Below are 57,671 nucleotides of genomic sequence, written 5' to 3'. Positions count from 1 at the left end.
ATGATGGTTTCAGCGGACCAATGACGCATGTGGCTGATGTCAGCGATAAGCAGGAAAGCCTTTCTGTGTTAGATAAGCATGTAAAAGCATTTAACACCTGGATTCTCTTTGGTCTCGGTTTGGCTGCGTTTTTTATCGCATCATACTGGGTATTGGCCAGTGACGCCTTAAAGGAGAACCAAATTAAGAAGAAATACCTCCGCTGGACTTTCGGTTTGAATGCTATTGCAGCAGCTGCAGCCATATTCATCTGGGTAAGGTACTTCCACCTGGTGAATGATGCCTATAATAACGTATTTTTCTAGAATGATTGAACGGCAGGTGAAATTCCCATATGGAGTTTCCCTTTTTTTATACTTATGATAAAGATTTTTTTTATCCCAAAGGTTGAAAATTTCAGCCATCTTATAAAGTATAAAAGAAAACAAACATAAGGAACGCCGAAGTCGAGAAGTAAAGAATAGAAGAAAAATTGATCTTCCCCTTCACTTCATCTATTCCGAGCATCAGCATCAAGATACCCAGAAGAACTAACATATATGGTTGAAAGTCGGATGTACGGTTGAAGATAAGGCTGTAGGTTGAAAATGCCATTACAATTACAGCTATGCATATTTTTATTACTGAAAAGAAAATCGCGACCACTCCTATTACTTTGCTTATGGTTTACTTTTTGACTTTGTTTTTTTACAAGAATTCAAGTTATTAAGCTAGAATCGGCTGATTGAATTCCAACCTCATTCGCTGCAGGTTCATGATTCTTATCTGGTCTTCTGTCAGCGATTCAGGATCCAGATACATATGCATCAAGCTGTACTCGAACAGCTGTTTCAATTTCATGAACAGGGGTAGATGCTTTAACATCTCTGCCGGAATTTCCTTCTCTTTCATATATCCTTCAATTACAGCCGCCGTAATCTCACGCCCATAATCCTTAATATTGCCTCCACCTGCATAGGAATATTCCAGCGCGCTGTAAATGGGGACAGCAAGGTCATATAGATAAAAATGCTTCTCACAGTCTTGAAAATCAATAAATGACATATTCGAACGGCTGTCCATCAAAACGTTTCCCAGCCATATATCACCATGGAGCAAACCGTAATCAGAATCATTCCTTGGGAGGTTTTTCACGGAACTTACTGCTTCTTCAGCAATATCCCTTATCGACCGCTCTTCTTCCGGAATATACTTAAAAAAAGAATACTCATCATTCATATGCCAGTCATTGATATACCGAATTGGATAGGCTTTTTCAAATTGTCGGGACAAGTTGTGCAGCTTTCCGATTTGAGCTCCGAGCCTCTTGAAAACCCCTGCATTCCATTCCTTTCTTGGCAGGTGCACAACAGGAGCCGCCTTGTATAGAACGGCTAAAACCTCCTTGTCCAAAATTATTTTTTCAATCACATTCCCGTTTAGAGAAGAAACTGTCTTGGATGTGCCAAAACCTTGTTCATAGAGAAAGTCAGTATATGCTACTTCTTCCTGTTGTTCTTCGCAGGTCTTGTAGTTTGTCATTCTTGCAAAATAGATGCCTTGTTTACTATAACATTTGAACATTTCATCAGTGACTGCTTCCATGTGAGTAAAATTCATGCAATATAATTCATTTAACCGGCTAAGTATTATACGTTCCATAAATCCTCCTTCTTCTTCTTGTAAGGAAACGATTCCTTTAACCGTACAAAGTGCTCAAAATAATATAAAGGAGTACCTTTAAGTTTAATAACTAAATGAGACGGAAGATAAACGGAATCCGGCTTTATTTCTCCTGCTCCTTGTCCAGTGAATCTTCCCTTTAATGAGTGATCCGCCCAGACTAGAAAGTATTTGTCTATGCCCCTTATTAGGTAAGTACGTTTCAAAGGACCAGCAGGTTTCAATAATCCCCTCTCAGTTTTCAATATGACTTTGCTTTTTGGCAAGATACAAGCTTATAGCCGTTAAAAGGATGCCTGCGACTCCCACAGTAAACACGGCTATATAAAAATCCCCATCGCGAAAAAAGCGGATCATAAACCCTCCGCCGAAAATGACCATCAGCAGAATTCCGAAAAAGAAGGCAGGTGTCTTCATTTTTCAACCACCCCGCCTGACTCTTTTTCAAATTTGATAGAAAAGTACAGAGTCAAGATCACACCGAGCAAAACGATGCCGATGCATATCCAAAGGGGTAAGTCCAATTTAAAATAAGCTGCCGTTGTTGCTCCGATAATGGTGATCCACTCACAGACTAAAAACGGTTTTATGTATTTCATCAGTAATCCCGCCTTCATTTCTTTTTATGATTAGACGATGAACCAGACGTTTAGGTTTCCTTATTGATTACTTGCTTTTGAAAGAAAAATTCAAACTTTTAATTGACAATGATTATCATTGTTAGTATATTAAATGGTGTAATGATAATGATTATCAATATTAATTAGAAAGAGGGAAGCAAATGTGAAAAAGATACTTTTTACCATCCTGCTCTTCGCTGTATTCATTCTTGGAGCATGCGGAGCAGAAACCTCCAGCGGCAATTCCACAAAAGCTGAAGCTGAGGAATCAAAGGCTGAAGAAACTTCAGAAACGATTACATATCAATCGGAAAGCGGTCCCGTCGAAGTCCCTGCTGATCCTGTCCGTATCATAGCATTATCCAGCGCTCCCAATGTTCTGGCTTTGGATGGCAGGATTGTAGGCGTTGATGAATGGACAAACAAAAATCCATTGTTTACAGATAAGCTTGACGGTGTGGAGGTCGTCTCAGATGAGAGCATCGAGAAGATCCTTGAACTTGAGCCTGATTTGATCATCGTCGGATCCCACAACAAAAACATTGATAAAATGAGTGAAATTGCTCCCACCGTTGCTTTCACCTGGGGAAAATTGGATTACTTATCCCAGCAGGTTGAAATCGGCAAGCTGCTGAACAAAGAACAGGAAGCAAAGGACTGGGTGAAAGACTTTACTGCACGTGCAGAAGAAACCGGCGCTGCGATTAAAGAAAAAATCGGTAAGGACGCCACTGTCTCCGTTTTCGAATATGATGCAAAGTCAGCCTATGTCTTCGGGAACAACTGGGCAAGAGGAACGGAATTGCTCTATCAAACAATGAAGCTGGAAATGCCTGAAAAGGTAAAAGAAAATGCGCTGGAACCCGGCTATTACACATTAAGCCATGAGCTTCTCCCAGAGTTCTCCGGCGATTACATCGTGTTGAGCAAAAACCAGGATGGTGATGGTTCATTCCTTGAGACAGAGACATGGAAGACAATCCCCGCTGTAAAAAATAACAGGGTGATCGAGCTTGATACAAAAGCGATTACATATAGTGATCCTATTACTCTCGAATATCTTCTCGATATTTTCAAGACGGAATTCCTTGAAAAAATGAACTGATAGATTTTTTAAAAGCAACCGCTGGCAGTGAATGCAAGCGGTTGTTTCATTTAGGCTCTTTTCGTAAACTTTGTTGCTATTCAATATAAATTGGTATATCGTCGGAAAAACCCATGTGAGAAGGAAAGAAAAGAGCTGCTCGTTCTTTTTTGAGAGTAAAACCTTTGTACCGAAAGCAACAATATATGCGAAAACAGCCTTCATTTACTATTTTCGATTGTTTGTCCAAGCACTTTTCTTATTCTTTCATACATTATTAATAGAAAGAGAGGTGAAAATAGCTTTTCAGGTTTGGACAGCCCCTCATCCGCACAGGTCCGCAAATCAAATGCCGGTTCTGTAAAGGGTGGTTTTTCGGTGCACGGCACTTCCTTCATTTTATGATCGATGATGATGACGATAGTAAAGACATCCTGGATCGGATGTCTCTTTTTGCGTTACAGCAATTCTAATTCTTTCAAACGTTTCATTGCCGAGTGAACCGTGAGTCTATGAAAAGACACCAATTTTCTTTTATAAACCACACCGTATACACCATAAGGAGTCGGCGACAGCCTTAGTAATTCTTCCCTGTTATTCATGTTTATCACTTCAGGCTTTATCCCTAATTTCCCTGCGCCTTCCATTATATTATCGGTCGCTGCCTCAATGAAAGGACACTGCCAGGTGCGCAGAATTGTCAACTCTGTGAATGTTTCAAGCCTCTCCTCCCAATCAGTTGGAAAGTAAGGATCTGCGGAATTACCGAATTTATGGACAAACAATTGAAAACCATATGGTGCTTGATCGACTTCCAAAAATCCATTTTTCATAAAAATTTCTTTGCTCGGTGTCCAGGAAGTTTCGGGATTTGTTATGACAATAACCCCATCTTTATGCTGTTCCCTGGCATCCTGGATACACTTTTGGATCAGTTTCGTGGCATATCCCTGACCTGGAATACTTACCCACAAACAATGGATGACAGAATAATTCTCGCCATACACGACCCTCGAAGAAAATTCAATTGGCGTATATTCGATGAAACCTGCCTGCTTATAATTCTCGGTTATTTTTATGTACTTCATTCCCTCTTGGAACCTCTCGGAAAGCCACTCATTTTTATTAAGATAACCAGCTGACTTGGGCTTGCTTCGAAGGCAGTAGCAGCCCCTCTCTTCCAATGATTCATTATTTAACTCCACCATTTCAATCGCCATTTACTCTCCCCCTTACTGCCATCTCTTTGCGGGGGATCCCCGCTTGGCAACAATATATTAGTAATTTAGTTGATTACTGATGCTTGACTCTGGAACATTGAATACACTCAACTGAAAGAGAACCGTTAAACATATCTTCGGTATTAGAGCTCAACTCGCCTACAAATAAACCGCTCATTCATACACATCTTCGCCATTTGGCCAACACTCACCTGCAAATCCGTCCTGCATTCATACACTTTTCCGCCATCTGACCCCAACTCACCTACAAATCCACATCCTATTCCTACACTTCTCCGCCAACCAGGCTCCACTCCCCTGCAAATCCCCCTCCAAACTAATCACTTCATTACCCGGCCAACAAAAAAAGACACCGTGGAATCCAATCCTCGGTGCCATAACAATGAAAATTCTACCCCAATGCCACATCCAAAATCATCATCAGGACGAACCCAACCATCAAGCTCATGGATGCCAGGTCCTTGTGGCCATTTTCTTGTGAACTCGGTATAACTTCTTCCGCGACGACGAATATCATCGCCCCCGCTGCAAAGCTCAAGGCATAAGGCAGCAAAGGCTCGAAGAAGGCAACTGCCAGCGCGCCTATGACGGCCGCAATCGGTTCGACCATACCTGAGAACTGTCCGTAGAAAAAGCTTTTTCTGCGTGACATCCCGTCTCCCCGAAGCGGCATGGAAACTGCCAGGCCTTCGGGGAAATTCTGGATCCCGATTCCCAGCGCCAGAGTGACGGCTCCTGCGAGTGATGCCTCTGCTCCTCCATTGGCCAAAGCCCCAAACGCTATCCCGACGGCAAGGCCTTCGGGGATATTATGAAGTGTGATGGCCAGGACCAGCAAGGTGCTTCTTTTTCGTTGTCTGGTATGATAGCCTTCCGCGCCGCTAAGAGGACTATTGGGATGAAGATGAGGCAGGACCTTATCGATTCCCCATAGAAAAATGCCGCCTAACAAGAAGCCTGCCGCAGCCGGAAACCAGGTTCCCAGCGGGTTATCTTCTGACAATTCGATTGCGGGACCGAGTAAAGACCAATAACTGGCCGCAATCATGACACCGCCGGCAAATCCCAGCATGCTGTCCAATAATCGCTGGTTCATCGTTTTCGTGGCGAATACAAGTGATGCTCCCAACGCGGTCATCAACCAGGTAAATAATGTAGCAATGAATGCCTGTGTAATTGGATTGAATTGTTGAAAAAAGTCTACCATTGAATGGACTCCTTCTACTGAATGTTTACCTCAGGAAACATTTTAGCTATAAGTAAACTGACAGTCAATTATTTGAACTTTCATTGTCCAGCCCTCTTTTATGAATTAAATAAAACTGTCTAGCCAGATATGCTGGTGTATACGGCATATCATTCCGCAGCCAGGCTTCGACCGTCCCTATCACAGCTGCTGCGTCATACCATAACAGAATTTCCTTCTGGATCCCGGCACTTTTCACAAACGAATCATTGCTTCGGCTGTCGATCCTCTGGACAAGCCATTCGCTCAGGAAATTCAGCAAACGTTCCTTAAATATCGGGATGCCCCTGGAAGCCAGGATGGTTTTGTAGAACTTTGCATTCCCGGCAATATGTTCAAGGAACCTTTCCAGCATTTTCATGTTCTCTTCATCATTCGATGATTGGTTGGCTTCCGGCTTTCCTAATACTGCAGAAACTTCCAGTATCATCTCGGCGGCCATTTTTTCCAGCATATCAGAGATGTCTTTATAGTGAAGGTAAAACGTGACACGGTTAATTGTCGCCTTTTCCGCCAGGCGGTTTACTGATAATTTTTCAATATCTGTTTCCTGCAGCAAATCGACAAATGCATCCTTAAGCAACTGTCTGGTCCGGAGAATCCTTGGATCGATATGTTTTGAATGTTTATCCATTTCCCATTTCTTCCCTCTCTTTAAACAAAATAGACTACCTGAATAAATCTGTCTTATTTTACTCAATTAAACTACATATATGAATGATTCGTAAACTAATTGACAGATTATCAATTACTGTAGGTTGTCGGGTCGATTTTTTACTTTTATAATATAATTTATGCGTTGTCAACTATACTACATACTGTAAATTAAGTTTGCAACTGATTGAGAGGAGAATGAAATTGAGTCACAGTGCAGCAACAGACAGCAGTTCACTGAGAAAAGGCCCGATTATGACTATCATGATCCTTGGTGCCTTTTTCACGATTTTTAACCAAACGACAATGACTGTCGCCCTTCCTAAGTTAATGGAAGCTTTTAATATTGATGCCTCTACAGGGCAATGGCTGACAACGGGGTATATGCTTGTAAACGGGGTGCTCATCCCGGTCACTGGGTTTCTAATGAAGCGGTTCACAACCCGGCAGCTGTTCCAGACATCCATGGTGATATTCCTGATCGGTACAATTGTATCCGCTGCTGCCCCGAGTTTTTCAGTCTTGCTGACTGGAAGGCTTATACAGGCAGCTTCGACGGGAATTACAATGCCTTTGCTGATGAATGTGGTATTGTCGCTCTTCCCTCCTGAAAAAAGAGGGACTGCGATGGGGACGGTCGGACTTGCGATCATTTTCGCTCCTGCCATCGGACCTACATTGGCGGGATACGTACTTGATGTTTATCCATGGCAGACATTATTTTACGGAATGATTCCATTCATTTTGATCATAATCATCTGTGGTTATATCTTCCTGAAAAATGTTTCAGATACCACTATGAGCAAGATTGATGTCATCAGCTTGATTCTTTCCACCATAGGATTCGGTGCACTTCTTTATGGTTTCAGTGAAGCTGGAAGTGAAGGATGGGGCAGCCCGGTGGTCATCGTAATGTTAACGGTCGGTTTGATTGCGGTCGGACTATTTACCCGGAGGCAGTTGACAGCTGAAGATCCGTTCCTTGATTTGAGGGCGTTCAAGTTCAATATGTTTTCGCTTACGACGATCATTAACTGTGTGATCACGATTGTCATGTATGCGGATATGATCCTTCTTCCGCTTTATCTTCAGAATGCCCGCGGCTTCACCGCTTTGGAAGCTGGAGTCCTGATGCTTCCGGGAGCCCTTTTGATGGGATTGATGAGTCCTGCTGTCGGAAAGCTATTTGACCGTTTTGGCGCAAAATGGCTTTCCATCATCGGGATTGCGATCATTTTGGGAACGACCTATACTTTCACCAATTTGACGGACTCGACGAGCTACAGCCATTTGATCTTGATGTATGCCGGCCGCCGGATTGGGATGGCATTATTCCTGATGCCGATCCAGACTGCCGGTTTGAACCAGCTTCCCGCAAGCCTTCATGCACATGGCACGGCCATTTCCAATACCGCAAGGCAAGTGGCGGGAGCGATTGGAACCTCCCTGCTCATCACCATCATGACGAACCGGACGAAAGACCACCTGCAGGATATGATGGCTGGCGGATCTGCAGGGGAAACACAAGCCCATATGATGATGGAAGCCTCCATTCAGGGAATCGGCGATACTTATTTTGCCATCATGATCATCGGTCTTGTCAGCCTCGTGCTTTCCTTTTTTATAAAAAAAGTTGCACAGGCACCTGAAAATGCCGTTGCTTCCAAAGGTTAAACAGGAAAAAGGAGAACCATCCCACACATGGTTCTCCTTTTTTCATGTTCTTTCCTAATACTTTCTAATGGCAGTGATCTACTTGGAAAATCCGGGTATCTCGAAAGAATAACGCCTCTCTGATTTTAATCAATCCCTGGCAGACTGGGGGAATCCGGCTGTCGGCATTTTCTTCTAGGAGCAATTGATGGGAAGCACCCTATTTTTTAAAAGTTATTTTTCACTAATGACTCAAATTCTTTCACAGGGACGGGTCTGCTGTAAATATACCCCTGGATTTGATCACAGCCATTTCCCTGGAGAAAGGCCAATTGTTCTTTCGACTCCACCCCTTCTGCCACGACATTCAATCCCAGTCCATGTGCCAACCCTATTAGACTGGCTGTAATGACGGTGTCTTCTTTCTTAGCGGGTACGTTCTTTATGAATGACTGATCGATCTTCAATGTATCGAAGGTGAAGTTATGCAGCTGAGATAATGCAGAGTACCCCGTACCAAAGTCGTCCAGTGACATTTTCACACCCATCTCCTTCAGTTTATCCATCGTATTCCTGACTACATCGGAATAATGAATAAGGGAGTTTTCAGTAATCTCCAATTCAATCCATTGAGGCTCGACACCATATTTCGTGATATAGGAGGTAACCAGTTCCACAACATCTTTCTTCAAAAAGTGCTGTGGCGAGATATTGATGGAAATCGGCACTAATGGATGGCCGTCTGCGGACCACTGCTTCAGCTGTCTGCAGACATCTTTCAACACCCAGGTTCCGATTTCCGTGATAAAGCCGCTGTCTTCTGCAATCGGGATGAATTCTGCAGGCGAAATCATCCCCCATTTCTTATGGTTCCACCTTAGAAGTGCTTCCGCGCCTGTAATTCTCTCTGTCTTTGCATCCACTTTCGGTTGAAAATACACCTCAAACTCATCATCCTCCACAGCCTTTCTCATATCTGTTTCCAGGCAGTATTTGCGGTAAGATTCCTGATTCATTTCGCGTGTGTACAATTGGTAGGTGTTCTTTCCGCTGTTCTTGGCATAGGATAAGGCGGTATCTGCATTCTGCACGAGAGAATAGGAATCTTCGCCATCTTCAGGGTAGATGCTGATCCCGATACTGGTGGAAATGAATAAATCGTAATCCCGGTATTTGAAAGGTTCCTCCAGTATCCCGATGATTTCTTCAGCAGCCAGGGACGCTTCTTCTGGAGATTGAATCCCGCGGATACAGACAGCGAATTCATCGCCGCTCAATCTGGCTATAAATTGATTGTCGGAACGGCTTTGGAGCCGACGCGTCACTTTCTTCAACAATTCGTCTCCGACATAATGGCCAAGCCGGTCGTTTACGAATTTAAACCTATCCAGATCCAGATACAATAACGCAAAAGACTGTCCCTGTACCTTATGGCGGGCGATTTCTTCCTCGATGCTTTCCTCGAACTTCCTTCGGTTCGGCAGGCCGGTCAAATAATCATGAAAGGCTGCTCTGTACAGCTTGTCTTCCGCTTTTTTCTTTTCTGTTATATCCCACATGATTCCGTCAAGCCGAATAAGTTTACCGTCCTCATTGATAAACGGGATTGCCTTTACGTCGATCCAGGTTACATCTGCAGAAGAATGTTGAAAACGGTATTGTTCAACTATTTCTTTTCCTTCCCGGACATCCTTCATGATGCCTTTGATTTTTTTAACGTCATCAGGATGGATGCATTCATCCCATAATGAAGGAGTAGTAAGGAACGTCTCTAATGAATAGCCGCATAACTCTTTAAATTCCTCTGAGCAGAAAAGTACGACTTTATTTTCGATATCGATCGACCAGATGATTTCATTCAGGCTGTTATAAATCGTTTGTGCCTGGATCTCGCTTTGTTTAAGCTTCTCTACTGTCTTTCTGTACTTTGTAATATCATGGATGGTTCCGATCATCCGGATCACCCTGTTGTTTTCGTCACGGATGCAGTTACCTTGTTCATGGACAACCCTTACAACCCCATCCCTTCCAAGGATCCGGTACTCAAAGCTGAAATCCTTTCCAGAATAAAAAGCATCCATGCAATTCTTCTTGAAGCTTTGCGCGTCATCCCGATGGACCATGGAAAGGTAGTTCACTAATGAGGCTGAACATTCACTTTTATCCTTGACTCCATATATTCTGTATAATTGATCTGACCAGGCGGCTTCCCCTGTCAACACATCATATTCCCAATTTCCGACATTGCTGACGAATTGAACGAAATTCAGGTCCTCCTGCGTCTTTATCAGTTTTTCCTCATACACTCTGAAACGGGTGATATCCTTTGCAACCCCCAGGACTCCTGTGATGGCAGCTCCGTTTTTGATGGGGATGTTTGTCATGTGAATGTCCAACTCTTCATTATTGTTATTGATGAAAGAAGTGTTGAAGCTTACTGACTGTCCGGACAGAACTTCCTGGAACTTTTTCCTTGCCTCGTCTCTGCTCCCCGGAGCAAGAAACTGATAGAAGGGCCCTGTCAATTTTGAATTGGAAAGACCAGTGTATTCTTCAATGATGTCATTACAGGTTTCTATATTTCCATGCAAATCCAGCATGAATACCGCATCAGGATGAAAACGGAACAAAGAATTGAACTTTTCTTCCTTTTCTATGATTTTCTCTTTCAGGACTTCTTCTTCGGTTTGGTCCTTTATAAACATCATTATTCCTGATACTTCTCTGCCTTGCACCAAGGGCACCGCCTTTATTGCCGCCATCAGATGTGTGCCTTTGTTTATATGTATAACGCACCGAGTGTGATGCGTCTCTCCCTCCCTTACCTTCGCCAGAAATCGCGCTGCATGTTCTTGATATTCGTCCGCTATTAGGGCAGGGAACGATTCCATGTTTTTGCACCCGATCAGATTCTGAGCTGAATCATTCAGTATTTCTATCTTAAAGTCCTCATGATTCAAAATCATTGCCGGATCTGGATGATGTTCAAAAAAAGCCTGGTAAACCGCCATTTCATCTCTTCGGTACCCAGTCCTATTGGAAATTTTATTATCGTTTTTAACCACTAACCAGAACCCCTTTTCACTTTTTCTGCAATCTGAGAAGCATACTATTACTATATCGAACAGTTTCTAGGAATTTTTACCCATCACTTTCATTAAAATATAGTTCATTATTAGTCCAAACGGGTAACCATTCGATTAAATTCTGAAATTCCAGGGATATAAGAAATCAGTCAACCTTTTGAACAAAATAAAAAGCAACGAAACCGACGAATGTATCCTCAATTGGAAGCAAAAGAAAAAAGACATGGATACGCCCATGTCTTGTAACTTACTCAAATAAAATATTGATCTTTACGGTATGCCACTGCATCCATGACAGCAATCTGGTTTACTCCATGGCAAACCTCGATCCTGTAGAAACCGGTCCTGAAGTTCCTTCTGACCTCCGCTGCTGCAGCAGTGATTTTGTCCCCAGGCATTGCGGCTGCCATGAATTGAACATTGGTTGAAAGGCCGACAGATGTCCTTCCATAGGCATTGCAGGCAACGGAAAAAACATGATCAGCCAACGCATACATGACCGCCCCATGAACCGTTCCATGGGCATTCACCATATGCGGCTGCACTTCCAGTTCTGCTTCCGCCATCCCCGGCCCAAATCTGGTCAATTCGATTCCTAATGACCGTGCATAAGGATCATTTTTCACTTTTTCATAAATATTATCAAAATTCTCTGCATGCATTTGCTGCTCATCGATTTTCGTCATGTCCCTCTCCCCTTTGATTCTTTTTCCGCCATGTTTGAAAGGATGTCTGTTGGCATTTCCCTGTATTTCTTGTATCCTTTAAGAGGCAATGAATCATAAAAATTTTGCTATAATGCTCTGTTCGTTAACTTTGTTGCTACTCAATCTAACTTTTAAATAATATCCTGGAAAATCGACATAGAAAGCCCAAAAGCAGAAAAGAGCTGCTTTTTCTTTTTCAAGAGTAACACCCTGGAATATTGGGGAAAAATCCTACTTGGGATTTTTCCAAAAGCAACAAAATATACAATACAAATTTCTTTAGAGAAGTGAGTGCAAGTGCTAAACCCTTTTAATACATTAAAAATCATCAATCCTTCTGCTGGAGCTGCTGTAATGGCAATCGGCATTTTTTTGTTCGCATCAATCGATAGGATACCATTTCTGGGTGATGCTGCCGCCATCCTTGTACTTCCCTATCTGTTTATTTCCTTGATAATCTTCCTTTCCATTATTGCTCAGGTCCTGCAGCCGGATTTTCTTACACCTTTTATCAATAACCCAGTTAACTCCTTTGTCATGGGGTCATGGATTGCCGGTATTTCCGTCGTCTGCAACGTCGTTCTGAAATTCTATCCTGAGGCAGAAGATATTCTATTATGGATTGCTGTGTGCAATTCGGTTGTGTTCTTTTTGTTTCTATTCTTTTATCTTCGCAACATATTTAAGTTATTTAAGGGGCGTTTGAAGCACGAAGTCCATGGAGTCGTTTTATTATCGACCGTGTCCACGCAGTCGATTGTCATCCTGTGGATTGAACTTAATCCTTCGCTGCCGTATATTATCTCAGCCGCCGGGATAGCAGCCGGCCTATGTTTCTATATTGCGGGTACGGGCTTGATTCTCGCACGCTTCTTGCATTTAAAGGACTGGTCGCTTGCTGAAGATTGGGCAAACACCAATTGTATCATTCATGGCGCGCTTTCCATATCAGGACTGGCTTTAACCCTATCTCATATCCTACCGCCAGTATGGTTAATGAGATACTGGCTCATTGCCCTTTTCTTTTTTGCCGTCATTGAGGCCATTGAAATGGCAAGGGCTTATAAACGCATGCAAATCTACGGATGGAGAAAAGGATTACTCACTTATCAAGTCAGCCAATGGTCACGAAACTTTACGTTCGGCATGCTGTTTGCATTCACAAACACGCTTGTGAATGACCCATTCTATACAGGAGTCCATCTTCCATTTCAATCCTTACTCATAACCATTCTGCCATGGGTTGTCTTTCTCCTGCTCATACTTGAAATTTGCCTTTGGATTGATTCAAGGCTTTTTGAAAGGCTCTTTTCGTAACTTTGTTGCTATTTCACTAAAAATCTAAATAAAGTCTTGGAAAATCGCCGTAAAACCCCTGTTGAGAAGGAAGAAAAGAGCTGCTCGTTTTTTTTGAGAGTAAAACCTGAATACAGGGAAAAAATCCGCCACCTCGGATTTTTCCAAAAGGAACAATATATAGGTAAACAGCCTTTCCATTAGAAGTAATAGAAACAAACGAATTGTTCCATTCTTTCTGCATGCTAGTCTGTGTTAAAATAAGGATATAAATATTGAAAATTCAGATAGATAGTACGGATAGTAATTTCTGTAACTTACATAGTGCCTTTGAAAGAAAAGTGCTCCTCTTCCTGATGAGAAATAAAACCTTATCCCTGAAAATAGAAACCATTAAGGAGATGTAATGCTGTTATGGATCGAGAACCAAGAAAAGTAATATTAGATTTGGCCGTTACCTTAGATGGGTTTATCGAAGGACCCAAAGGTGAGGTAGACTGGTGTATCATGGATCCCGATATGGACTTCAATCATTTCTTGGATAAAATAGATACCATCTTATATGGCAGAAAAAGTTTTGATTTATGGGGCCGCTATATACCGGATGCTGATGCTGATGAAACAGAGAGAGAAACCTGGGAATTGGTTCACAGTAAAAAGAAATACGTCTTTTCAAGAACACAGAATCATACAGCAAATGATGTTACGTATATAAGTAAAAATATTAAAGAGGAAATGTTCAAATTAAAGAATCAGCTCGGCAAGGACATCTGGCTGTACGGCGGGGCGGATTTAATCACCACCTTTATCGATCTGGAACTGGTCGATGAATTCAGATTATCGGTCCACCCCATTGTTTTGGGAGAAGGAAAACCTTTATTTAACCACGTTAAGCAAAAAGTAAATCTCAAGCTTATTGAGACCACAAGTTTTTCTTCCGGCGTAGTTCAGCTGCGTTATCACCTTGATGGAAAGTAATGACTACCCAACAACCCAATATTCTTATTGACCAAAAGATTCGCCATTGTGCGGGTCTTTTTGCTTTGCACCCATTTAGTAAAAGTTATTTTTGGAGAGCTGTCGGGTTACTGAAAAATTCCTGTTGCCGGATGCTCCAGGGGATCGCAGCCATTTTTCGGTTTCAGAATGGAAACCAACTCCCTCATTGAATAATGTCCTCTTTTAAGGAGAATTTAATAGGTATCTGAAGACGGTTATTCCGTTTTGGGTTGAAAGAATATTACAAGGAGGGTGAACTTCATTGAATCAATATAAATTGGCACCCCATGAATCCCTGGATCTTCATGAAGCGGTAAACTTCAAGACCTTATGTGTTGCCAAATCGAAATTGATGCAGGGGCTTGTCTTTGACCAGGACTTGAGGGAACTGATGGAAAAAGATGTCCGGCAGTCTATGGCTGATCTGGCTGAATTACAGGACATCTATAAACATGCACCATTCGAGGCTCCCGTTCCGGAGAGCCGCCCGACACCTATCATAGATGGCAAGGAGGGACAAACACATTGAATCAAGATTACCTGGATCCCATAAATGCCCTGAATATGCCAGAATTGGCGGACACCACTTTTGCACTTGATTTCCTTGTCCGGACCAAGGAGGCTGTCAGGAATACAGCTGTTGCTTTATCGGAAACGATCACACCTGAATTGAGGGCTGTTCTGCGGAAGCAGCTTTTTCAAAGCATCGCCCTTCATCAGGAAATCAGCGAGCTGATGGTTAAGAAAAAGTGGTTCCACCCCCACGACTTGAGTGAGCAATATAAATTGGACCAGCTTTCTGCCAAGAATACCCTTATGATCGGAAGCATGAACCTGTTCCCAGTCGACTCTAACCGAAAAGGAATGTTCGACCGGACCCCGGATGAACAATAACATAGGAGGTAAAACAGCATGAAAGCAGTAACCTATCAAGGCATCAAAAATGTCGAAGTGAAAGAAGTTCCGGATCCCAGGATTGAAAAGCCGGACGATATGATTATCAAGGTGACGAGTACTGCCATATGCGGTTCGGACCTTCACTTGATTCATGGAATGATTCCTAATATGCAGGAAGACTACATCATCGGCCATGAACCAATGGGGATCGTCGAGGAGATCGGTCCGGAAGTAAAGAACCTGAAAAAAGGCGACCGCGTCATCATCCCATTCAATATAGCCTGCGGAGAATGCTTCTATTGTCAAAATCAGCTCGAAAGCCAGTGTGATAATTCAAATGATAACGGAGATATGGGTGCCTATTTTGGGTACTCCGGAAATACAGGGGGTTATGCAGGAGGACAGGCTGAATACCTGAGGGTCCCATTTGCCAACTTCACTCATTTCAAAATCCCAGAATCTTGTGAAGAACCCGATGAAAAATTAAGCTGTATTGCCGACGCAATGTCGACCGGCTTCTGGAGTGTTGATAATGCCGGGGTGAAAAATGGCGATACAGTCATCGTTTTGGGCTGCGGACCGGTCGGCCTGTTTGCTCAGAAATTCGCCTGGATGAAAGGCGCTAAACGGGTGATCGCGGTCGATTACGTTCAGTATCGTTTGCAACATGCCAAAAAGACGAACAAAGTGGAAATCGTTAATTTTGAGGACCATGAAAATGTGGGAAGCTACTTGAAGGAAATCACCAAAGGCGGCGCAGATGTTGTCATTGATGCAGTCGGCATGGATGGCAAAATGACCGATATGGAATTTCTTGCAACCGGTCTGAAACTGCAGGGAGGTGCCATGAGTGCGTTGGTCATCGCCTCGCAGGCTGTCCGGAAAGCCGGGACGATTCAGATTACAGGTGTGTACGGCGGCCGCTATAACGGCTTCCCTCTTGGGGACATCATGCAGCGAAACATCAATATCCGCTCCGGACAGGCACCGATGATCCACCTGATGCCCCATATGTATAATCTCGTTGCCTCTGGAAAAATTGAATTAGGCGATGTTGTCACTCATATTCTTCCATTGAGTGAAGCAAAGCATGGATATGAAATTTTTGATACTAAGACGGATAATTGTATCAAGGTTGTTTTGAAACCTTAAATTTTTACGTATTAAGGTTTGTGTAAGGGCAGAGCAGAGAGGATTCTTGTTTGTCTGCTTTGGGTAGAGGGGTCGTGATGGAATAATGGCGCTATTTCATCATTAAACCCGCTTTTGCCCCGGTTTGTGATGGAATGAGACACCTTTCCATCCTCCAGGAGCTTGTTCTTTAAAATGAAATAGCCGCTTATCTCACCTGATTCCAGCTTTTTGAATCTTTTCTTTCTTAGCAATTACTGAAGTGACGAACTGTTTTTGAAAAAATCTAGTAACTAATCTGTGGAACAAAGGAGGTTTTAAAAATGGAATATGTACTGCATGAGGTGTTGGAGGTACAGGAAATGGCCTCATTCAAAACGAATTGCCTTACCAAGTCGAAGACCATGAGAGGACTTGTTTCCGATGAGAAATTGAAACGGATCATGGAAAGAGATGTGGAGGTTTCCACCCGGCAGCTTAGGGAATATGCAGAAATTTTATCCAAATCAAAACATGAAAAAGGAGTTGCTGATCAATGAATTTCATCTTGGAGAATTTGACTGGCTTAAAGGCGATGACCGACCAGGTCGTTGTCACAGATCTACTGATTTCAGCCAAAAGCGGTGTCCGGAATTACGCAATGGCTGTAACGGAAACAGGCTCGCCAGAAATCAAGGAAGTACTGATGAAGCATCTCGAAGAAGCTCTTGATATGCATGAGCAAGTATCAAATTATATGGTAGAGCGCGGCTGGTATCATGCCTTTGATACGGACGAGCAGCTCAATCTCAGCCTTCAGAATATCGATACAGCGTTAAAGCTTCCCACACTATAAACTCCAAGGAGCCGGTTTGGTTTCAGGCTCCCGGGGTTTTACCGGCATTTCATACAGCACTTTCCTTCCGGATCCCCGCACAGCAACACGTTTATTGGCAGGCCATTAAAAGATGCCGCATAAAAGCCTGCAGGCAGGCACACTTCAAGAACTTTCCTCTCTGCTGTTTATGATTTTATGGTAGTACACTAGAAAAATTGACTGGGTGACCATATAAATCGGGAACGACCAATACATCCGGTACCCTTTTTCGTAGTGAAACAGGCCGATTTTCAAACCTGCCCATTCTGTAAAGACTGAGAAAATGGACCAGGCAATGAGGTAAAGGATGGTATTATAACCCCTGATCCCCAGCCTGCTATACAAATAAACAAAGAAGTAACTAAATGGACCGTTCATGATATAGTAAATGAAATCCATGACCTCATAGCTCGATTTATCATTAACGTCATAAAAATCCCAGGGCTCAATGCTGAGAGTATGGTCAAAAAAATACACGACTGCGACTCCGAATAAGTAAAAAGCGGTTGCCTCTGCAACAGTAAAAATTTTTTTCGTAAAAACCATCAAAAGAACAAGCCCAATTAAAGTGATAATAACAAACCATTCATTCCAATCAAACGATTGTTCATAGATGATGATCATGCTTTGGACTCCTTTGGGAAATCAAGAATGCCAATTTTCCAAATCCGAGTCCTGCCAATAAATAGACTGCATTCAAAGCGGCTGTTTCTGCATAGTTCCAGTCTATAAATGTCATCATCCTTGTAGAAACCAACAGCACAGCTAAGCCATTCAGGCCGATAAAAATAAGGACGGCATTAACGATCTTAACTGTCAGTGAAAACCCTGAATGGACCATATTGATGAAAATCAGCAGAAGCAATGGCAGGATGCCGTTCCGATACAGCAGATAAGCCGGAAATAAAAACGGATTGTCGGTTCTTCTAATTAAATCGAGATTCAAAGTGAGTATAGTCGTGACATTAGTGATCAAAATGGTAAAAAGAATAAATAGTATGCTGTTTTCGACAAATGAAAAGGATTTTCTCTGAAAAAAGAAAAAGAGTAAAACAGTTAAGAATAGGAAGGTCATCAGAGGCAGTACATACATTCATAAATCTCCTTTATCTGTATGTTGTGACATACTCTCATTATGTGTTCTTTTCGGGTATTTTTATTCAAAAATATGGAAATTGTCATTCCGAAAGGCTGTTTTCGCATATATTGTTGCTTTCGGAAAAATCCCAGGTGCCGGATTTTTCCCCTGTATACAAAGGTTTTACTCTCGAAAAGGGACGAGCAGCTCTTTTCTTGCCTTCTCACCGGGGGTTTTTACGACGATATACCAGGATATTATTTGAATTTTATTTTGAATAGCAACAAAGTTTACGAAAAGAGCCTTCCGAAAATACAAAAACCTGGTCCCTGCTAATGAGAGTCCAGGTTTTGAACACTTATTTACTTCGCATTCTCGTCCGGTTGATGAATTCCAAAGATGTTGCCTTCCGTATCCTTGTAATATCCCTGCCACGCCATTCCCGGAAGGGCGTACTTCGGCATTGCCACACTGCCGCCTAGTTCCAGTATCCTTGCTTCTGTTGAATCATAGTCCCCTACTCCCATTGTGCAGGCATAGCCATTCATAGGCTGGCCCGATTCAGGAGGAGGACCTTGACGCTGCATAAGCGCACCATTAATTCCCGGCTGGTCTTCCCCGCCAGTCACCGCCCCCATATAAGGCATTCCGGCAAACTCGCTCCAATCCTCGAATTTCCAATCAAAAACCTCTCCATAAAACTTTACAGCACGATCCATGTCATCTACATGAATTTCAAAATGGACGATCCTTCCCATTTTTCACCCTCCTATTATTCCAATATTTTTTTTGAACCAGTGTATACAATTCTCCATAAGTTAAGGAATCCCTTCTAAAACGAGAACAAATATTCTCATTTTTGAAATTAGTGCCTCTTTATTGACCGGTGAGCTTCGTTCTCCTTTATAAAGAAAAAAATGGGTGGTAAGATAAAGTGCCTTGAATTTCGATGATGAAAGAAGCTTAATGTGAGTGGAAACTTAGCGATAATACTATATTCATCCTTCAATCTCCTATTTTTATTGTCGAGAAAGCTGCCTCTTGATCGCTCTGATCTGTCCTCGATGATTGATTTCATCTTCCATCACATGAAACCATAAATAGTAGTTATTATAAGGTATTCCGTTCCCCCACTCATTTTCTTCTTGCAGCCACTGATCGCCGGTATTTTTCAGGAGGCTGATAGTCCTCCCCCTTACTTGTGATAATTTATCCAGATAATGCCCAATCGAAAGATTACAAATACTGTCCCTTGCAGATGGCCCCAATTCCAAGGGGGCCTTCCATTCCTGCAGCTCTTCCTCATTCAAGTCCCTTCCTTCGAAAGAGATAACCTGATGGACAAATTCAATGGAAGCAATATGTAACAGGAGTGTACCAATGGAATTTGCACTTTCATCCGTCAGGAAATCCAACTCCTTCTGCGAAAGTCCTTTAATTTCTTCCAGTGTGACAGCCCTTGTATGCTGCAGCATGGATACAAGCTCTCCGATTTTCTGAGTAAAGCCCTCTACAGGCTTAATTCTATAATCAATCATTTTCCCAACCTCCCAGCAAGTCTGATTAATAGATTACCAGCTTTCGGGGAAAAGTATAGACTGATATTCATTGGATGGAAATGGTATAATATAGTCAGGAACACTTCTTTCCATCCTCAAAACGCCCTGCGCAGCTCCACAGAACGTTATCTGCCTATTAACACAAAGCGTCATTCCCTCAATACTAATCATCAAATTGACACCTGCAAATAAAAACAAACCACACCGGCAAAAATGCCGATGCGGCCCATCATTTCTATTCTATCTTTTCCGCTTATCCTTTGCCTTCAGAAGCTGATTCATCCGGTCGGAGCGGGAGGTTTCATCTACTTGCTTCCTCTGTCTTGGCCTCTGGACTTTTGGTTCTTCCTTTTTATCTGCCAGAGGTTCTGCAGCCACAGGAGGCTTCACCTCTTTCTTAACCTCTGTCTTCTTCTTGACAGTGGAGGTTTTAAGCTTCTTAAAATGCTCAACCTTTTCATCCTGCACCTGTTTTCTTTCTGTTTTCTTCTTTTCCTTTTTACCGGCAAGTTTTGATGCCGGGCCGAGAAGCCCGAACCTGCGGAGCGCTATCTCCAGGAATAAAAGGAAGAATGCAGCTAATAACAGCCACTGTGAAATACTCGTCCTGGTGACTGATGGCGGCAGGTCGTCCTTGTACAGATCCTCAGTGGACTTCAGAACTTCCCCTCCCCCTGCAGCCGCTATCCTCTCCAGGGTTGATTGATTCAATCCAAGGAGTTTGTATTCAGATGAATAGGGGACAGATAAGCCGGTCTTGAATACACCTGCCCCGTCCGTGCCTGTTTCTTCTGTCAGCTGAAGCAGGTAGTTACCGGGATGGGCTGTAAAGGTTAATTCATACTGGCCGGGTCCTGTTGTTTTGAAGGATGATGTGACTTCTCCTCCTTTGTTATTCACAAGGATGGCTTCCAGCGGCTTAGCCTGATAGTCCGGCTGTGTGATAGACACCTTCATATCGTTCCCTTCCCTTGTCTGGCTGACTTCAAAAGATGTGTCTTGATAGCTTGGGAAGCTCCAAGTGATAAGCTGGTTCCACATATCAGGCCAGCCTTCCCATTTTGGCCACTCTCCCGCCCATTCTCCCGGGATATCCGAGGTCCATGCCGCTGTCCGGCCGAGTCCATACTGCCATCTTGCCAGGATGGGATCTTCTTTCCCGCTGACAAGGATGCTTTCTGCCCTTCCTTTCAAAGAGGAAGCGACATAGGCGTTCATTTGCGGTATGCCTCCCTGGAACAAGCTGGCAAAAGGACTGCCTTGCACTACAGCGGGATAAAATGGGTCATCCTCGATATATGTCCTGGTAGTCAACACCGTTTCCCTTGATAGAATGCTTGGGATTGTAGAGGAATCGATGACATCATAGAACCTGCCCCCGCCTTCTTCCGCAAGCTGCTCAAGCAGGACCCTGTCAGAACCATCTCCAATGGCCACAGTGGAAAGCGTAATATTGTTGGCTTTTCCCTCTTCGATGGTCGAGAGATAGTCCGGCGAGGTTGCCGACTGTCCATCGGTCAGCAGGATGATATGTTTTCGCTGCAATTCCAGAGGCGTCAGCTGTTCGTAAGCAAGTTCCAGTGAAGGAAAGATATTGGTCCCTCCTCCTGCCGTCAATCCGTTAATCTGTTCCACCACTTTCGCTTTATCCTTTATAGGCTGGGTTTCCACCAATTGCCATGGCCTGTCGTCAAAAGCGATGAAACCAAGGGTGTCCTTTTCCCTTAGAAGTTCTGCCGAGCGGATGGCAGCTTCCTTTGCCAGTTCAATTTTGTAACCGGCCATACTTCCGGACCTATCGAGGACGATGACCATCCCCAGTGAGGGGAGCTCCTTTTTCCCTTTCAGCTCCATGTCCACAGGAAGCAGCTTTTCGATTGGGGTCTTAAAGTACCCGCCCAATCCGAATCCGTTATCCCCTCCGGCCATTACAAATCCGGTTCCGAAGTCCTTAACAGCACTATGGATCAATTCCATTTGCTGCTGGCTGACCTTTGTAGCGGGTACGTTGACAAACACTATGGACTGGTACTGCACATAGCTTGATAGACTGGTAGGCAGAAGTTCAGGCTGTGTGACTTCTGCAGACAATCCGGCTGCCGTCAGGGAATCAGTTAAATTCTTTCCCTCACCTTTCGTGTTTTCAACGATCAGGACTTTTGGATCTCCTTTTACATTGGTAAAAGCAAACGCTTCGTTATTCTCAACAACAGTGTCCGTTTCTGTGATCACCTCAGCACGATACTGCCGGAATCCTTCACTGGCTGCTTTGTGCTGAAATGTAAAACGGTTCTTACCGGGTTCAATCTTCACCTTACTGTCCACGACCGGCTTTTCATTTTCAAAAACCCTGATCCTGCTTTCTGTCTCGACATTGCTTTCAACTTCTACCTCCAGCTTTGCCATTTCACCAATGAATTGTGTGTCTGGAATTTCGAAAGAACCGATTGACACGTCTTCCCCATAAACAGGGTCCACAGGAAAGACATCCACTGTGAGGCCCTGCTGTTTTAAGTACGCTGCCTGTTTAACGGCATCTCCTGTATTTTCATTCCCATCGGAAAGCAGGACCACCCTTCCATTGTTATATGAAGGAATAAGGCTCCCCCCAAGCCGCAGGCCGCTGGAAAGGTCGGTACTGAAAGTTTCAAGTTCACTGCGGAACTGAACTTCCGCTTCCGTTTTTTTTGTTAATGGCCTTTCCACGACGGAGCTTTGGCCGGTCGAAACGACCCCGAATCGATCCTCTATGTCCATTTGTTTAAGTGCTGAGTTAAGCGAATCTCTTATTGAATCTTTTTGATTATCCATGCTGTCAGATAAGTCTGCGACAAAAATGGTAGAGACTCCTTTTACAGGAAAGAGGATTTGGATTCCTGACAATGCAAAAACAAGCAGGAGAATGATGGCCGACCGCAATGCAAGGATCAACCTCTTTTCGAAATGAGGAATGCTTGTCCGGCTCTTCCAATACATAAACAAACCCGCTGCTGCTGCCGGAAGGAGCAATAGCCAAAGAGGCTGATCAAGCTGAAATTCCACGGCGGTACACCTCCCATTCCATAATCAGCAGGATAAACGCGAACAGAGCTGCCCATTTCCAGAGTGGATGGATACTCTGCGTTTCCTCCTGATTTGCAGTATTTGAAGAACCGATTGAAAAGGATTGCTCAGTTGCAATCGATTGTTCCTTTTCAGGAAGAAGGACTGCCAGATAACGGTCTCTCGTTCCGGTTGAAGTCGACTCTTTCACCTGGTAAACACCTGGATCACCCGGCGCAGAAATCGTATCGGAATCCACTTTCAAATCCGTGACTGTCTTCCCGTCATTTGCTTGAATGACTTCCGCCGACTGTGCATCTGCGGAAAATGTCATCTGTATCTTTTCATCAGGTGCAGCATAGCCAAGCGATTGATTTTCCTGCTGAAGAAATTCAAGTGCGTTTTTCATAAAGATTGGAAATCCCGGCTGAAGCGGCCAATCTGAATCCTGCAGATCGAACCCTATCAGGACAAGCGGGCTTCCTTCAAAACTTCCGGTACTGATGACAGGGTTATCCCCGCTTAACACAAGAGGTTCTAAATCCTTATTTTCATAAGGAAATCTTGACTGCAGGAAAACCTGTTCCATGTCTACATAACGCAGGAGGGGACTGGAAGCTGTGCTCTTCAATTCTTCTCCGGCTTCTACTTTTCCATTCACACTGAAGGATCCTCCTTCGGCAGGAGCAAGGATCAGCTTGGGACCGTCCGGCCAATTTTCCTGCTTGATACCGGATAATATATACAAGGCATTCCTGTCTTGGGGGTAGTCCCGCTTCCCGTCTTCATCCTGAGACAGCACCACCGGTTCATGGCCCAGCAGCGGCAGGACTTTTTCTAAAAATGGATTTGCTTTCCCTGCCAGATACACAGTGGTTTCAGACTGCCCGCCCAAAAACGCAGAAACCCGGTTATCCGCCTCATACGCATCTTCATTTTCAAGAATTGCTTCATAATAGTCCGATTCACCAAGGCCTTCGACAGAAAGCATTTCAGTTTCTTCGGCTTTTACTTCGATGCTTTTTTTAACCGTCCCCTCCCGTCCTTCTATCCGCACGGTAACCGTTTGATCTTCCTTGTTTTCATTCCCTACAGTCAGGACCCCGTTAATGCCGCCGTCTGTTTTGGCAACACCGAAGGATTTCAGCGAAAGGTTATCCCTCTGTTCACCGATATTATGGACCACCACTTTATTGCTGAATGGAACTTCCTCTATTTCTTCTTCGGTTAGTGAGTCGGTGTAGAGATGGATTTCCCCTTCTCCTTCCTGGATGAGGGAAGAAGCATATCCAGCCGCCTGTACCATGCTGTCCTCCTGATGGGAAGGAACCAATTCACTGATGGCGCTCTTCATCCTTTGTTTTTCGGATTCATTCGAAAAGATCAATTGCGGTACTTTACCTGCCGTAAGCAGGCTCATTTGCTGGCCGCTTCCAAGGGAATCGACCATCGTCAGCACTTCGGCTTTTGCCTCCTCAAACCTTGTCCTTTCTCCTTCGTCCGCCTGCATGGAAGCTGAAGTATCAATAACAGCCACAACATGGTCCCCATTGATTCCCTTTCCGGAAAGGAATGGCTGAGCGAGTGCGAGGATCAGGAAACAAACAATCAATATTTGCAGAAGCAGCAGGATATGGCGCTGAAGCTTCTTCCACCAGCGGTTCGCTTTCCATTCCTGTATCAGCTGATCCCATAGGAGGGTGGAGGAGATCTCTTTTTCTGTGAACTGCTTTCGAAATAAATAAAACAATATAAGTACGGCCAAAAAACCTGTCAGCCAAAAATAGGCTGGTGTTAAAAATCCCATTGTCTCACCTCACATTACCCATCCTTTTCCAGCCATTTGCGAAAAGATGAGCTCTTCCAGGTCCTGGGCAGAAGAACACTGCAGAAAACCGATTCCCCTTTTCGCACAAAATTCCTCAATCTCTGCATTGTGGGCTCTCAGCCTGTCACTGTAGTCCCTGAGAACAGAACTGCTGATGGAAACAGCACGCTGCTGCTTTGATTCACTGTCAATAAGTTTCAGGTCCCCATGATAGGAAGGCTTGATTTCATCAGGGCTCAATACCTGTACGATTCGGATTTCCTGCCGTGAAGCCTGTATCCTTTTTAATGACTGCTTCAATTCCTCCAGCGGCTCGAGCAGGTCACTGATAATGAGGGTAAGTCCATTGCGTTTCTGCCGGATGCCGGAAAGTCCGGACGAAAAAAATTCCTGGCTGCCTGAAACCGTCAAATCGTTGACATAGTTCAAGAGCCTTCCTGCATATGCCCGTCCTTTTTTATAAGTGAAGTGGGAATTGCTGCAGCCGAACGGAAAAACCGAAACCCTGTCATCATTTGCCAATGACATATAACCAAGACAAGCGGTGATGGACTTTGCCATCTCCCATTTTTCCGGGGGAACGAGCATCGATTTTGATCCATCAAGATAGATGGACACGGATAATTCCTGTTCATCAAGAAATCTCTTAATATAGTGCTTTTGTGTCCTGGCATAAGCATTCCAGTCGATCAACCGCGGATCATCTCCGGGAGTATAGGCCCGGAAATCGGAAAACTCAAGTGATGTTCCTTGCTTGGAAGAACGCCTCTCCCCTTTATGCATTCCTCTGACAGACCTGCGAAGAACGAGGGAATGCTTGACAGTCCGCTGTAAAATCCGCGGTGAGAGCATAGTTGTCATTTTGCTTTCACCGCGAGATCCGCGGCATCCAGAACTTTCTGGATGATTTCATCCGGCTGAACACCCGATGCCTCACCTTCAAAGTTCAGGAAAATCCTATGCCGGAGAACAGGAAAGGCTGCCTTCTTCAAATCACCGACAGAGACGTGATACCTGCCGGAGAACAGAGCCCTCACCCTGGCAATTTTTACTAAACTCTGAAGTCCCCTCGGTCCTGAACCATAGCGGACGTTTTTCTTCACAATTTCCGGTGCTGTTTCCTCGTCCGGCTGTGTAGCCATTATCAATGTGACAGCGTAATCAAGGATATGGTCAGCCAGAAGAAGTTCCTTTGCGAGCTTCTGTGCGTTCAAAATGAAATCGCCATCCACTCGTTTTTTCAGCTCTATTTCCTCCAAGCCCGTGGTTCTCAAGGCGATTTCTTTCAATTCTTCCCTTCCCGGTGCTTCGACATTGATTTTTAATAAAAACCTGTCCATTTGGGCTTCAGGGAGTGGATATGTCCCTTCCAGTTCAATCGGGTTTTGTGTAGCCAGGACAAAGAACGGATTGGGCAGCCGTTTCATTTCTCCCAGTACTGTGACTGTCTGCTCCTGCATCGCTTCAAGAAGCGAACTCTGTGTTTTGGGAGTTGCACGGTTGATTTCATCAGCAAGGACAATATTTGAAAAGATCGGCCCTGGATGGAAATGGAACTTCTGTGCACCATGTTCATCCGGCTGAATCATCATGGTCCCGGTAATATCCGTCGGCATCAAGTCCGGTGTATATTGGATACGGGAAAATTGAAGGTCCATAACCTCGGAAATCGTTCGGACGAGCATCGTTTTGCCAAGGCCCGGCAATCCTTCCAACAGGGCATGGCCTCCTGCGAACACGGCCCAAAGTACCTGCTCGACAGTATCTTCCTGACCGACGATGAATTTCCCGATTTCTTCTTTGATCTCTTGATAGGTTTGAGCTGCCTGCTGCAGCTGCTGCTCTTTCACTGCTAGTTCTGTCACTGATTTATTCCCCTTCCGGATTCAATTCGCTGAAGTAATTCTTGACAACGTTCTCGAGGCTTCCCGGGAGCTCCATCCGGTCTGCACTTTCCCGGTATGCCTGTTCATATTCACCGTATACTTCACTATACGGTCTTGCTGAACCCCTAAGTGCAGGGCCATTTTCAGTTGTTTCCTGTTCACCGGAACCTTGGCCGAGCGGTCCTTTTTCAGTAGATTGATTGGTCTTCCCTCCAATTCGGTCCGGTACAGTCACCAGTTCCCTTGATCCCTGGCCAAAGCCTGCACCAGTTCCACCGCTGCCGGAGCCGGAGCCCGATCCTGAACCTGAACCGGACCCCGATCCTGAACCGGTGCCGGAACCAGAACCAGATCCCGAGCCGGTGCCGGAACCTTGTCCGCTCTGGCCGTTCTGTCCGTTCTGTCCATTTTGGCCGTTTTGGCCTTGTGAAGAGGAACCGCTGCCTGTATTGCCGCTTTGCCCAGGGCTGTTTTGTCCTGAAGAAGAATTATTGAAGGCCAATGAGCCCGGGGATCCCAGCCCCGCCTGCGCCATGTTCTGGTTTGTCGAAGACGCCAGCTCCTGCAGTGATTTTTGCACAGAAGCAACCTGCGATAAAGAGGAAGCTGATGCAATCATTTCTTCTAATGAATTCTCCAGCTCTGCCAGCATCTTTTCCAGTTGTTCCTGGCTGACATTCTCCAGGTCCGCCTTTTCCCCATCCACTGCCCTCATCATCTTTTCAAGGGAAGCCAGATCTTTCTTGTTCAAGCTCTGCTTATTTTTCAGCTTTTCCATGGCCTCCTGGAGTTTTTTCTGATCCAGTTCTTTAAGGGCCTTTGACAATTGATTAAGATTGTCACCGGAGGCGTCCTTAGAAAGACTCTGCAGCTTTTTCTCAGCCGTTTCTGCTTCTTTTTTCAACTGTGCCGTCTTTCTTTCTTTTTCAAGGAGTCTTTGCAGCGCTTCCTCTGCAGTCTTGCTTTCGGCTAACTCCTTTTCCAGCTGTTCCAATTCCTTCTTCAACTCTTCATCAAGAGATTCTTTTTTCTTTTCAGCCAGCTTTTCTGCTTTCTTTTTGGCTTCTTTAATGATTTTTTCTTCTTTTTCCTGCACTTCCGCCTTTTCCATCACGGTATTTGGAAAAACCAGCGATAATGAAATGAAGGCAGTCAGCAGCACTGCCATATAGAAAGGCTTCTTCGGGAGGTTGACAGATTTGATCCGGTCGACCTCCCGTTTGGATGCCTTCATCTTCTGCAGGGCATCTTTTCGCTGAAGAACATGTATACCATCAGATTTATCAAGGTAGGAAAGTGCAGTAGAAACTGTATCATCCCCTGTAAATTCATCGTATCTGCCTGCGGCTTCTTTCTTCCCTTTCCTTGTTAGAACCGCAAAAATAATAAAGCCAAGTAAAAGGATTCCGCTCGTAATGAATATCTTCTCCAAAAGATATGGTATGACGAAAAATCTGCCCGCAAGCGACCAGATTGCCGCCCCCGATACGGCAGCAAAAAGGCCATATGTCAAAATGACAGTGTAGTGCCTTGTTTGAAGCTTCCTATGCAGGGAGGAAAGCAAGGACAGAAAGAGCTTCTGCTCATGCATCTTTCTTTCTTCTCCTGCCGGATGGCCTCATTCGCGGACGAAGTTTGGCGATGCTTACCAGTAAACAGATTACAGCAATCACTGCAAAAGTAATGACGAAACTGATCCAAAATGGAAACTCGATTCCGGTTCTCATGACGAACTCCTCTTGAAGGCCAGGCTGGAATATCGTCATAAGAGCGAATGCCGGATTGCTCATGATCAGGAAATAGGGAGCTGGATTCGTTGAATTCCCCATCAAAATCGCACTCATGGTAAAAACTGTAATGAAACCGGTCCCTACTGTAAGGAACAACGCAACACCATAAGTGGCAATCATCGAAACAATCGTTTTTTTCAATATGGTGGAAAACAGGATCCCTATGCTGCCGATTGTGATGATTGTTATAACATAAATTCCGAACGTACCAAGCAGGACGCCCGGTGAAACCCCGCCATATAAAAAGACAATGCTGTATAACGGAAGTGATGAAGAAATCATCAGGAAGAGAAAAGCGACAGATGATACAAGCTTGCTTAAAATAATGCTTGTAGAAGATTGCTCAGTCGTCAGCAGCATACTTAAAGTCTGCCTTTCTCTCTCCCCGCTGATGACACCGGCAGTCAGTCCCGGGGTCATAAACAGGATCAATCCCATCTGCACCATGGACAGGACCATGAACATCATCCGGCTCTCTTCAGGACGGATATAACCGTTGCGGCTGTTCATCATTGTAATATAGATGAAGCCGATCGCCACCAGGCCAAGCGCAGCCAGGTAAAACAGAATGCCCATGAAGCTCTTCAGCGACCGCAGCCTCAATTTAATTTCTTTATTCAATACCGGGTTGATCAAAAGTGTCTTCATCTACTCATCTCCTTTCGTGATTTCCAGGAAGATGTCTTCCAAATCCGTTTTCTTCTGGCTGAAATCGATGATAAGGAGCCCCGCCTGTACAGCCTTTGAAAGTAGTGCAGCTTGTTCCTCATCCGTGCCTGAGTATGCGAAGTGTATCGTCCTTGAATCCTTTTCATCCCTCAGTACTTCGGCAACCTGCGGATCATCTTCAAAGAATGCTGCGGCCATTTCGGTTTCATTCATTACCGTAACATTCAGGATTTTGTTTGCCTGAAGCTGCTGATGGATAACCGAAACAGACCCGGACGCAACCAGATTGCCGTTTTCGATGACTCCCAGTTCGTCACATATTTCTGCAAGCTCCGGAAGGATATGGGATGAGATCAAGATCGTTTTCCCCATTGTTTTCAGTTCTTTTAAAATATCCCTCATCTCGATCCTTGCCCGCGGATCCAGGCCTGAAGCGGGTTCATCAAGGATGAGTACCTCCGGGTCATGAATCAGGCACCGGGCAAGGCAAAGCCTCTGTTTCATCCCGCGGGACAGCAGGTCGACATAGGAGTCTTTCTTATGGGAAAGGTTCACGAGTTCCAACAGCTGTGGAATCAGCGCTTTTCTTTCCGCAGCCGACAGCCCGTAGCTCGCTCCGTAAAAATCAAGGTATTCGGAAGCCTTGAATTGGTCGTACACGCCGAAAAAGTCAGGCATATATCCAATTTGCTTCCGAACCTTCTTCGGATCCTTCGTCACATCAAAGCCGTTGACATAAGCTGTACCTTCTGTGGGGGCAAGCAAAGTGGCCAAAATGGAAAATGTCGTCGATTTACCTGCACCATTAGGACCGACAACCCCGAACACAGTCCCTTTTTCTATAGACAGATTTAAGTTGTCCAAGGCCGTAAATGAGCCGTATCTTTTTGTTAAATTGACAATTTCAATCATTGTACAAAGTCTCCTTCTATCGTTACTGCCGGAACCGGAACCTGAGGATTCTGCTGGCCATGCTTCTCAACTCTGATAATCAGCCTGCCATCCTTGTCGATATATTGCCCGATGTTCTCTTCGATTTTGATTTGTCTTACGCCTGTTTCCAATTCCTCTGCTTCCCCGCTTTCTGCCTTAATGATTGAAAGGCCGTCAGATGATACAGTTTCCTTAAAGGACAGAAGCAGTTTTGTATAATTGACTTGATTATCGACCACTGAGTCAGGAAGCTGGAAAGCCAGATCATAAGTACCTGGTTCTGCATCAACAAAGAAGTTTCCTTCCACAAATTCCTGGTAATGGATCATTCCTTCCACAACCGAAACTTTCGGTTCCAATTGGGAGCTGTCAAGTGAGAAAGCGCCTTTGTTATTTGTATTAATGGTTATAGGCTGTAAAAACAGATTCATTGACTCTTCATCAGCTTTTTTGCCGTTAACCTTCGTTTCGATAAGCGACTTATCAGAATAACCGACAAGCAGCGGCTTATTCAAAGATGCATTATAAAGCTTTTCCTGAAGTGCAAAGCTGAGCAGGCTGAACTTCTTCCACTCTTTTCCTGGTGATTGCTGCATTCCATTTCCATACATGAAGTTTTGTGCTTTTGGAAAAGCTCTTCCAGCTGTCACACTGTTCGGAACCCCCAGCAATGCAGTTGATTTTTTCTCAATCTCAATATCCTTGGTTTCCCCTTTTGCAAGTGTGCCTATTTCATAGGCACTTCCCCCGGCAAGGATGAATACATCTTTCATGTCATGAACCATATTATTAGTCACTGTTCCGCTGACGAGGGTATCATCTGCTGCCAACTCACCTTCTACCCTGCCCGTCTTCACGTCCGAGAAATGATTGACAAGTGAACGGACTGACCAGAATTCCACCCCGGTAAATGTGACTTCCGGGTTTTCGCCATTCGCCTGGACCATCGGGTAATGACTGTATCTCTGCTGCTCGACGAATTCCTGATTGAATGGCACAGGATTGAAGCTTTCACTGCCCAGCTCGACTGTATAATCTCCTCCTCCGCTTGAGAGCATTGAAGAGAAATGCAGTCCGCTCCCGATACCTTCCTCGTCAACGGAAACGATTCCCACCTTATTGATGCTCTCGCCGCCGGAACGGTCTGAAGCTCCTGTGAAAAAGATTGCCATGCTCGTCAGGATGGCGATGGATGGGATGATCCACCAACCCCATTCACGTTTATCTTTCTTCTTTAAGATAAAATAAAGGACCGGGACAAGGAGAATGATATAAACAGCAAATAAGATAATGATGACCGAAATCGGAAGGAATGAGGATGAAAACAATTCGGTTGTTTCCATCAGTATGTTCTGCACCTGATCGTAAAAAGCCATCGGATGCTGGACCCGTGTATCGATGGACGCTGTCAGGATCCTATTCCACCAGCCGCTGTTTCCTTCCCAGGAAGCAAGTGGTTCTTCAGCAAGGCTGTAACTGAGCTGAGTCACTTTCCCCAATCCAAACCCTTTCTCAAGCGCGAGAGGCAGTCCCCCTTCAGCAATGAGTTCATCTGTACCATTTGCTTTTTCCCCTGTCATGAGCGTTAATTGCTTCATGGCTAATGGTTTTTCACTGTATCCATCGAGGAAAGATAAATCCTTAAGCTCTTCTTCTCCATTTACCTTCATGGGGATTAGAGATGAAAGCTCTCCCATTTTTTGCTGCAAGTCAGGCGTGCTTCCAATAATCAGGTGCCCGCCCAACTCAACCCATTGTTTAAGAGCCTTCTGTTTTTCACCGGGCAATTGATCCATAGAATAATCATGAATGATCAGTGCATCAAACATTTGAAAGCCAAGACTGTCTGCCGGCAGGGTTTCTGGTGTCAAAGGCAGAACTTCAGGAGTTTCTCCTTGAAACGAAGTCAGCTTCAACACGTTCATTTGATCAGGATTATCGCTTAAAACCCCAAGAACAAGCTTTGTTTCCTGGATGAATCCATGAGTGATTTTGGTATCACCTGTTATTTTTAACTTTTCGCCTTTTTCCCAGCCGCCTTCATAGAAACGGATCTGGTCTTCTTTTTTGACATTCATCGGACCGCTGCCCATATAATCACTGGAACCAGGCAGGGAAGCTTGTATCTTCTGCTCCGCACCGGCAGCGATTTCCACCGGTATGACTACATTTTCATAGGCATGGTAATGAGGTGCGGATGATATGACAAGGTCGCCTGAAATATCCTCTCCATTATTTTTAATCGTAAATGTAACAGGGAATGGCTCACCATTTTTCACTTTTCCATTGATCCCTGCTTCTACATCAATATCCAGTGTTCCTTGTGCAGATGTCTCTTCTGCCAGCCACGGCATGAGCGCCATGAGCAGCACTACTGCCAAAATCTTTAATATGTACTTTTTCACCCAAAACTTCCCCCTCTTAATCTTCTCTTTAATAAAGACGAGTTCCAGGGCAAAAAAGTTCTGCTGGAAAACGATATTTTTGATAAATATTTGGTTTTTTTGGTTTTTCTGGATTTTAATAGGTTTGAAGAGAATGAAAAATGGTTAAAAGGATAGTTTGAGATTACTGGGTGAATATTGGATAAAATTGTTTTTTCGGTGTGATGACGTGGTTTTCGCGGCTCACCTGCGTATCCCGCTCTATTTGTAGGTGAGTCGCTTACAATTTCTAACTCTCCTACCAATCCGGACACAAGTTGTAGCAGAGTCGCAACTTGGACGTAAATTCACCTACAAATCCCTAGCTTATTGCAGGTCAACAGCTGCCTTACCGTTATTCACATACATAACAGCAGCTGTATCCCAATAATTCACTATGCCTGCATAGAGAACGCCATATTCATTGGACACAAAAAAGCTGCAGATTTCCTTTACAAGATCTGCAGCTCGTTTTTAATATTTTTTCAGTACAGAAAGATTCTTTACCAAATTGTCCAGAATCGTCAATAGTTCAGCCCTGTCCTCTTCCAATTCGACTGTAAACTCGTCTTTTTCTAATAAAGCGTATAACTCACTTTGTGTTTTTGAAAGTGCCTCAGTCGCTGAATTCTTTTCCGCTTCTGTATATTGAAAACCTTTTAACCCTTTTACTATGTTTTCTAATTCTCCAAAACTCTGGTTGACAATCCTGAAGTCAGGGTAATCGTTCAGCTGCTGGATTGAATGTCCCAGGTGATCAAGGCGCTGTATGTCATTATCCAGAGCATCCTGATAATAGTTTTCCTTATCCTCATCTATCGGGAACTGATATGTATCAAGCGTTTCTTCCATACTGAATAAAATGGAGTGAAGTTCTTTGAATTGGTAGTTCAATTGAATGACATGCCTTACTTCATACGTTTTCAATTCATTATTGGTTTCACTCCATTGAAACATGGCAAAAGCGACTGCCGCCCCAACAAGCCAATGCAGGATTCTATCCCATTTAGCGCTCTTCTTACCTTTCATATGTAGGCTTTCACTCCTTCCTTGTCTTTACAAAAGGGGTAATGGCTGTTCCAATGGAAACACCTATGATGCCGGCAACAGAGTAAAATGCAAGCCCTGCGCCAGCATTCATCCCCCCGAGCTGCAAATAGCTGTATAGGAAAGTGCTGATTGCTGCAGCCCCTAATAGGGCACAAACACTATAATGCAGTTTTTGTTCTGAGAACCGCGCCATAATGATAATGGCCCCCGTCAGGAAAAGAATTATCAAAATGAACGGTGTCCATCCCTCCAAAAACATCCATTGACCTGCTTCTTCCAAGAGTACCACTCCTTTGGGTGAAATTCGTCATCAATGGTTATTTTCTCATTGAATAGACGATTCAGATATCATTCAAGTTTCATAATCAAAGGCCGTTTTCACATATATTGTTGCTTTCGGAAAAAACCCAGGTGCCGGATTTTCCCCCTGTATACAAAGGTTTTACTCTCGAAAAAGAACGAGCAGCTCTTTTCTTTCCTGCTCACAGGGGTTTTCACGACGATTTACCAGGATATTAGTTGAAATTTATATTGAATAGCAACAAAGTATACGAAAAGAGCCTAATCAAAAGGTGTTCATCCATACAGGAAGCACTTGCAGCAACCGGTGGCTCGTTGCCACATAGGCAGGAGTAAGTAAGTTCCATCGGGAAAAAGGTAAATAATTGAACTCATGGGAATATTGATGCAGTCATCACCAATGCAGTCCTACAACTAAGGGGGGGATTTTATGGATTTCATATTGCTTTTAGGTATTGCGGCCATACCTTTGATGGTTTCAATATCATTACTCGTTTACTCAAGAAACAAGTTATCGGAGGCATTATCTTTTTTCATTTTTATGATTTGTTTGTGGCAAGTGGATATTTCAGTACTGTATGCACATCAATATTTTTCCGGGGACATTATTGACCGCTGGTTCAGGCTGTTTAGAATCGGGCCGATAATGACAATGCCGATCTTATACTATTTTTCTTTTTTTCTCGTAAACACGCACAGTGAACTAGATGCTTTAAAGAAGCTTTTTAATAAAACCGGCCTATATATCGTTTCCATTTTCAGTGTGACTGTATATCTCGTCAATTTTACAAGCTTAGGCATTAAGGATTATAGATTTATACCGGAAGGCTTGCTTTCTCCTCCCCATCTCCTGCCAGTCTATGGGATTTTAAATCCGACCTTCTATATCAATATCTGCTTAGTGTTTTTGACTACTTTATTTCTATTGATCATTTCTTTTAAAACCAAAGATCGATACTACAGCAGTTTTTATAAAAAGTTAGCGGCAGGTGCCCTTCTGCTGCTGTTTAATGGATTGATCAGCGGATTCAACGTCATTCCCTTATTCTTCTCGAGTTTCAATTCGATTCTTGCTGCCATTATTATTTTCTTAGCGTTTTACCAGATGCAGTCGAAACGGTTAAGTGAAGTTAATCTAAAATTATCTAAACAAAGCAGCCTGCTGGAAGCAATCATGGATACCAATCCTCATTATCTCATTGTGACAGATTCAAAGGACAGGATCATATCAATCAATGACACCTTCCTTTCATTGTTTCCTTCTGCACGAACTGAACTAATAGGCTTGGATATATCTGTTTTAATGGAGGTCCCTTATCATTTACCCCTTATAAACAATCAGCTTCAGAAGGTGACCACAATGCACAGGGATCACCGCTTCATTCACTGGGGCCAAAAACATCTTCGCCACGATAAACTGGAGATGTATACCTTATATTATGGAATAGACCTGACAAGCCAAAAGAAACATGAGGAATTCATGATTTCAGCAGAGAAATTCAAGGTGATAGGGGAACTCTCTGCCAGCATTGCCCATGAAGTCCGAAACCCACTGACAACTGTACGGGGATTTATCCAGCTTCTAAAGGAAGAAACTGAGGGGAAGGAATATGAAGAGCTGCTTATTGATGAAATTGACAGCATCAATAAGGTAATGAATGAAATCCTGTTACTCGCCAAACCAGAAGCGCATTCCAGCAGGCCCGGACTCGAAGTCCAAAGAATGAACGTAATGGATGAACTCCTCAAAATCAACGTATTATTTGAGGGGATTTCACTGGAACAAAATAAGGATATCCAGCTGATTGATTTTCAAGATGGGAAGAGCAGTATCCATCTTACCGCCTTCCACTTCAAGCATATTATAGTCAATATATTAAAGAACAGCATGGAAGCCCTTCCCCCAAAGGGAACAGTAAGAATAAAGGTGGATGAGATCTCAGGAAAAACCAGAATCAGGATCATTGATAACGGCAAAGGGATATTCAAAGACCGTCTTTCCAAAATAGGAGAGCCCTACTATTCGAATGATGAGAAAGGCTCCGGCATCGGGATGACCATATGTCATAAACTCGTCAGGGATTATGGAGGGGAGCTCATTATTAAAAGCAAAGTTGAATGGGGAACGGTCGTCACAATTATTCTTGACAGCGCGGAAGAACCAAGCAAAACAGTGAATATCACTCCTGCTAAAAAAGAAGCTGTTATGATTTAGTCTCGCTGGACTCCGGGATGCTGCAGGGGGATGAAGTCTTCCTGCTGCAGCTTGCGGTTCTGACTGCACAATCATGGTTTCTCCCGTTATATTCCTGAAAAGCCCTCGCCTTTTCATATAAAAGATAAGCCCTTTCCGTCTTGACGATATAAGAACTCCAGAGCGCTTCAATTAAATGGTCCCTCAAGATGAAAGTGTCTCCTGGACCATGCGTAAGTCGACACCAGTAGATGGCCACCTCCCATTTCTGAATTCAATATCGATGAACGCAGCCTTTTATTTACCGGTATTCATATGATCTTCTGTTCCCTTTCATCCCTCACCGGTCCAACTATTAATTATTCTTGTGGTCCGGTTATCAACGCATTATGAGCAGGAAAAATCATGGTTAATATTGTTTTACCCCGTTCACCTATCTGTCATTATCCAGCCAAATTAACAGTTCCGGAATGATTTGTGCATACTTCTTTAATGTGCTTAAGGCAGCTGTTACTTCCTTTGTTCGCAGCTCCTGTTCCTCTCTGTCGGTACATTCCATCCATAAGGAGCGTTTCATATTGTATTCAAGCCAAGCCAACGTCCCATACATCCTGTAATCTGCTGTTCTTCTCCAATCGGCTTTAATTACGCCGCCAACCTTTTCATAGCCTTCCAGGAAAGAGAGAAACCTTCCTTTTTCTAAATCGCCGTCATCATTTTCAGACCAGTATATGGCTGTATCAAGCAAATCATGAATCGGGTTGATTAAGCCAGCTGATTCCCAGTCAATCAAGGCGGGGCTGTCTTTGTGCCATAGAACATTTTTCGGGTCTAAATCCCTGTGACTGATGACCTCTCTTAAAGATATTACATTTTCGGCTGCCGCAGCACGTGAATTCCATTCATAGAGTTGGTCTCTATTTTCCTGCAAGACAGGCACCCATTCTGCCTCCTGTTCTTCACCTTTTCTTAAGTATTCATCCCAATTAATTTCAGGCAACTCAACATTTTTTTCCAAGTGTACGTCAAGCTCTGACACCTTCGCTTCATGAATCGCTGCAAGAATGCCGCCGATTTTTTCACAATGACTATTTGTAATTTCCGTTGGTGTCAAGGTGGTTCCTTCAACCCAGTTGAACATGAGATAATACTGGGAATCCACCTTCTGTAAAATTTCGCCGTTAACATCAATAGCATTCACTGCAGGTATTTCCGCGGATAAGAAACGGGCAATCTTTTCTGATTGAATATAATTGATCAATGCCTGCGGCCTCTGCATGATTTGCGGATTTAATAGTTTTATAGCATACTTTCCTGTCGTTGTCTCAACTTCATACATTTTATGTAACAGCCCGCCGCTGGTTCGCTCTGGTTCAGCAACCAAATCCCCCAGAGACGAATGCATACATACATCTTCTATAATCGACTTTACGTGATGTTCTCTCATGGATTCCCCTTCTTCATTGCTTTATAAGGATTTGAACATATGCTTGTTTTTTATGTAATAGTCCCATCCGGATACCAAGGTTATAATCAGAGCTGAAAGAATGGTAGTCTGCCAGGAAGATTCCATTCAATACACCTCTGAATATTTAGTGATAGCATTTCATTTAATCTAACTAAACAATGAATTGAGTGGACCATGCTATGTATTTCGCTCCCCAGACAAACAGGAGCTGAGCAAGTAGTGTCCCCAGCAATCTGGAAGTGACCATCATCAATGACATGTTTTTCAGCTTGCTGTAGCTTCCCCTTTTGTTGACGACATCGTCCGCGATTACCGACAACTTCGGATCAATGAAAATCACCAGTAATATCGTCGCAATACCGTTGATAAGTCCTGAGGCCATAACAGCAGTATTGGATCGATCGGGAACAAGCAATGCCGCGTATAAAGAAGCCAGGACCCCGATTGTATAAATGGCGGTGATGACCATATTCACACAGAACAGCCTGATTGGGATATCCTTTACGCTGGTATTCTCCAAATAGGAAAACTTGGGAAGGCTGAAGTGTTGAATTCCACGCTTTATGTACTGCAGTGAAAATATCCTTTTCATCAAGGAAGGTACAGAACCTTTTTCCTCGGATAAATGAATGATAGCCCTGGAAAAAAGCGCTATAAAAGTGGGTAACAAAATGACCCCAAGGACAGTCCCTGCTGTCGAAGCACCAATGAGAATCCGGAATTGCCCTTCCACAAATCCCAGTGCATTCTCTTCCGGTGCATTATCAATAAGACTGCCTGTATAGGGCTGCTGCATCATATTAGCCAATCTTGAGACGATGACCATGATGTTAAAGAGTGATAAGGCGGATGCTATCATTTTCACTCTGGCTCCCGACAGCCTTACCGCATAAGCCAGGGTTTCAATCGTATGTATAGTAAAAATGAACAAAGCAATCATTATTAATTTTCCAGTAAGGAATTCCATTAGACTACCCTCTTTTAATCAGGCTCTTTTCGTAAACTTTGTTGATATGCCATATAAATTTCAACTATTATCCTGTTAAATATTATGAAAATCCCGGTGGGCAGGAAAGAAATAGCTGCTCGTCCTTTTCGAGAGTAAAACCTTTGAATACAGTCAAAAAATTCGACACCTGAGATTTTTCCGGACACAACAATATAAACGAAAAACGGCTTTTAATCAATTCACCCAAAGTCCAGGTATAGGGGGAGAGGTTGAAAATCTTTATCTTAAGTTATTTCCGAAAGCAGCAAAATACATGAGCAGGGACGGTACTTAAATGACCTTTCCAGGGGGTAGAGAAAAGACCATTAGCCGCTTCAAGGAATGCATTCACCTTCCCGTACTCTTCGTAACAATCAGCGGCCACTTTTCTTCCACAGGCTTGTTTTACTTCTTCTGGACTTTCATGTTCCCGATACCTGAAACACTCAGTGAATGTAGGGATATTTGCTGAAGAACTGCATCATTTTATTTGTTCTCTTTTCAATGATTAATAAGTGATGATCTGAACGACAAGGCTGACGACCGTGAACAAAACTATTCCGTAAAAGACAAAACCTACATTCGCCTTCAGTCCGCTGTCCTTTTGTACCTTTCCATAGGCACGGCTCGCAGACAGGTTCGCCATTTGTGATGTGATGCCGCCGCTGCTGCTGAAGAAGAAAACGACGATAGTCAGCGTAAAACCGATAAAAAAGCTCCATTCCTTATAGGAGAATAAAAACAGGATGCTTCCAACCCAAACCAGGATACTTAGGATTGCTGCTGTCACAATCGTTCCAACCAGATTCTTTTTCATAGTCTTCCACCTTTTGAATTTATTTCCACTTCGTTTAGGATTTGACGACATAACAATCCAAAAGGTTTCAAAAACCTTCAATTTAAAACCGGGGACTTTAAAACCGGGGACTGTCCCCGGCTGCGTTAAAGCGTTAAAGTATTCCATCCATTTGTTCTCAATTTCTTAATATATGTATCAAAACTTAAGTGTACCAGGTCGATGGCAAGCGGAGTCAATGATACCCAGCATAAGTCCTGTGAGTAATCGATTGTGACTTTCACCACTTCGTAGCCATTGTGGTAATCCGGATCAAACCCTGGATCATCAAGAATGTCCCCTTTTACAGGGCGGAAATCGGACTCGAATGTTTTCATCAACGTTTCCATTTTGCCTGCTTCATGATTGGATGCAAGGAAAAGCACAAGATTGATTTTCATGTGTTCCATCCCTCTCCCTTTTCACAAATATTTCTCCATGCGGATGTCATTCCACATACGCCCCTGCCAATACGTAAAGTCCCTCACGACACCTATTTTCTTAAAGCCTGATTTTTCATATAACCTAAATGCCTGTTCATTAAATTCAAATACTCCAAGCTCTACCCGCTTCAGCCCTTCATTCCGTGCCTGATTCGCCAAATGTTCTACAGCCAGATAGCCGACCCCTTTTCCGCGTCCTTCTGCTTCGCCGATCGTGATACCCATCCACGCAGTCCCTTCTTCTTTTTTAAAAAGATGGCCGGGATCGACCATGTAGTTCATTTCACCAACCAGCAAGTCATCCAAATAAATTAAAAAATATTTGTGATTCTCCAGCCTTTTCGTCAATTCTTCAACAGTGACTTCCTGCCTTCGATTTAACTCCTCTATACTCTGGCTTGGACGTATGAGAGGTATGAGGGCAGGATCATTTTCCCAGCGGTTAAAAGACTCCGCAATAGCTTGAGTTGGCTTCACTAATTTTTCAATATATATAGTCATTTTTTCTCTCCTGTTCATAATTTACTGTTGATCAACCGTTCAACTCCTAGAGTACAGCATAACCAGCCGGTTTACCATCCACTTTTGCCTGGCCATTCCAGTGTAAGTTTGTTTTCAGAAAAAAAGCTCCCCATCCATTTGTTTATTAAACCGAATTTTTAAAGTGTTGTATACGGAAAGAAATCAAGAGCCGGGATTCCCCTCTACTTTTTTCTCTCGAATAAAGGTAAGCAGTCCTTTTCTTCCTTGAAATTTTAATTTATAGCAGCAAAATTTACTCAATGAGATGAAAAAAAGAACCCCCATCAGCCTGGAAGGTTCCTTGTGAAAATGTATGGATTGTATCGCTGTGTTGCTTCATGTATAAACACTTGCACAGGTTCCGGCTGCCGGCTCATAGTAACAATGATTCTTAAACTGTCCAGCAAATGGCTGGCCGTACCATGTTGGAGGGCACGGTGCGTAGGGATTGAAATACCAGAGAGCATATTTGCCCGGGTGCTGTCTCCAATAATCCAAATTCTGCTTCGCTAATCTTTTCTCTACGGACCTCGCCCTGTTATAAAAAAGATTCCCTTTCTGTACAGCTTCGAAGGAATAATTCCCTCCCTGCACCTGAAAAATGACATCATTGATTGTCCGCACATCCTTGAAATCCAAACAATCGGCCACTGCACGATTCACGATAACGTTACCAACATACAGCATCCCTTGCTTTCCTTCACCTTCGGCTTCCGCCCTCATCATCCTCGCCATCAACGCCACATCTGCATCTCTGTATTTAACTCTTGGCATTTTTCTCACCTCAAAAATAGTGTATGAAAAATGCTTGCGTTGATGTCATTATTTACAAACAAAGGGGTAACTTTCAGGCTGTAGAGAATGGACAAATAAAAAATAATCCATGTTGGTTAGTGCATACTATATGGCATACGACATTTAGGGATGGATTCATATGCAGACATCATTTTTACTCTTTTTCATCATTTTGGGCTTGATTTTCGGGGACTGGAAGAACTGGAAAGACTACTACCCAACCCTGCTCTTCTGGATAATCGGGGACCTTCTATACGAATCCCTTCTATCTGATTACCGTGTCTGGGAATTCAAGCCTGTTTGGATTGACCGCTTCATCCTCCCCACCCATACACTCATCGCAACCGGTATTGCCTTCCTTGCCTACCCTTTTGCCATTGTGATCTTCCTTGGCCGTATGCCCAAATCAATGCTTCATAGAATCTTCTGGATCATTCTATGGGCTCTCCTCTTTGAGTGTGTTGAGATCGTCGCCTACCTGGGTGATAGCATTAAACACCATCATGGATGGTCGCTTCTCTGGTCCCTCTTATTCAATTTGGCCACTTTTTCAATCCTGATGCTTCATAAGTGGAAACCCTGGACTGCCTGGCTGTCTTCTATGTTCATAATTGCCGTCTTATTCATTGTATTTGATGTCCCTCTGCCGGATTAATATTTGAAACACGTTTGATGAGAAATCCATTAATGACTTCCACAAATTTATCCGTTTCCTCAAGGTCGGGAAAATGGGCACTTCTGTCAAAAGTAACCATCCGGCTGTCAGGCAGATTTCCATGAATGATTTTGGACACGGGAATACCTGTGTTTCTGTCAAAGATTCCCGTAATGATCAATACGGGATTACAAATACCTTTAAGACGGGAGACTAAAGGCGTTGTCACAGGATTTGTTTGCAATCCCTTGGCAAGTAACCCCGTATTCCTTAATTTGCTCTCTTCCCACCACTGCCGGTTCTTCCGGGCGATCTCCTGGTTTTCAAATAACAGGGCATCCACCATTTCTGTGCTGGCAAGCTCCCAAACGCGCTTGTATAATTCTTCCACCCCAAGGATTTCTAGTCCCTTCACTGCAAACAGGGAGTTGGCAACTGTTAAAAAACCTGCTATCTGAACTACTTTGTGAATATCTAAGTCCATTAAACTTGGGCCTGAAAGGATGATTTCATTGATTGATTCCGGGTGAGCATAGGCAATTTCGAGTGCCAGTTCCCCGCCGAATGAATACCCCAGCAAATCCACCCTTTCCACCTTCAACCATTTCATGATTTCAATAAAGTCCTTTACCAGAAGCTCGATCGAATAGTCATTTTCTGATACCGGGAAACCTGACCTCCCGCAACCGCGCTGTTCATAATATACAAGAGTCCGGGATTTAGATAATAATGGCCCGGCCGTCCTTTCAAAGACATAATGATTTCCGCCTGGACCACCATGAAGGATGACCAGCGGAGTCGTTTCTTGTTCGCTGCCCTCTATCTTGACCCAATGCTGAATTCCATTTATCTCAACAAGGTATTCTCCATTCGTTAGGTTCAATGGTATTAAGCTCCTTTTTATCAGTTGCTAAACTTTAATTTTCCCGTAATGTATAAGATCTTCAAATCCCCCCTCTTTCAGCACATGTTCTTTAAGCAAACCTTCTTTTTTCATCCCGATTTTTTGCAGGACCCTTCCGGAAGAAGGATTCGATCCAAAATGGCGTGCGTATACTTTATGATAATCCATCTCTCAACTATTGCTTCCGCAGCTTCTGTTGCATAGCCTTTCCCCCAATAAGGTTCTCCGATCCAATATGCAATTTCGCCGTTTTTGAACTTTTGGTTATTTGATAAGGCAATGGCTCCGAATAGTTCTCCTGAAGTTTTGTCTGTAACGGCAAATTCATATAATTGATTGTGCTTAAAATTTGCTTGATGACTTGCTCTCCAGTCCCTGGCATCATTGACTGAATAAGGTTAGGGTAAGTACAGGGTGTTTCTAACACGTTTTCGTGAATTTTTGTTGTTTAAAAGTAATGGATTTCCGCTCCAGACGCACGACTCCGCGGGGCGGGCGCTGAGCCTCCTCAGCTTCGCCTGCGGGGTCTCATCTGTCCCGCTAGTCCCGCAGGAGGTCGCACGTCTTCCGCTCCAATCGCCTGTGCACTAGGGTATTGGGTAAAATTCTTTAAAAGCAACAATTATCAGAAGATGGCCTACTAAAAAGATTATTATTGTTACAAATCTCGGCAACGGATACGACGTCATTCTTTTAAAATGAACTTAAGATCAAATGGGCAGTAGCAATTTTTCGTTTATAAACATGAATCAGCCATGTACCCCCTTTGGAATTCGTCCTTCAACCTTTCCCCCTTATACACGTACTCCTCTTGAAGAATCCCATAGACAGCGCAGTCTTTATACTGATTCTTAGCGTTTCGGATCATATGCCTGATGACTCCTTCTCTCACCATGCCTGCCTTGCTCATCACCCTGCCGGAAGCAGGATTGTCAGTGTTATGGGCAGCCGCCACCTTATGTACATTCATTTTCCTGAAAGCAAAAGCAAGGACCTCCTTCAATGCCTCGGTTCCGTAGCCATGGTTCCACCATTGAAATCCAAGGGAATAGCTTACTTCACAATTACCGGTGCTTTCATCAAAATCATATAAATCAATTTCCCCGATTAATTCTCCGCTGTGTTTCAGCTTGATGGCCCAATAGCAGAAGTTTTCATTCGCATATTGAGAGACTATGCCGTTTACCCGCTCCTCTGTTTGGGAGAGGATTCTGTGCGCTGCACTGACACGATTATCAGATACCCGTTCATCGGAAAGCCAGCGGTCAAAAGCGTTCTGGGCGTCATGCAGGGTAAACTTCTCAAGGATTAACCGGCCGGTCTCAATTCTCGGAGTCCCTAAAAAAGATATCATTCCTCAGCTGCCTCCAATTCTTCGTAAACATCCTTGTAATCACTCCCCAGAATGATCTCTTTCGGAAGGAGTGCCGTCCATTCCGCTACAGATGAATCCGGATTGTTCCTCACATAGCTTTGGACCACCTGAAATCCAACCTTGTAGTTTGACCACATTGGAATGCCTTTACTTGAATAGCCATTAAAAAATTCGTAGTACCTGTTAGTATCCCAATCGTTCCCATTCTCCCGAAGCTCATCAAACACTTTTTCCTGTAATCTTTCAGATAACGGTTCCGTCCAAGGGACTTTATAGTCAGGGTATATACTATTGGCGAATGCATCAGCTTTTCCTTCCAATAGGAAGTATTCCAGAATGGAAGGTGCTTTGTCAGCTCTATTTTCCGTTTGCAGTGTATGATGGTATTCGTGTGCGACGAGATATTTCAATCCTTCTTCTTCAAATGAAGGGTCCAAATTCAACACCACTGTATCCTCGCTAACAGCTACGCCAGAAAGCCCTCCCATTTTTTCAATGACAAACCGTTCATCTGGATTGACCGGCAGAATGATGATGGTCTTGTCTTCTCCCGCCATTTTTTGTGCGGAGTCTTTAATGCCTTGTTCGACGAGTTCGAGGATCCTTTCTTCGTCATCCAAAAGAACTTTCGCATTTTCCTTCAGTTTCGTTATATTGGTATTCGGAGAGAGGAAAGAAAAGTAATCATGATAAATATGGGCATCCGCCTCGGCAACCTGCTTTCTGAGCGGAGTGACCACTTTCTCCCTGTATACTTCCTTTTTGACTGCCGCAGAGTCGTTTTCAACTGCTTTCGCGTACTCCCAGATCTCCTTGTTCAACATTATGACATGAAAAGTCTGGTCACCAACCGTTATTTCGTTATTTGCCTTTGTTTCGCCTGCGGCAGCTTGTGCGGTTTTTACTTTGTCCTCCTGTTTTAACGAGAGCTTGTCCCCTTCACCGGCTTGCTTGTCAACGTTGGAACAGCCGGCGATCATCAAGAATAGTGAACTGGCTAATAATACGAAACGTTTTCTGAACAAGTATATCCCCTCCATTATTGGTTATAAATGGATACGATTTAGATTATAAAAAGTTTCAAATACTTACTCTATGCTTTTCAAAAACTGTTCAATTTCACTGGGACTTCCCAATACAACGATCGCCTTTCCTTCCGGAAGATGTGCCAGCTTTTCCAGAATATTTGGTTTTTTCGTTACAGGATACTCCCAAACCCATTTTATAAACCTGAAATCAATCTTTTCTTCACAGCCCTCCCGCATATCCGGTCTGGTACGGTTTCGATTTTTGACCATCCTCTTTAGGACACGATAGACACAGAGAAAACGGGACAAGTCCAGGAAAATGATTGTATCAGCTGCTTCCAGCCGGATATCCAGAGTGCCATTGTAATTTCCATCTATGATCCACTTTTCCTTCTTCACCAGCTCTGACTGTATTTTAATTTGTTCTTCCCGCGAGGTCATTTCCCAGCCTGGTTTCCAAAGCAGTCTGTCCAAATGCCAGACATCTATGTCCAATTTCCCTCCTAATCTATTTGCCAAGGTTGTTTTTCCAGAACCGCCAGAGCCTATTAACGCAATCTTTTCCATACCAAGACCCCTTTCTTTTTCAACGATAAAAAAGCTTATCTCTTGCTTTAGATAAGCCGCTGCTATTCTATAAATCCACTACTTGAAGGACTTCGCCGGTATCCCGCTGGACCAAGTTGAGTTCTTTCAGTTCTCCGGCTTCTTCTTTCTCGAAGTACCAAAGTGATAATCCTTCCAAATTATTGTCCTTGACCACTGTTTGAGGAAGCATCTCAAGATTCAATATGTCTGCCGGCTGTCCGTCAATGGTGATCATGTTTTCATCTCCATCTCTGATCAACCCATACACAAGATGATCGCCATGTCCCTGGTATCCCGAAATCTCATCCAGGTCTTCAATATTTCCGATAGGGCTCCAGGTGAACATTCCTGCTTTCCACCCGAAGATTCCTTCATCGACCATTGTTGCCCCAAGGTTGTTTCCGTCTTTAATAAAGAAATACAACGCCTTTCCATTCATTATGTATGACGGTATAAGCACGAGATCGTTATCTTCCGCCAATATCGCCTGGTGAGGTTCCCTATACGAGCTTTGCTGTTCTTGAAACCCCCAGGTTATGAGCAAGGCGGCAAAGAACAGGATGAAACCAACCATTTTGATAATCGAATGTTTCTCCATGATTTCTCCCTCACTTTTACCAATATCACCTAATTTTAACATACTTAATAGAAAAAAAGTCCCGTTGTCTTCCTATTGCACCCGGGACCTTTCATTTTCTAGGAGGATGAATCTGAACGCGAACTCTCTTTCTTTATTAACCAGCCCATTGGCAGATACGTAATGACGAATACAATAAGCGCTGCAATTTCCAGTATTAAATAATACAAAATGCCTGAACCGAAAAAGGACAAGATGGTCGTGGATTCTGTAGGACTGGCTAAATAGAAGAAATTCGTGTCCAGTAGCAGATTAATGAAGAATATCGGCAAGGCAATCACGTTCAAGAGAAGGAATGCTTTCAAGACAGCCTTCTTCGGTACCCGATAGCCTTCATAGATGATAAAATACAAAACCGACCATGAAATCGCAGCATGGTGCAGGAAGTATTTCAAAAAACGAAAATGAGGGAATTGATAGGTTAACTCAGGTGTCACCATACTGAGGATTGCCGGGAGCGATCCAGTAAAGAACAACAAATAAAACGCTTTCTTACTTGGCTTAATAAATAGATAAAGAGCTATAAAGGTACTGATTGAACAGAGGTGCAGCGGCAGATTCCCGATCTCCCATTGATCAGTCAAAATCAGCCATAGCTGCTGGGAAACTTCACTCAGAATCAATATAGCGAATAAAGACCACTTAATCCACCGACTGAAAGGCATCAAAACATCCCTGAAAAAAATGAACCATAAAGCAACAGCAATGAACAGCAAAAGCATTACGTTATGCGGTACAGAAAACAACTCAAACATATCCACTTCCGTAACCGAAAACATCATCATGCCACCCCGATCCCTTTTGAAATAAAGTGGTTATCATGAATAGTTTATTCGGCAAAGGGCTGTCTCGATCGTTGTCCCTTCTGCTTTGAATAGAAAGATTTACAAACATTCAGCAGAATTTCCATGGACTGGTTCACAATGGTTCCATAAGAGAATAGACCAGGGACGGCAGCCCGAATCCGGGTTTAATGAAGGCTCCATTTCTGCTTATTACCATTCAATGTAAATTATGAATGGCAACCTGTCTTTGCCGTAAAACCCTACGGTAAACACAAAGAAAAAAGCTGCTCTTTCATTTCCGAGAGTAAGACATGGAAAAGCAGGCTATTGGGATCTTTCCGAAAGATACGATTAATGCTATTTCTGGCCTAATAAAGGTATGTATGTAAGCAAACTTACTACATGAAAATGAGTTATTAAAATCCCCTCTGTCACAAAGGTGGAGAATCAATAAACTTGTGAGAAAATACATTACTAAAGAAAAGTTTGAAAGTGCCCTTTTGTGATGGAATGTAGACCGAGTTATTGTTTTCTGAAAGGAAGATTATCACCCCCAGCATTCTTGATCGATGGGGCAGTGGATTGAACCTTAAATGAATGAGTAGATTTTAAAAAGGGATTTTCATTCTTTTGGGAAAACCAGGGATGCTTATTGTGAGTAGTATAGATAGAAATGGTTTTTCACTAGAATCGGGGTTTAGATGTGAGGAGCATTTTCTGATTCGGACTCTTTTTTGGGGTTTTGGTGATTTTTGTCCGAATACCCGCCTGATTCGGACTCTTTTTCTGTTTCCCAGCCCTTTTTTGTCCAAATCCTGGCCTGATTCGAACTCTTTTTCCACTTTCCAGCTTTTTTTGTCCGAATTCTGGCCTGATTCGGACTCTTTTTCTGTTTCCCAGCCATTTTTGTCCGAATCCTGGCCTGATTCGGACTCTTTTTCTATTTTCCAGACATTTTTGTCCGAATCCCTGCCTGATTCGGACTCTTTTTCTGTTTCCCTGCCCTTTTTGTCCGAATCCTGGCCTGATTCGGACTCTTTTTCTACTTTCCAGCCCTTTTTGTCCGAATCCTGGCCTTATTCGGACTCTTTTTCTGTTTTACAGCGATTTTTGTCCGAATCCCTGCCTGATTCGGACTCTTTTTCTGTTTCCCTGCCTTTTTTGTCCGAATCCTGGCCTGATTCGGACTCTTTTTCTATTTTCCAGCCCTTTTTGTCCGAATCCCGGCCTGATTCGGACTCTTTTTCTGTTTCCCTGCCTTTTTTGTCCGAATCCTGGCCTGATTCGGACTCTTTTTCTGTTTTTCAGCCTTTTTTGTCCGAATCCCTGCCTGCCTCATGCAAAACCAAAACCGGGCATCTCAACAATGCCCGGTTTTGCAGATTGGTATATTTATCAGCCTTTTACCGAACCCGCAGCAATTCCTTCTACTATGCGGTCGCTGAGGATGAAGTATGCGATCAGTACTGGGATGATGCTGATCATCAAGGTTGCCCCGATTGCACCCCAGTCTGTTAGGTATTGTCCGACAAAGTTATTGACACCGACTGTGATGGTTTTCCATTTGTCGGAGCTCATGAAGGTTTGGACGAATACGAATTCATTCCAATTGTAGATCATGTTGATGATGACGGTTGTCGACAGGACCGGCATCGTCATCGGCAATGTGATCTGGAAGAAGATCCGGTGAATCGAGCAGCCGTCCATGACTGCCGCTTCTTCGATTTCCCTTGGCAGTGATTTGTAGAAGCCGGTCAGAATCATGATGGTGATCGGCAGGTTGAATGCGACGTAGGAAATGATGATCGATAATGGGTTATCAATCAGGTTGACCGATTTGAAAATATTGAACAATGGAATCAATGTTGAATGCAGCGGGATCATGTATCCTGCCATGAACAGTCCGAGGACAAGCCCGCTCAGCTTCCAATGCATCCTTGTTACAGCGAATGTCACGAAGCTGGCGAGGATGACAGTCAATATGACGGCAACGACCGTATAAAGTACACTGTTAAAAAAATAGGTATCTATGTTTCCTGTTGTCCAGGCTTTTACATAGTTGCCCCACTGCGGATCCTGCGGCAGAGCAAACGGGGACATCCCGAATACCTCTTGATTTGTCTTCAAAGAAAACATGAACAGCCAGATTAACGGATATACCTGGACAATTCCGATTATTCCGAGAATGATATAGAGAATGCCGAAGCCGATTCTTTTTCCTAAGGACTTGCTTGTTTTATAAGAAGCTGGGAGTGTCGGCTGTACTTGTGACTGTGTTTCCAATGCAGCTTTGCTCATCATTTTTTCTCCCCTTTCTTAATATTCCGTTTCATTGTTTGTTGTCATTAATTTTTGGATGATCCAGGTCATCACAAGGCAGATCACCAATAAGCCGAAGCCGATGGCACTTCCGTAACCGAAATTGTATTTGCTGAAAGCTTCCTTGTACATGTAAGACGCCATCACTTCACTGGCCCCATTCGGTCCGCCGCCAGTCAGGACGAAAATCAAATCGAAGTATTTCAGAGAACCGACGATTGCCAGGATGACCATCACTTTAATCACACCGGAAATCAACGGTACTTTGATTTTATAAGCAATCTGGACAGGCGTGGCACCGTCGATCTTCGCTGCTTCCACTAACTCCTCTGGTACATTTTTCAATGCCGCATAGAAGATGATGATATAGAAGCCGGCATACTGCCATACAATCGGGAAGAACAAGGCATACAACACAATATTCGGGTCTGCCAGCCATACCGGCGGATTTTCGAAACCGACCAGGACCAGCAGCCTGTTCAGCATGCCATTTGACGGGTCAAAGATTTTTGCCCACAGCTGTCCGATTGCAACGGAAGATAACAGCATCGGAATCAGATAAATCTTTCTGAAAAAGTTGGCGCCTTTGATCTTACTTGCCAAGATCAAGGACAAAATTAAATAGCCGACGAGGCTCAATGTGGAAAACAATCCAAGCAGGATTGAGTGCCAGGTGCTCTTCCAGAACATCGAGTCCTTGACCAGTTCTATGTAGTTATCCATTCCGGTGAACTTCATCTGGCCGATTCCGTTCCAATCCATCAGGCCGTAATATCCGGTAAGGACGATCGGGATGTAGATTAATAGGAGAATCAGGATTAATGCAGGAAGTACATAAAGGCTGATAACCCATTTGTTCGACATTACACTTCTCATTTTCTATACTCCCTTCTTGATAACAGGCTTTCCCCAAAAAACTGTGGAAAAGGGGCATATGCCTCCTTTGGATAAAGCGATGGAGGGCATAATGGTATGCCCTCCATCAAAGAATTGTATTACTCTTGCTCTTTGGCCAGTTCGTCCGCGTGCTGCTTCACGAATTCTTCCGGAGTCACTTGTTTTCCGAACAGAGCTGTTACCAGGTCATGGTGAAGCTCGGAGACTGCAGGGCTTGATTGTGTATCAAAGTAAGTTGTCACATTGGAAGCTGCAGCCAGATCATCGAGGATTTCAATGTACATCGGATCAAGCTCCAGGCTGGCAGTGTCCACTTTTGTTGCCGGGATGACACCAGCATCTGTTACTGATTTCTCTCCCCATCTCTTCACAAGATAGCCGACGAAATCCTTCGCTTCATCTTGGACTTTGGAATCTTTTGCAACGAATAGGCCGACTCCTGGACCACCAACGTAACTGTCGATGGACTCACCTTTTCCGCCTTCATACGTCGGGAATTTGAAGTAGCCGATCTTATCTTTGAATTCTTGTGTTACATCAGGGCTTGTTGTGTAGTTAGGAAGCTCCCATGTAGCTGTCAGGAACATTGCCGCCTGTTCATTCATGAAGTAGCCTTTGGCATCGTCATTTGATAACGCGCTGGCGCCTTTCACGAAACCGCCCATGTCAACAAGGTTTTGAATTTCTTCTGCTGCCTGTTTGATGGCTGGATCATCGAATTTTGCTTTGCCATCGATGACATCTGTAAGGATTGTAGAACCGCCGATCCTGTCCGCCATATACATGAACCAGAATGATGCCGGCCATCCATCTTTCGCACCGACTGTAGCAGGTGTAACACCCGCATCTGCCAATGTTTTCACGACGTTTTTGTATTCTTCATAAGTCTTTGGAACTTCCAGCCCGTGCTTTTTGAAGATCTCTTTGTTGTAGAATACATAAGAGATGTTCAATTCCAGTGGAAGGCCGTACGTTTTTCCATCGACTGCATAGGATTCTTTCACTCCGGGGATGAATTCAACCCCGCCTGTATCCACATCATCAAGAGGAGTCAGCATGTCGCCTTCTACATAAGGCTGGATGAATCCGTCCGACCAGGTCATCCCGATATCAGGAAGCTCATTGGATGAGGCAAGGACTTTCAGTTTTTCCCTGTATTGATCCGGGTTAAGGATTTCTGTTTCGATTTTCACATCATGTTCTTTCTCATATTCACCAATGATGTCTTTCACAATGGAGAACTGTGCATTTGAACTGCCTTCAGGCCATAAATGCATAAATTTGATTACTTTCTTGCCATCCGCACTGGCTTCCTCAGATCCTGAAGAAGAACAGCCTGCAAGTGCAAGTGAGACGAGCAACAGTGAAGCCATCATGATTGCAACCGCTTTCTTTTTCAACAATGTAAGATCCCCCTTTGACCTTGTTTGTATTGTTTCTTACATTTCTAGTGTACCGTCAGAGAGTTCTGAAAAATAGGTAACAACGATTAGGAAAAATACTACTATTTTTAGAAAGCGGTTTCATCATGCGCTTTTCTATATGCGCTCGGTGTCATACCTTCCAGTTCTTTGAATATCTTGATAAAATACTTTGCCGTCCTGTAACCCGATTCTTCTGCTATTTCGTTGATTGAAAGGTTGGTAGAGAACAATAAGTCCTTTGCCCTTTGAATCCTCCTTCTTGTCACATATTCACTGAACGTCATCTTGACATGATCCTTAAAAAGGACGCTCAGGTAGCTCGCATTCAAATGCACATGGTCCGCGACTTCTCTCTGGGAAAGTTCATTCTTCAGATGACTGTTGATATACTCAATTGCTTCCTTAATGGGTGCCGGTACTGAAGCATTCTGGCTGCCTGCCTGTACCAGTTTCTTGTCCACTACTTTCTCGATGGTTTTTGCCCGTTCTTGTCTTTCCACCGCTTCCGCTGCAGCTTCGACCGCCTCTATCAGGGTTTTCTTACTGATAGGCTTGAGGAGGTAGTTGATGACCCCGAGCCTCAGTGCTTCCTGGGCATATTCAAATTCCGAGTACGCGGAGATGACGATGATGACCGGCAGGATATTCTGTTCCTTCGCCAACTTCAATAATTGAAGGCCGGTGATTTCCGGCATTCGGATGTCGGTGATCAAAATATGGACTTTGTTTGCTTTCATGGATTCAATTGCCTCTTCACCATTGGAAGCAGTCATGACGTGATAATTCCCGTCCGCCCATTTATCCAGGATCTTGGCCAGGCCTTGGCGTGTTCTTGGTTCATCATCGGCGATCAATAACGTTTTCATCACTATCCCCTTCCCCCTTTACAGGTATTTCAAATGAAACCTTCGTTCCTATATCAGGTTGACTCACTATTGTCAGGCCAACCTCCATACGATTTGGATAATATAATTGGAGGCGTTTGTTCACATTGGTGATGGCCATCCCATTACCGGAAGGGTTCGAAAGGACGCCTCCCCCCTCCATAGCCTCATAGATGGATCTTAATTTTTCCTGGGAGATCCCCGGTCCATCGTCTTCCACTACAACCCTGAGATATCCTTCAACCCCGGCAGGCTTGATTGAAACAGACAGGGTGCAGGGGTCTGTTGTATTTCCTGCGCCATGGAGCACTGCATTCTCGATCAAGGGCTGAATCAGCAGCTTGGGTATTCTGACTTGTTCCAAATCTTGTGCAATATTCAAATTCCATTTTAGATCGTCTCCAAAACGCATCTTCATGATATCCATATAATTTTGGATATGCTGAATCTCTTCTTTAATGCTGACCCAGTCTCCGTTGGTCTGTTTTGTTATTGTATAGCGGAAAAGCTCTGACATCGACACCACGAATTCAGCGAGATCCTCTTCGTCTTTGTCCTCTAAAGCCCATTTCAGTGCATCGAGAGTATTAAACAAAAAATGAGGATTGATTTGGGCCTGCAATGCTTTCAATTCACTGCGGCTGCGTGTGATTTCCTTCTGATATACCATCTGGATAAGGTGGTTGGTCTGCTTTGCCAGCTGGTTATAGGTGCTGTTCAGTTCATTGATCTCATTTACGGTTGTCACACTGGGGTTCATAGATAAAGATCCCGCACTTGCCTGCTGCATCGTTTTAGTCAACTTGATGATCGGCCTCGTGATAAAAGAGGAAAGCAGAAGCGAGCTTACCAGGAAGATGATGAACCCGATGATCCCGGAAATAATGATGACCATCCGAAGTACGCTGATACCGGCCGTGAGTTCCTTGATCGGTGTCAGGATGATCAGGGTCCAATCCGTGATTTGTGACGTTTTCCTGGTGACGATGTACTCAATATTGTTCAAGGTGATACTTCCATCGTTTTTCTCAACGATCGGTGTCAAAGGATCTTCGTAATTTGATAGGATCGGCTTCATGTCCTTATCAAATAATAGTGAAAACTGATTCGTTACATCTGTCTCATTTTCAAACTGCAAATAATTGCGGTAGACGCTGATGAGCAGGTATCCTCCTGTGTCATAGCCTTTCCCCATGAGATTCACCCTCCGCAATGCCAGCAGGTTATCGGAATTATTGGGATCATCGCCGATCCAGATCAAGCCCCCGTTTGCCTTATCGGCACTGATGATCCATTTTTTATCAATCCTTGTGACAAGGCTGGTGTCGTCTAAAGGCAGCAGCCGGTTCATGTTTCGTGTATAAAGCTCGAAGGAAAAGATTCCATCCGTATTGGCCTGTATATTATTGACGATTCCTTCAAGTTCCTGACGTTCGTTAAAATCTACAGCTTTTCCTTCATATGTTTTTTCCAGGACGTTTTGTATGTTCCTGTTCGTCATTACCAGCTTGGAAGCAGTGCTGATCTGCTTGTATAGAGATTCCAGGCGTCCATTTGCTTCCAGTGCGGTTTGTTCTATCTGTTTCTCAGCATTATTCTTCAACAAGGTAGATACCTGGTTGTACGTAAGGATACTGACCATTGCCAGCACCGTTGCCATGACAACCAAAAAAACAAATGATATCTGATTGCGGAGCGTGTTCCATTTTTGCAGGTTTTTCAACATGAACATTACGCCCTTCTACTTTACTAAAATAGTTTTTTAAGAATACTATATCTTATTTTTTCAAAAACGTTAATACTATTCCTAAATATCTGAATATGGTCTATAATGAGAGACAAACAAAATTGCAAGTGCATAACAAAGGGGTCATATTGTATGAATAACCGGGCATTCAGGGGGCTGTATTCCCTTACCGAATGGATCACAAAGTTCGCCTATTTAAATATTCTATGGATCGGCTTCACTCTCATGGGACTGGTCGTTATAGGCTTTTTGCCGGCAACCGTTTCATTGTTTACTATTCTCCGCAAATGGATAATGGGAGATTATGAGATTCCAATCCTTCAAACGTTTTGGACAACCTATAAGAGAGAATTATTGAAAAGTAATTTATTAGGAGGCGTTTTTGCCTTATTAGCGGGTGTGGTCTATCTGGACCTTCACTTTATGAGCCTGACTGGGACTAATGAATTCCAGGTAACGCATATTCCTCTTTACCTTATGATTCTTATAATTGTGATGACCGTGCTGTATACCATACCGGTGTATGTTCACTATAATGCAGGCTTGGCACAGGTGTTTAAAAATGCTTTCCTGATCATGCTGCTGAACCCTGTTTCGAATATTCTTCTGCTCGCAGGAGTCATTGCAGCGCTGTTTGTCATGGATGCCCTTCCTGCACTGCTGTTCATCTTCGGAGGAAGTTTTACAGCTGCCATCATCATGTCAGCCTGTTATCTTGCCTTTCAGCGAATCGATAAGAAACAAAAGGAATCACAGACCGCATAATAAGCTCCTTTATTACGTTACCGCTTTAAAGCACCGGGGGACAGTCCCTCAGCGCTTTAAAGCGGTAACGTATTTGTGTCTGCCGAGCTTAATAGTTCGCTTACGGTTAGCAGTTCAAATCCTTGCCGTGTCAGTTCATCGATCAGTATTCTTACTGCTTCGATTGTTTGTGAACGGTTTCCGTAGCCATCGTGGAAAAGGAGTATGCTCCCATTTCCAACAACACTCCTTGTTTTCTCCAGGATGAAATCCACCCCCGGCCGCTCCCAATCGGAAGCTTCCATATTTGCGGCGCCAATCATCATCGGGAAGCCTTTTTCATTCAAAAGCCGAGATGTTTCCTTGTCATAATCCAGATATGGCGGCCGGAACAGAACAGGCGATTGTCCCGTCAACCTTTCGATCAGTTTGGATGTTTCATCTATTTCCCATGATGCTTTTTCACAGTTGATTTCAGTGAGTTTTGGATGTGTGTATGTATGATTTCCAATTTCATGGCCAAGACCTGTCACTGCTTTGACTAAGTCCGGTGAGTTCTGCATTTGTTCCCCAATCATAAAGAAAGTTGCCTTCCCGTTTGCCTTTTTAAAGATTTCGAGCACCTGGGGTGTATAGACAGGGTTAGGTCCATCGTCGAATGTAATGGCAATGGCTTTTTTCCTGGTGATGACATTTTGAATTATGGGACTGGACATCTCTATGCCTGCCTTTTTATATAAATTTTTTAATTAACGCATTTTTTGTGGCTGGTACAAATCAAGGGATAGGTGCCAGGTACAAAACGACCGTTTCGTACCTGGTACCACATTGGAACTTCCCCTCAATCAATATGGTCCGCGAATGTATTCTTCCACATTTTCCTCATAGAAGCGGCGGATCCGTTCCTGTTCTTCGGCAGAGAATGGCTTGGTTTCCAATGCTGACAAGTTATCTTGAACCTGTTTTAAATTTTTGAACCCGGGAATGATGGCCGTTATATCTTTTTGATCCAGAAGCCAGCGTAACGATGCACTTGCCATGGAGTTTCTGCCCTCAGCTATCCACTTCAGCTGGTCAGCGAGTTCAACCCCTTTCTTGAAACCCAGCCCGGCGAATGTTTCACCCACATTGAATGCTGCACCATTCTCATTGAAATTGCGGTGATCGTCTTCTTCAAACACATGGCTCTTGCTGAATTTCCCTGTCAGCAGCCCGCTTGCGAGTGGAAGCCTGACGAGAAGGCCGGCCCCCTTTTCATTTGCTGCGGGAATCAATTTTTCCATTGGCTTTTGGCGGAACATATTGTAGATAATCTGCAGGCTCTTTACATTGGGGTTCTCCAAGCTGATCAGACCTTCTTCAACAGTTTCCACACTAACACCATAATGCCGGATCTTCCCTTCTTCCTTTAACCGGTCAAGCACTTCAAACACACTGCCATCCCTTAGGATTTCGGTTGCGGGGCAATGGATTTGGTATAAATCGATTGCCTCCCTGTTCAGGCGGCGAAGGCTGTCTTCACAATAGCTCTTCACCTGTTCGTAACTATAATTTGCCGGGTCGAAAATATCTCCCTGACGGCAGAATTTAGTGGCAATATAGATTTCATCTTCTTTCCCTCTGGTCGCTTCTGCCAGTAATTCCTCACTATGCCCATCGCCATAAACATCTGCAGTATCAAAGAAATTGACACCCTGGCCAATGGCGTATTCCAGTGACTTCAAAGCTTCTGCATCACTGGTTTTTCCCCAGGAACCGCCTATTGCCCACGTTCCGAAACTGACCTCGCTGATTTTGATTCCTGTGTTTCCCAATTCACGATAATTCATTTTCATTTCCCCTCTCTTTTCAATCCGAATCTAAATACAGTCTTGGAAAGATACTTCTCATTTACATCTAACTCCGTTGATGGGAATTCCGGATGATGTACGGCATCCGGGTATCCTTGGGTTTCCAAACAGATTCCCAGATATCTCTCCCCTTTCTTACCCCGGAAATCACTTGAAGAATCCAGGGAGTTTCCTGAATACACAACCACTGCCGGCTGGTCGGTTTCCACTGTAAGGGTGCGCCCGCTTTCGGGATCATACAAACCTATTTCCTCGTCATGATGTGTATTTAGAATAAAAGGATGATCATAGCCTTTGCCGGCCAGGACATTCTGCGGATGACCGGAGACAGTTCCCTCAGCAATTTCCCTGCCTTCAATAAAATCAAAAGGTGTATCCTTTACATCCAGCAAGGCCCCGGTGGGAATGAACCCTTCATCCAATTCCAGGAACTGATCACTTTTCAACTGAAGGGTATGCCGCAGCACGTCCCTTTTCAAGTCCCCGCTCAAATTAAAATAAGAATGGTTCGTCAATGTCACAATCGTTTTCTTATCGGTTTCCGCTTCATACTGTACGTTCAATTGGTTCTGATCATCCAATGTATAGGTGACCACCGCATTCAAATTGCCGGGATACCCTTCTTCCCCATCGGGACTGAAGTACCTAAAACGTACACCGCTTTCAAACGGTTCCGCGTCCCATACTGCTTTATTGAATCCTTTAATACCGCCATGCAAGTGGTTTTCGCCATTATTCCGGGCAAGCTTGAAGTGTTCCCCATCCAACTCGAACTCACCGCCCGCAATCCTGCCGGCGGCCCTTCCTGCAACTGCACCAAGAAAGGAAGCATCCCTCACATACTCCTCGAGGGTTTCATGTCCCAATACAATATTTCCAATGTTTCCAAATTGATCAGG

59 protein-coding genes and 1 pseudogene (2 of these 60 only partly in view) are annotated in these 57,671 nt (G+C 43.8%); 13 read left to right on the top strand and 47 right to left on the bottom strand.

From position 1 onward, the window contains the following. Positions 1-305, top strand: the 3' portion of a protein-coding gene (locus D3H55_RS05085; protein ID WP_119545828.1) for a hypothetical protein. The gene continues 127 nt to the left of window position 1, outside the view; the window shows 305 of its 432 coding nt (coding positions 128-432); the start codon falls outside the window, past its left edge; it ends in the stop codon at positions 303-305. Positions 306-405: 100 nt separating this feature from the next. On the opposite strand, the gene D3H55_RS25465 is transcribed toward D3H55_RS05085, so the two are convergent. The 4 genes from D3H55_RS25465 to D3H55_RS05060 form a co-directional block, all read right to left on the bottom strand. Next, positions 406-537, bottom strand: coding sequence for a DUF3953 domain-containing protein (locus D3H55_RS25465; RefSeq protein WP_420808733.1), 132 nt, complete (start codon positions 535-537; stop codon positions 406-408). Positions 538-705: 168 nt separating this feature from the next. Beyond that, on the bottom strand, positions 706-1,641 hold the full coding sequence (locus D3H55_RS05075) for a phosphotransferase enzyme family protein (RefSeq protein ID WP_119545826.1): 936 nt from the start codon (positions 1,639-1,641) through the stop codon (positions 706-708). Between the two features lie 255 nt (positions 1,642-1,896). Further along, positions 1,897-2,079 carry a hypothetical protein gene (locus D3H55_RS05065; protein ID WP_119545824.1) on the bottom strand — a complete coding sequence of 61 codons (183 nt, stop codon included), beginning with the start codon at positions 2,077-2,079 and terminating at the stop codon, positions 1,897-1,899. After that, complete coding sequence (locus D3H55_RS05060) at positions 2,076-2,261, bottom strand: hypothetical protein (RefSeq protein WP_119545823.1); 186 nt, start codon at positions 2,259-2,261, stop codon at positions 2,076-2,078. Before D3H55_RS05060 ends, D3H55_RS05065 begins: the two co-directional genes overlap by 4 nt. A 184-nt stretch (positions 2,262-2,445) precedes the next feature. Between D3H55_RS05060 and D3H55_RS05055 the strand changes: the two genes are divergently transcribed. Further along, positions 2,446-3,387, top strand: coding sequence for an iron-hydroxamate ABC transporter substrate-binding protein (locus tag D3H55_RS05055; RefSeq protein WP_119545822.1), 942 nt, complete (start codon positions 2,446-2,448; stop codon positions 3,385-3,387). Positions 3,388-3,824: 437 nt separating this feature from the next. Here D3H55_RS05055 and D3H55_RS05050 read toward each other — a convergent pair whose 3' ends face one another. The 3 genes from D3H55_RS05050 to D3H55_RS05040 all read right to left on the bottom strand — a co-directional run bounded on the left by D3H55_RS05050 (position 3,825) and on the right by D3H55_RS05040 (position 6,487). Next, the gene (locus D3H55_RS05050; RefSeq protein ID WP_119545821.1) at positions 3,825-4,586 is read right to left on the bottom strand and encodes a GNAT family N-acetyltransferase; all 762 of its coding nucleotides are present in this window, start codon (positions 4,584-4,586) and stop codon (positions 3,825-3,827) included. A gap of 412 nt (positions 4,587-4,998) precedes the next feature. Further along, positions 4,999-5,814 carry a ZIP family metal transporter gene (locus D3H55_RS05045; protein WP_119545820.1) on the bottom strand — a complete coding sequence of 272 codons (816 nt, stop codon included), beginning with the start codon at positions 5,812-5,814 and terminating at the stop codon, positions 4,999-5,001. A 64-nt stretch (positions 5,815-5,878) separates the two neighbouring features. Next, positions 5,879-6,487 carry a TetR/AcrR family transcriptional regulator gene (locus D3H55_RS05040; RefSeq protein WP_119545819.1) on the bottom strand — a complete coding sequence of 203 codons (609 nt, stop codon included), beginning with the start codon at positions 6,485-6,487 and terminating at the stop codon, positions 5,879-5,881. 224 nt (positions 6,488-6,711) lie between these two features. On the opposite strand from D3H55_RS05040, the gene D3H55_RS05035 reads away from it, so the two are divergent. Next, complete coding sequence (locus D3H55_RS05035; protein WP_240628488.1) at positions 6,712-8,181, top strand: DHA2 family efflux MFS transporter permease subunit; 1,470 nt, start codon at positions 6,712-6,714, stop codon at positions 8,179-8,181. Between the two features lie 206 nt (positions 8,182-8,387). On the opposite strand, the gene D3H55_RS05030 is transcribed toward D3H55_RS05035, so the two are convergent. The 3 genes from D3H55_RS05030 to D3H55_RS23820 form a co-directional block, all read right to left on the bottom strand. Then, a complete protein-coding gene (locus D3H55_RS05030; protein WP_119545817.1) occupies positions 8,388-11,225 on the bottom strand; it encodes a sensor domain-containing protein in 2,838 nt (945 codons plus the stop codon). A gap of 272 nt (positions 11,226-11,497) precedes the next feature. Continuing rightward, the gene (locus tag D3H55_RS05025; protein ID WP_119545816.1) at positions 11,498-11,932 is read right to left on the bottom strand and encodes a PaaI family thioesterase; all 435 of its coding nucleotides are present in this window, start codon (positions 11,930-11,932) and stop codon (positions 11,498-11,500) included. 152 nt (positions 11,933-12,084) lie between these two features. Continuing rightward, complete coding sequence (locus D3H55_RS23820) at positions 12,085-12,321, bottom strand: hypothetical protein (protein WP_136035639.1); 237 nt, start codon at positions 12,319-12,321, stop codon at positions 12,085-12,087. Here D3H55_RS23820 and D3H55_RS05020 point away from each other — a divergent pair. From D3H55_RS05020 to D3H55_RS04990, 7 genes are all read left to right on the top strand, one after another. Continuing rightward, entirely contained in the window at positions 12,308-13,270 is a 963-nt protein-coding gene (locus D3H55_RS05020) for a TDT family transporter (RefSeq protein ID WP_136035637.1), read from the top strand. The genes D3H55_RS23820 and D3H55_RS05020 overlap by 14 nt on opposite strands. Positions 13,271-13,663: 393 nt before the next feature. Beyond that, entirely contained in the window at positions 13,664-14,227 is a 564-nt protein-coding gene (locus D3H55_RS05015) for a dihydrofolate reductase family protein (protein ID WP_119545814.1), read from the top strand. Positions 14,228-14,510: 283 nt separating this feature from the next. Further along, complete coding sequence (locus tag D3H55_RS05010; RefSeq protein ID WP_119545813.1) at positions 14,511-14,777, top strand: spore gernimation protein GerQ; 267 nt, start codon at positions 14,511-14,513, stop codon at positions 14,775-14,777. Further along, positions 14,774-15,142, top strand: coding sequence for a spore coat protein (locus tag D3H55_RS05005; protein ID WP_119545812.1), 369 nt, complete (start codon positions 14,774-14,776; stop codon positions 15,140-15,142). Before D3H55_RS05010 ends, D3H55_RS05005 begins: the two co-directional genes overlap by 4 nt. A gap of 18 nt (positions 15,143-15,160) precedes the next feature. Beyond that, positions 15,161-16,297, top strand: coding sequence for a zinc-dependent alcohol dehydrogenase (locus D3H55_RS05000; RefSeq protein WP_119545811.1), 1,137 nt, complete (start codon positions 15,161-15,163; stop codon positions 16,295-16,297). Between the two features lie 302 nt (positions 16,298-16,599). Next, positions 16,600-16,815, top strand: a complete 216-nt coding sequence (locus D3H55_RS04995; protein ID WP_119545810.1) for a hypothetical protein — start codon at positions 16,600-16,602, stop codon at positions 16,813-16,815. Continuing rightward, positions 16,812-17,111, top strand: coding sequence for a spore coat protein (locus tag D3H55_RS04990; protein ID WP_119545809.1), 300 nt, complete (start codon positions 16,812-16,814; stop codon positions 17,109-17,111). Before D3H55_RS04995 ends, D3H55_RS04990 begins: the two co-directional genes overlap by 4 nt. Positions 17,112-17,255: 144 nt before the next feature. Here the strand turns inward: D3H55_RS04990 and D3H55_RS04985 are convergent, their stop codons facing one another. The 14 genes from D3H55_RS04985 to D3H55_RS04920 form a co-directional block, all read right to left on the bottom strand. Continuing rightward, complete coding sequence (locus D3H55_RS04985) at positions 17,256-17,756, bottom strand: hypothetical protein (protein ID WP_119545808.1); 501 nt, start codon at positions 17,754-17,756, stop codon at positions 17,256-17,258. After that, on the bottom strand, positions 17,740-18,225 hold the full coding sequence (locus tag D3H55_RS04980; RefSeq protein ID WP_119545807.1) for a hypothetical protein: 486 nt from the start codon (positions 18,223-18,225) through the stop codon (positions 17,740-17,742). Before D3H55_RS04980 ends, D3H55_RS04985 begins: the two co-directional genes overlap by 17 nt. Positions 18,226-18,572: 347 nt before the next feature. Further along, positions 18,573-18,968 (bottom strand): VOC family protein, encoded by a 396-nt coding sequence (locus tag D3H55_RS04975; protein WP_119545806.1) that lies wholly within the window; start codon positions 18,966-18,968, stop codon positions 18,573-18,575. Between the two features lie 261 nt (positions 18,969-19,229). Next, complete coding sequence (locus tag D3H55_RS04970) at positions 19,230-19,748, bottom strand: DinB family protein (RefSeq protein ID WP_119545805.1); 519 nt, start codon at positions 19,746-19,748, stop codon at positions 19,230-19,232. 261 nt (positions 19,749-20,009) lie between these two features. Beyond that, complete coding sequence (locus D3H55_RS04965) at positions 20,010-22,811, bottom strand: vWA domain-containing protein (RefSeq protein WP_119545804.1); 2,802 nt, start codon at positions 22,809-22,811, stop codon at positions 20,010-20,012. Further along, positions 22,795-24,618, bottom strand: a complete 1,824-nt coding sequence (locus D3H55_RS04960) for a vWA domain-containing protein (protein ID WP_119545803.1) — start codon at positions 24,616-24,618, stop codon at positions 22,795-22,797. The genes D3H55_RS04965 and D3H55_RS04960 overlap by 17 nt, the downstream gene beginning before the upstream one ends. Positions 24,619-24,627: 9 nt before the next feature. Then, entirely contained in the window at positions 24,628-25,500 is an 873-nt protein-coding gene (locus tag D3H55_RS04955) for a DUF58 domain-containing protein (RefSeq protein WP_119545802.1), read from the bottom strand. Beyond that, positions 25,497-26,504, bottom strand: a complete 1,008-nt coding sequence (locus D3H55_RS04950) for an AAA family ATPase (RefSeq protein ID WP_119545801.1) — start codon at positions 26,502-26,504, stop codon at positions 25,497-25,499. The genes D3H55_RS04955 and D3H55_RS04950 overlap by 4 nt, the downstream gene beginning before the upstream one ends. Before the next feature lie 4 nt (positions 26,505-26,508). After that, positions 26,509-28,116, bottom strand: a complete 1,608-nt coding sequence (locus D3H55_RS04945) for a DUF8809 domain-containing protein (RefSeq protein WP_119545800.1) — start codon at positions 28,114-28,116, stop codon at positions 26,509-26,511. Beyond that, positions 28,109-28,963 (bottom strand): ABC transporter permease, encoded by an 855-nt coding sequence (locus D3H55_RS04940; RefSeq protein ID WP_119545799.1) that lies wholly within the window; start codon positions 28,961-28,963, stop codon positions 28,109-28,111. The genes D3H55_RS04945 and D3H55_RS04940 overlap by 8 nt, the downstream gene beginning before the upstream one ends. Next, positions 28,964-29,896 (bottom strand): ABC transporter ATP-binding protein, encoded by a 933-nt coding sequence (locus D3H55_RS04935; RefSeq protein WP_119545798.1) that lies wholly within the window; start codon positions 29,894-29,896, stop codon positions 28,964-28,966. Beyond that, complete coding sequence (locus D3H55_RS04930) at positions 29,893-32,322, bottom strand: DUF8725 domain-containing protein (RefSeq protein WP_119545797.1); 2,430 nt, start codon at positions 32,320-32,322, stop codon at positions 29,893-29,895. Before D3H55_RS04930 ends, D3H55_RS04935 begins: the two co-directional genes overlap by 4 nt. Before the next feature lie 492 nt (positions 32,323-32,814). Further along, complete coding sequence (locus D3H55_RS04925) at positions 32,815-33,369, bottom strand: hypothetical protein (protein WP_119545796.1); 555 nt, start codon at positions 33,367-33,369, stop codon at positions 32,815-32,817. Between the two features lie 10 nt (positions 33,370-33,379). Further along, positions 33,380-33,670, bottom strand: a complete 291-nt coding sequence (locus D3H55_RS04920; RefSeq protein ID WP_119545795.1) for a hypothetical protein — start codon at positions 33,668-33,670, stop codon at positions 33,380-33,382. A gap of 450 nt (positions 33,671-34,120) precedes the next feature. On the opposite strand from D3H55_RS04920, the gene D3H55_RS04915 reads away from it, so the two are divergent. Next, a complete protein-coding gene (locus tag D3H55_RS04915; protein WP_119545794.1) occupies positions 34,121-35,905 on the top strand; it encodes an ATP-binding protein in 1,785 nt (594 codons plus the stop codon). Positions 35,906-36,317: 412 nt separating this feature from the next. Here the strand turns inward: D3H55_RS04915 and D3H55_RS04905 are convergent, their stop codons facing one another. From D3H55_RS04905 to D3H55_RS04880, 6 genes are all read right to left on the bottom strand, one after another. Then, positions 36,318-37,331 (bottom strand): phosphotransferase, encoded by a 1,014-nt coding sequence (locus D3H55_RS04905; protein ID WP_119545792.1) that lies wholly within the window; start codon positions 37,329-37,331, stop codon positions 36,318-36,320. 172 nt (positions 37,332-37,503) lie between these two features. Then, complete coding sequence (locus D3H55_RS04900) at positions 37,504-38,319, bottom strand: lipid II flippase Amj family protein (protein ID WP_119545791.1); 816 nt, start codon at positions 38,317-38,319, stop codon at positions 37,504-37,506. 529 nt (positions 38,320-38,848) lie between these two features. Further along, a complete protein-coding gene (locus tag D3H55_RS04895; RefSeq protein WP_119545790.1) occupies positions 38,849-39,157 on the bottom strand; it encodes a hypothetical protein in 309 nt (102 codons plus the stop codon). A gap of 125 nt (positions 39,158-39,282) precedes the next feature. Further along, complete coding sequence (locus tag D3H55_RS04890) at positions 39,283-39,585, bottom strand: hypothetical protein (RefSeq protein ID WP_240628487.1); 303 nt, start codon at positions 39,583-39,585, stop codon at positions 39,283-39,285. Between the two features lie 12 nt (positions 39,586-39,597). Next, entirely contained in the window at positions 39,598-40,119 is a 522-nt protein-coding gene (locus D3H55_RS04885; protein WP_119545789.1) for a GNAT family N-acetyltransferase, read from the bottom strand. Between the two features lie 357 nt (positions 40,120-40,476). Then, the gene (locus D3H55_RS04880) at positions 40,477-40,914 is read right to left on the bottom strand and encodes a cell wall hydrolase (protein WP_119545788.1); all 438 of its coding nucleotides are present in this window, start codon (positions 40,912-40,914) and stop codon (positions 40,477-40,479) included. A gap of 160 nt (positions 40,915-41,074) precedes the next feature. On the opposite strand from D3H55_RS04880, the gene D3H55_RS04875 reads away from it, so the two are divergent. Next, the gene (locus D3H55_RS04875; RefSeq protein ID WP_119545787.1) at positions 41,075-41,590 is read left to right on the top strand and encodes a CBO0543 family protein; all 516 of its coding nucleotides are present in this window, start codon (positions 41,075-41,077) and stop codon (positions 41,588-41,590) included. On the opposite strand, the gene D3H55_RS04870 is transcribed toward D3H55_RS04875, so the two are convergent. From D3H55_RS04870 to D3H55_RS04810, 14 genes and pseudogenes are all read right to left on the bottom strand, one after another. Then, positions 41,559-42,473 (bottom strand): alpha/beta fold hydrolase, encoded by a 915-nt coding sequence (locus tag D3H55_RS04870; RefSeq protein ID WP_240628486.1) that lies wholly within the window; start codon positions 42,471-42,473, stop codon positions 41,559-41,561. The genes D3H55_RS04875 and D3H55_RS04870 overlap by 32 nt on opposite strands. 27 nt (positions 42,474-42,500) lie before the next feature. Further along, positions 42,501-42,662 (bottom strand): GNAT family N-acetyltransferase, encoded by a 162-nt coding sequence (locus D3H55_RS24870; RefSeq protein WP_240628485.1) that lies wholly within the window; start codon positions 42,660-42,662, stop codon positions 42,501-42,503. Between the two features lie 56 nt (positions 42,663-42,718). Further along, positions 42,719-42,832: pseudogene (locus D3H55_RS24865) on the bottom strand (GNAT family N-acetyltransferase); the annotation flags it as partial. Between the two features lie 398 nt (positions 42,833-43,230). Continuing rightward, a complete protein-coding gene (locus D3H55_RS04860) occupies positions 43,231-43,848 on the bottom strand; it encodes a GNAT family N-acetyltransferase (protein WP_119545785.1) in 618 nt (205 codons plus the stop codon). Next, positions 43,845-44,894, bottom strand: coding sequence for a DUF2268 domain-containing putative Zn-dependent protease (locus D3H55_RS04855; protein ID WP_168412970.1), 1,050 nt, complete (start codon positions 44,892-44,894; stop codon positions 43,845-43,847). The genes D3H55_RS04860 and D3H55_RS04855 overlap by 4 nt, the downstream gene beginning before the upstream one ends. A gap of 63 nt (positions 44,895-44,957) precedes the next feature. After that, positions 44,958-45,464 (bottom strand): DNA topology modulation protein, encoded by a 507-nt coding sequence (locus D3H55_RS04850; RefSeq protein WP_119545783.1) that lies wholly within the window; start codon positions 45,462-45,464, stop codon positions 44,958-44,960. A gap of 67 nt (positions 45,465-45,531) precedes the next feature. Beyond that, positions 45,532-46,125: an aspartyl-tRNA synthetase gene (locus D3H55_RS04845; RefSeq protein WP_119545782.1), complete on the bottom strand. Its 594-nt coding sequence runs from the start codon at positions 46,123-46,125 to the stop codon at positions 45,532-45,534. Positions 46,126-46,181: 56 nt separating this feature from the next. After that, positions 46,182-46,901, bottom strand: coding sequence for a YwaF family protein (locus D3H55_RS04840; protein WP_119545781.1), 720 nt, complete (start codon positions 46,899-46,901; stop codon positions 46,182-46,184). Between the two features lie 703 nt (positions 46,902-47,604). Then, a complete protein-coding gene (locus tag D3H55_RS24035; protein ID WP_119545780.1) occupies positions 47,605-47,811 on the bottom strand; it encodes a hypothetical protein in 207 nt (68 codons plus the stop codon). Positions 47,812-48,302: 491 nt separating this feature from the next. Further along, the gene (locus D3H55_RS04830) at positions 48,303-49,205 is read right to left on the bottom strand and encodes a carbohydrate ABC transporter permease (RefSeq protein WP_119545851.1); all 903 of its coding nucleotides are present in this window, start codon (positions 49,203-49,205) and stop codon (positions 48,303-48,305) included. An 18-nt stretch (positions 49,206-49,223) separates the two neighbouring features. Next, a complete protein-coding gene (locus D3H55_RS04825; protein WP_119545779.1) occupies positions 49,224-50,102 on the bottom strand; it encodes a carbohydrate ABC transporter permease in 879 nt (292 codons plus the stop codon). 119 nt (positions 50,103-50,221) lie between these two features. Continuing rightward, positions 50,222-51,523 (bottom strand): extracellular solute-binding protein, encoded by a 1,302-nt coding sequence (locus tag D3H55_RS04820; RefSeq protein ID WP_119545850.1) that lies wholly within the window; start codon positions 51,521-51,523, stop codon positions 50,222-50,224. 110 nt (positions 51,524-51,633) lie between these two features. Further along, on the bottom strand, positions 51,634-52,413 hold the full coding sequence (locus D3H55_RS04815) for a response regulator transcription factor (RefSeq protein ID WP_420808732.1): 780 nt from the start codon (positions 52,411-52,413) through the stop codon (positions 51,634-51,636). Further along, the gene (locus D3H55_RS04810) at positions 52,388-54,163 is read right to left on the bottom strand and encodes a sensor histidine kinase (RefSeq protein ID WP_338067925.1); all 1,776 of its coding nucleotides are present in this window, start codon (positions 54,161-54,163) and stop codon (positions 52,388-52,390) included. The genes D3H55_RS04815 and D3H55_RS04810 overlap by 26 nt, the downstream gene beginning before the upstream one ends. 147 nt (positions 54,164-54,310) lie before the next feature. On the opposite strand from D3H55_RS04810, the gene D3H55_RS04805 reads away from it, so the two are divergent. Continuing rightward, a complete protein-coding gene (locus D3H55_RS04805; protein WP_168412969.1) occupies positions 54,311-54,943 on the top strand; it encodes a YesL family protein in 633 nt (210 codons plus the stop codon). A 56-nt stretch (positions 54,944-54,999) separates the two neighbouring features. Here D3H55_RS04805 and D3H55_RS04800 read toward each other — a convergent pair whose 3' ends face one another. The 3 genes from D3H55_RS04800 to D3H55_RS04790 form a co-directional block, all read right to left on the bottom strand. Continuing rightward, a complete protein-coding gene (locus D3H55_RS04800) occupies positions 55,000-55,638 on the bottom strand; it encodes a polysaccharide deacetylase family protein (RefSeq protein WP_119545776.1) in 639 nt (212 codons plus the stop codon). Positions 55,639-55,767: 129 nt separating this feature from the next. After that, complete coding sequence (locus tag D3H55_RS04795) at positions 55,768-56,751, bottom strand: aldo/keto reductase (RefSeq protein ID WP_119545775.1); 984 nt, start codon at positions 56,749-56,751, stop codon at positions 55,768-55,770. Positions 56,752-56,753: 2 nt separating this feature from the next. Further along, positions 56,754-57,671: the 3' portion of an aldose epimerase family protein gene (locus D3H55_RS04790; RefSeq protein WP_119545774.1), read on the bottom strand. The gene runs 129 nt beyond the window's last position; the window shows 918 of its 1,047 coding nt (coding positions 130-1,047); its start codon lies off the right edge, out of view — the gene reads right to left on this strand; its stop codon occupies positions 56,754-56,756.

The sequence above is a fragment of the Bacillus salacetis genome (genome assembly GCF_003581585.1).
In the GTDB taxonomy this organism is placed as follows: Bacteria; Bacillota; Bacilli; order Bacillales; family Bacillaceae_B; genus Rossellomorea; species Rossellomorea salacetis.
The sequence above is the reverse complement of the archived record's forward strand: the minus strand, read 5'-3'. Positions and strand labels throughout refer to the sequence as shown.

Coding starts and splice junctions, on each gene's coding strand:
- D3H55_RS05000 (WP_119545811.1), top strand. CDS start 15,161: ATGAAAGCAGTAACCTATCAAGGCATCAAAAATGTCGAAGTGAAAGAA.
- D3H55_RS04905 (WP_119545792.1), bottom strand. CDS start 37,331: ATGAGAGAACATCACGTAAAGTCGATTATAGAAGATGTATGTATGCAT.
- D3H55_RS04995 (WP_119545810.1), top strand. CDS start 16,600: ATGGAATATGTACTGCATGAGGTGTTGGAGGTACAGGAAATGGCCTCA.
- D3H55_RS04840 (WP_119545781.1), bottom strand. CDS start 46,901: ATGTTTTCGGTTACGGAAGTGGATATGTTTGAGTTGTTTTCTGTACCG.
- D3H55_RS23820 (WP_136035639.1), bottom strand. CDS start 12,321: ATGCCGATTGCCATTACAGCAGCTCCAGCAGAAGGATTGATGATTTTT.
- D3H55_RS04925 (WP_119545796.1), bottom strand. CDS start 33,369: ATGAAAGGTAAGAAGAGCGCTAAATGGGATAGAATCCTGCATTGGCTT.
- D3H55_RS04980 (WP_119545807.1), bottom strand. CDS start 18,225: ATGTATGTACTGCCTCTGATGACCTTCCTATTCTTAACTGTTTTACTC.
- D3H55_RS04960 (WP_119545803.1), bottom strand. CDS start 24,618: ATGGGATTTTTAACACCAGCCTATTTTTGGCTGACAGGTTTTTTGGCC.
- D3H55_RS05065 (WP_119545824.1), bottom strand. CDS start 2,079: ATGAAGACACCTGCCTTCTTTTTCGGAATTCTGCTGATGGTCATTTTC.
- D3H55_RS04900 (WP_119545791.1), bottom strand. CDS start 38,319: ATGGAATTCCTTACTGGAAAATTAATAATGATTGCTTTGTTCATTTTT.
- D3H55_RS04915 (WP_119545794.1), top strand. CDS start 34,121: ATGGATTTCATATTGCTTTTAGGTATTGCGGCCATACCTTTGATGGTT.
- D3H55_RS24870 (WP_240628485.1), bottom strand. CDS start 42,662: ATGGATTATCATAAAGTATACGCACGCCATTTTGGATCGAATCCTTCT.
- D3H55_RS05050 (WP_119545821.1), bottom strand. CDS start 4,586: ATGGCGATTGAAATGGTGGAGTTAAATAATGAATCATTGGAAGAGAGG.
- D3H55_RS04875 (WP_119545787.1), top strand. CDS start 41,075: ATGCAGACATCATTTTTACTCTTTTTCATCATTTTGGGCTTGATTTTC.
- D3H55_RS04935 (WP_119545798.1), bottom strand. CDS start 29,896: ATGATTGAAATTGTCAATTTAACAAAAAGATACGGCTCATTTACGGCC.
- D3H55_RS04985 (WP_119545808.1), bottom strand. CDS start 17,756: ATGATCATCATCTATGAACAATCGTTTGATTGGAATGAATGGTTTGTT.
- D3H55_RS05060 (WP_119545823.1), bottom strand. CDS start 2,261: ATGAAATACATAAAACCGTTTTTAGTCTGTGAGTGGATCACCATTATC.
- D3H55_RS04975 (WP_119545806.1), bottom strand. CDS start 18,968: ATGGGAAGGATCGTCCATTTTGAAATTCATGTAGATGACATGGATCGT.
- D3H55_RS04845 (WP_119545782.1), bottom strand. CDS start 46,125: ATGTTAAAATTAGGTGATATTGGTAAAAGTGAGGGAGAAATCATGGAG.
- D3H55_RS24035 (WP_119545780.1), bottom strand. CDS start 47,811: ATGGCTGGGAAACAGAAAAAGAGTCCGAATCAGGCCAGAATTCGGACA.
- D3H55_RS04890 (WP_240628487.1), bottom strand. CDS start 39,585: ATGGAACACATGAAAATCAATCTTGTGCTTTTCCTTGCATCCAATCAT.
- D3H55_RS04970 (WP_119545805.1), bottom strand. CDS start 19,748: ATGATTGATTATAGAATTAAGCCTGTAGAGGGCTTTACTCAGAAAATC.
- D3H55_RS05045 (WP_119545820.1), bottom strand. CDS start 5,814: ATGGTAGACTTTTTTCAACAATTCAATCCAATTACACAGGCATTCATT.
- D3H55_RS25465 (WP_420808733.1), bottom strand. CDS start 537: ATGTTAGTTCTTCTGGGTATCTTGATGCTGATGCTCGGAATAGATGAA.
- D3H55_RS05020 (WP_136035637.1), top strand. CDS start 12,308: ATGGCAATCGGCATTTTTTTGTTCGCATCAATCGATAGGATACCATTT.
- D3H55_RS04850 (WP_119545783.1), bottom strand. CDS start 45,464: ATGGAAAAGATTGCGTTAATAGGCTCTGGCGGTTCTGGAAAAACAACC.
- D3H55_RS04815 (WP_420808732.1), bottom strand. CDS start 52,413: ATGAAAACGTTATTGATCGCCGATGATGAACCAAGAACACGCCAAGGC.
- D3H55_RS05075 (WP_119545826.1), bottom strand. CDS start 1,641: ATGGAACGTATAATACTTAGCCGGTTAAATGAATTATATTGCATGAAT.
- D3H55_RS04800 (WP_119545776.1), bottom strand. CDS start 55,638: ATGTCCAGTCCCATAATTCAAAATGTCATCACCAGGAAAAAAGCCATT.
- D3H55_RS04990 (WP_119545809.1), top strand. CDS start 16,812: ATGAATTTCATCTTGGAGAATTTGACTGGCTTAAAGGCGATGACCGAC.
- D3H55_RS05025 (WP_119545816.1), bottom strand. CDS start 11,932: ATGACGAAAATCGATGAGCAGCAAATGCATGCAGAGAATTTTGATAAT.
- D3H55_RS04895 (WP_119545790.1), bottom strand. CDS start 39,157: ATGAAAAAGAATCTGGTTGGAACGATTGTGACAGCAGCAATCCTAAGT.
- D3H55_RS04955 (WP_119545802.1), bottom strand. CDS start 25,500: ATGACAACTATGCTCTCACCGCGGATTTTACAGCGGACTGTCAAGCAT.
- D3H55_RS04860 (WP_119545785.1), bottom strand. CDS start 43,848: ATGATATCTTTTTTAGGGACTCCGAGAATTGAGACCGGCCGGTTAATC.
- D3H55_RS04805 (WP_168412969.1), top strand. CDS start 54,311: ATGAATAACCGGGCATTCAGGGGGCTGTATTCCCTTACCGAATGGATC.
- D3H55_RS04880 (WP_119545788.1), bottom strand. CDS start 40,914: ATGCCAAGAGTTAAATACAGAGATGCAGATGTGGCGTTGATGGCGAGG.
- D3H55_RS04795 (WP_119545775.1), bottom strand. CDS start 56,751: ATGAATTATCGTGAATTGGGAAACACAGGAATCAAAATCAGCGAGGTC.
- D3H55_RS05040 (WP_119545819.1), bottom strand. CDS start 6,487: ATGGATAAACATTCAAAACATATCGATCCAAGGATTCTCCGGACCAGA.
- D3H55_RS04940 (WP_119545799.1), bottom strand. CDS start 28,963: ATGAAGACACTTTTGATCAACCCGGTATTGAATAAAGAAATTAAATTG.
- D3H55_RS04825 (WP_119545779.1), bottom strand. CDS start 50,102: ATGAGAAGTGTAATGTCGAACAAATGGGTTATCAGCCTTTATGTACTT.
- D3H55_RS04945 (WP_119545800.1), bottom strand. CDS start 28,116: ATGCATGAGCAGAAGCTCTTTCTGTCCTTGCTTTCCTCCCTGCATAGG.
- D3H55_RS04885 (WP_119545789.1), bottom strand. CDS start 40,119: ATGACTATATATATTGAAAAATTAGTGAAGCCAACTCAAGCTATTGCG.
- D3H55_RS04810 (WP_338067925.1), bottom strand. CDS start 54,163: ATGTTCATGTTGAAAAACCTGCAAAAATGGAACACGCTCCGCAATCAG.
- D3H55_RS05015 (WP_119545814.1), top strand. CDS start 13,664: ATGGATCGAGAACCAAGAAAAGTAATATTAGATTTGGCCGTTACCTTA.
- D3H55_RS04830 (WP_119545851.1), bottom strand. CDS start 49,205: ATGAGCAAAGCTGCATTGGAAACACAGTCACAAGTACAGCCGACACTC.